59 protein-coding genes, 1 tRNA gene and 1 riboswitch (1 of these 61 only partly in view) are annotated in these 54,201 nt (G+C 65.5%); of the genes, 28 read left to right on the forward strand and 32 right to left on the reverse strand.

The annotated features are described in order from the left end of the window. Positions 1–24: 24 nt before the first annotated feature. The 5 genes from ACT3TS_RS04820 to ACT3TS_RS04840 all read left to right on the forward strand — a co-directional run bounded on the left by ACT3TS_RS04820 (position 25) and on the right by ACT3TS_RS04840 (position 5,146). Positions 25–957 carry an ROK family protein gene (locus ACT3TS_RS04820; protein WP_444530359.1) on the forward strand — a complete coding sequence of 311 codons (933 nt, stop codon included), beginning with the start codon at positions 25–27 and terminating at the stop codon, positions 955–957. 26 nt (positions 958–983) lie between these two features. Next, positions 984–1,670 carry an N-acetylmannosamine-6-phosphate 2-epimerase gene (locus tag ACT3TS_RS04825; RefSeq protein ID WP_444530360.1) on the forward strand — a complete coding sequence of 229 codons (687 nt, stop codon included), beginning with the start codon at positions 984–986 and terminating at the stop codon, positions 1,668–1,670. An 80-nt stretch (positions 1,671–1,750) separates the two neighbouring features. Continuing rightward, positions 1,751–1,969 (forward strand): hypothetical protein, encoded by a 219-nt coding sequence (locus tag ACT3TS_RS04830; protein ID WP_444530361.1) that lies wholly within the window; start codon positions 1,751–1,753, stop codon positions 1,967–1,969. 160 nt (positions 1,970–2,129) lie between these two features. Beyond that, positions 2,130–3,113 carry an ABC transporter ATP-binding protein gene (locus tag ACT3TS_RS04835; protein WP_444530362.1) on the forward strand — a complete coding sequence of 328 codons (984 nt, stop codon included), beginning with the start codon at positions 2,130–2,132 and terminating at the stop codon, positions 3,111–3,113. Next, complete coding sequence (locus ACT3TS_RS04840; protein ID WP_444530363.1) at positions 3,110–5,146, forward strand: YhgE/Pip family protein; 2,037 nt, start codon at positions 3,110–3,112, stop codon at positions 5,144–5,146. Before ACT3TS_RS04835 ends, ACT3TS_RS04840 begins: the two co-directional genes overlap by 4 nt. 19 nt (positions 5,147–5,165) lie before the next feature. Here the strand turns inward: ACT3TS_RS04840 and ACT3TS_RS04845 are convergent, their stop codons facing one another. The 4 genes from ACT3TS_RS04845 to ACT3TS_RS04860 form a co-directional block, all read right to left on the reverse strand. After that, a complete protein-coding gene (locus tag ACT3TS_RS04845; protein ID WP_444530364.1) occupies positions 5,166–5,687 on the reverse strand; it encodes a SixA phosphatase family protein in 522 nt (173 codons plus the stop codon). A gap of 100 nt (positions 5,688–5,787) precedes the next feature. After that, the gene (locus ACT3TS_RS04850) at positions 5,788–6,624 is read right to left on the reverse strand and encodes a winged helix-turn-helix domain-containing protein (protein ID WP_444530365.1); all 837 of its coding nucleotides are present in this window, start codon (positions 6,622–6,624) and stop codon (positions 5,788–5,790) included. A 677-nt stretch (positions 6,625–7,301) separates the two neighbouring features. Beyond that, positions 7,302–8,576 (reverse strand): MFS transporter, encoded by a 1,275-nt coding sequence (locus ACT3TS_RS04855; protein ID WP_444530366.1) that lies wholly within the window; start codon positions 8,574–8,576, stop codon positions 7,302–7,304. Beyond that, positions 8,577–9,131 (reverse strand): MarR family winged helix-turn-helix transcriptional regulator, encoded by a 555-nt coding sequence (locus ACT3TS_RS04860; protein ID WP_444530367.1) that lies wholly within the window; start codon positions 9,129–9,131, stop codon positions 8,577–8,579. A gap of 211 nt (positions 9,132–9,342) precedes the next feature. Beyond that, a riboswitch (cyclic di-AMP (ydaO/yuaA leader) is annotated at positions 9,343–9,538 on the forward strand. Positions 9,539–9,541: 3 nt separating this feature from the next. Between ACT3TS_RS04860 and ACT3TS_RS04865 the strand changes: the two genes are divergently transcribed. Genes ACT3TS_RS04865 through ACT3TS_RS04875 form a run of 3 tightly spaced genes read left to right on the forward strand, consistent with a single transcriptional unit; the run spans position 9,542 to position 11,129 of the window. After that, positions 9,542–10,300 (forward strand): transglycosylase, encoded by a 759-nt coding sequence (locus tag ACT3TS_RS04865; protein WP_444530368.1) that lies wholly within the window; start codon positions 9,542–9,544, stop codon positions 10,298–10,300. Continuing rightward, positions 10,258–10,791 (forward strand): formylglycine-generating enzyme family protein, encoded by a 534-nt coding sequence (locus ACT3TS_RS04870; RefSeq protein ID WP_444530369.1) that lies wholly within the window; start codon positions 10,258–10,260, stop codon positions 10,789–10,791. Before ACT3TS_RS04865 ends, ACT3TS_RS04870 begins: the two co-directional genes overlap by 43 nt. Next, a complete protein-coding gene (locus ACT3TS_RS04875) occupies positions 10,788–11,129 on the forward strand; it encodes an SUMF1/EgtB/PvdO family nonheme iron enzyme (RefSeq protein ID WP_444530370.1) in 342 nt (113 codons plus the stop codon). The genes ACT3TS_RS04870 and ACT3TS_RS04875 overlap by 4 nt, the downstream gene beginning before the upstream one ends. Positions 11,130–11,296: 167 nt before the next feature. On the opposite strand, the gene upp is transcribed toward ACT3TS_RS04875, so the two are convergent. Then, positions 11,297–11,935 carry a uracil phosphoribosyltransferase gene (upp, locus tag ACT3TS_RS04880; protein WP_444530371.1) on the reverse strand — a complete coding sequence of 213 codons (639 nt, stop codon included), beginning with the start codon at positions 11,933–11,935 and terminating at the stop codon, positions 11,297–11,299. Between the two features lie 85 nt (positions 11,936–12,020). On the opposite strand from upp, the gene ACT3TS_RS04885 reads away from it, so the two are divergent. Further along, entirely contained in the window at positions 12,021–12,455 is a 435-nt protein-coding gene (locus ACT3TS_RS04885; RefSeq protein WP_444530491.1) for a nucleoside deaminase, read from the forward strand. Between the two features lie 82 nt (positions 12,456–12,537). On the opposite strand, the gene ACT3TS_RS04890 is transcribed toward ACT3TS_RS04885, so the two are convergent. Both ACT3TS_RS04890 and ACT3TS_RS04895 read right to left on the reverse strand, forming a co-directional pair. After that, entirely contained in the window at positions 12,538–12,744 is a 207-nt protein-coding gene (locus ACT3TS_RS04890; RefSeq protein ID WP_444530372.1) for a hypothetical protein, read from the reverse strand. Further along, the gene (locus ACT3TS_RS04895; RefSeq protein ID WP_444530373.1) at positions 12,741–13,925 is read right to left on the reverse strand and encodes a DNA glycosylase AlkZ-like family protein; all 1,185 of its coding nucleotides are present in this window, start codon (positions 13,923–13,925) and stop codon (positions 12,741–12,743) included. The genes ACT3TS_RS04890 and ACT3TS_RS04895 overlap by 4 nt, the downstream gene beginning before the upstream one ends. Positions 13,926–14,006: 81 nt before the next feature. On the opposite strand from ACT3TS_RS04895, the gene ACT3TS_RS04900 reads away from it, so the two are divergent. Together ACT3TS_RS04900 and ACT3TS_RS04905 are read left to right on the forward strand one after the other, a co-directional pair. Next, positions 14,007–14,096: transfer RNA gene (locus tag ACT3TS_RS04900), tRNA-Ser, on the forward strand. Positions 14,097–14,366: 270 nt separating this feature from the next. Further along, on the forward strand, positions 14,367–14,507 hold the full coding sequence (locus tag ACT3TS_RS04905; RefSeq protein WP_444530374.1) for a hypothetical protein: 141 nt from the start codon (positions 14,367–14,369) through the stop codon (positions 14,505–14,507). Between the two features lie 237 nt (positions 14,508–14,744). Here the strand turns inward: ACT3TS_RS04905 and ACT3TS_RS04910 are convergent, their stop codons facing one another. After that, a complete protein-coding gene (locus ACT3TS_RS04910; RefSeq protein WP_444530375.1) occupies positions 14,745–15,851 on the reverse strand; it encodes an excalibur calcium-binding domain-containing protein in 1,107 nt (368 codons plus the stop codon). Between ACT3TS_RS04910 and ACT3TS_RS04915 the strand changes: the two genes are divergently transcribed. From ACT3TS_RS04915 to ACT3TS_RS04935, 5 genes are all read left to right on the forward strand, one after another. Next, complete coding sequence (locus ACT3TS_RS04915) at positions 15,844–16,584, forward strand: response regulator transcription factor (protein WP_444530376.1); 741 nt, start codon at positions 15,844–15,846, stop codon at positions 16,582–16,584. The two genes, ACT3TS_RS04910 and ACT3TS_RS04915, sit on opposite strands and share 8 nt — an antisense overlap. After that, positions 16,575–18,329, forward strand: coding sequence for a sensor histidine kinase (locus ACT3TS_RS04920; RefSeq protein ID WP_444530377.1), 1,755 nt, complete (start codon positions 16,575–16,577; stop codon positions 18,327–18,329). The genes ACT3TS_RS04915 and ACT3TS_RS04920 overlap by 10 nt, the downstream gene beginning before the upstream one ends. A gap of 28 nt (positions 18,330–18,357) precedes the next feature. Further along, entirely contained in the window at positions 18,358–19,035 is a 678-nt protein-coding gene (locus tag ACT3TS_RS04925) for a hypothetical protein (RefSeq protein WP_444530378.1), read from the forward strand. Between the two features lie 71 nt (positions 19,036–19,106). After that, entirely contained in the window at positions 19,107–19,817 is a 711-nt protein-coding gene (locus ACT3TS_RS04930) for a YcnI family copper-binding membrane protein (protein WP_444530379.1), read from the forward strand. Between the two features lie 165 nt (positions 19,818–19,982). Then, positions 19,983–20,648: a DUF4232 domain-containing protein gene (locus ACT3TS_RS04935; RefSeq protein WP_444530380.1), complete on the forward strand. Its 666-nt coding sequence runs from the start codon at positions 19,983–19,985 to the stop codon at positions 20,646–20,648. Between the two features lie 4 nt (positions 20,649–20,652). Here the strand turns inward: ACT3TS_RS04935 and ACT3TS_RS04940 are convergent, their stop codons facing one another. Continuing rightward, on the reverse strand, positions 20,653–21,222 hold the full coding sequence (locus ACT3TS_RS04940) for a hypothetical protein (RefSeq protein ID WP_444530381.1): 570 nt from the start codon (positions 21,220–21,222) through the stop codon (positions 20,653–20,655). A 224-nt stretch (positions 21,223–21,446) separates the two neighbouring features. On the opposite strand from ACT3TS_RS04940, the gene ACT3TS_RS04945 reads away from it, so the two are divergent. The 4 genes from ACT3TS_RS04945 to ACT3TS_RS04960 all read left to right on the forward strand — a co-directional run bounded on the left by ACT3TS_RS04945 (position 21,447) and on the right by ACT3TS_RS04960 (position 28,295). Next, positions 21,447–26,405: a DNA glycosylase AlkZ-like family protein gene (locus tag ACT3TS_RS04945; RefSeq protein WP_444530382.1), complete on the forward strand. Its 4,959-nt coding sequence runs from the start codon at positions 21,447–21,449 to the stop codon at positions 26,403–26,405. Next, complete coding sequence (locus ACT3TS_RS04950; RefSeq protein ID WP_444530383.1) at positions 26,398–27,216, forward strand: DNA-formamidopyrimidine glycosylase family protein; 819 nt, start codon at positions 26,398–26,400, stop codon at positions 27,214–27,216. Before ACT3TS_RS04945 ends, ACT3TS_RS04950 begins: the two co-directional genes overlap by 8 nt. A gap of 116 nt (positions 27,217–27,332) precedes the next feature. Beyond that, on the forward strand, positions 27,333–27,743 hold the full coding sequence (locus tag ACT3TS_RS04955) for a hypothetical protein (RefSeq protein ID WP_444530384.1): 411 nt from the start codon (positions 27,333–27,335) through the stop codon (positions 27,741–27,743). Between the two features lie 9 nt (positions 27,744–27,752). After that, the gene (locus tag ACT3TS_RS04960) at positions 27,753–28,295 is read left to right on the forward strand and encodes a GNAT family N-acetyltransferase (protein ID WP_444530385.1); all 543 of its coding nucleotides are present in this window, start codon (positions 27,753–27,755) and stop codon (positions 28,293–28,295) included. 29 nt (positions 28,296–28,324) lie between these two features. On the opposite strand, the gene ACT3TS_RS04965 is transcribed toward ACT3TS_RS04960, so the two are convergent. The 4 genes from ACT3TS_RS04965 to ACT3TS_RS04980 form a co-directional block, all read right to left on the reverse strand. Then, positions 28,325–28,774 carry an SRPBCC family protein gene (locus tag ACT3TS_RS04965; RefSeq protein ID WP_444530386.1) on the reverse strand — a complete coding sequence of 150 codons (450 nt, stop codon included), beginning with the start codon at positions 28,772–28,774 and terminating at the stop codon, positions 28,325–28,327. Between the two features lie 37 nt (positions 28,775–28,811). Next, the gene (locus ACT3TS_RS04970) at positions 28,812–29,435 is read right to left on the reverse strand and encodes a maleylpyruvate isomerase N-terminal domain-containing protein (RefSeq protein WP_444530387.1); all 624 of its coding nucleotides are present in this window, start codon (positions 29,433–29,435) and stop codon (positions 28,812–28,814) included. After that, positions 29,435–29,863, reverse strand: coding sequence for a GNAT family N-acetyltransferase (locus ACT3TS_RS04975; RefSeq protein ID WP_444530388.1), 429 nt, complete (start codon positions 29,861–29,863; stop codon positions 29,435–29,437). The genes ACT3TS_RS04970 and ACT3TS_RS04975 overlap by 1 nt, the downstream gene beginning before the upstream one ends. A gap of 172 nt (positions 29,864–30,035) precedes the next feature. Beyond that, positions 30,036–33,164: a M66 family metalloprotease gene (locus tag ACT3TS_RS04980; RefSeq protein ID WP_444530389.1), complete on the reverse strand. Its 3,129-nt coding sequence runs from the start codon at positions 33,162–33,164 to the stop codon at positions 30,036–30,038. 277 nt (positions 33,165–33,441) lie between these two features. Here ACT3TS_RS04980 and ACT3TS_RS04985 point away from each other — a divergent pair, with 277 nt between their 5' ends. After that, entirely contained in the window at positions 33,442–34,368 is a 927-nt protein-coding gene (locus ACT3TS_RS04985) for a pseudouridine synthase (protein ID WP_444530390.1), read from the forward strand. Between the two features lie 37 nt (positions 34,369–34,405). Here ACT3TS_RS04985 and ACT3TS_RS04990 read toward each other — a convergent pair whose 3' ends face one another. The 13 genes from ACT3TS_RS04990 to ACT3TS_RS05050 all read right to left on the reverse strand — a co-directional run bounded on the left by ACT3TS_RS04990 (position 34,406) and on the right by ACT3TS_RS05050 (position 42,933). Continuing rightward, positions 34,406–34,744 carry a hypothetical protein gene (locus tag ACT3TS_RS04990; RefSeq protein WP_444530391.1) on the reverse strand — a complete coding sequence of 113 codons (339 nt, stop codon included), beginning with the start codon at positions 34,742–34,744 and terminating at the stop codon, positions 34,406–34,408. Then, entirely contained in the window at positions 34,741–35,349 is a 609-nt protein-coding gene (locus tag ACT3TS_RS04995; RefSeq protein ID WP_444530392.1) for an Asp23/Gls24 family envelope stress response protein, read from the reverse strand. The genes ACT3TS_RS04990 and ACT3TS_RS04995 overlap by 4 nt, the downstream gene beginning before the upstream one ends. Continuing rightward, positions 35,346–35,864 carry an RNA polymerase sigma factor gene (locus tag ACT3TS_RS05000; RefSeq protein ID WP_444530492.1) on the reverse strand — a complete coding sequence of 173 codons (519 nt, stop codon included), beginning with the start codon at positions 35,862–35,864 and terminating at the stop codon, positions 35,346–35,348. The genes ACT3TS_RS04995 and ACT3TS_RS05000 overlap by 4 nt, the downstream gene beginning before the upstream one ends. A 155-nt stretch (positions 35,865–36,019) precedes the next feature. After that, entirely contained in the window at positions 36,020–36,277 is a 258-nt protein-coding gene (locus ACT3TS_RS05005; protein ID WP_444530393.1) for a GlsB/YeaQ/YmgE family stress response membrane protein, read from the reverse strand. Positions 36,278–36,305: 28 nt separating this feature from the next. Beyond that, a complete protein-coding gene (locus ACT3TS_RS05010) occupies positions 36,306–36,500 on the reverse strand; it encodes a CsbD family protein (RefSeq protein ID WP_444530394.1) in 195 nt (64 codons plus the stop codon). A gap of 36 nt (positions 36,501–36,536) precedes the next feature. Further along, the gene (locus ACT3TS_RS05015) at positions 36,537–37,148 is read right to left on the reverse strand and encodes a hypothetical protein (RefSeq protein WP_444530395.1); all 612 of its coding nucleotides are present in this window, start codon (positions 37,146–37,148) and stop codon (positions 36,537–36,539) included. Then, positions 37,145–37,741, reverse strand: coding sequence for a hypothetical protein (locus ACT3TS_RS05020; protein ID WP_444530396.1), 597 nt, complete (start codon positions 37,739–37,741; stop codon positions 37,145–37,147). Before ACT3TS_RS05020 ends, ACT3TS_RS05015 begins: the two co-directional genes overlap by 4 nt. Further along, positions 37,738–38,148 carry a hypothetical protein gene (locus ACT3TS_RS05025; RefSeq protein ID WP_444530397.1) on the reverse strand — a complete coding sequence of 137 codons (411 nt, stop codon included), beginning with the start codon at positions 38,146–38,148 and terminating at the stop codon, positions 37,738–37,740. The genes ACT3TS_RS05020 and ACT3TS_RS05025 overlap by 4 nt, the downstream gene beginning before the upstream one ends. Beyond that, positions 38,145–38,336 carry a DUF2273 domain-containing protein gene (locus ACT3TS_RS05030; protein ID WP_444530398.1) on the reverse strand — a complete coding sequence of 64 codons (192 nt, stop codon included), beginning with the start codon at positions 38,334–38,336 and terminating at the stop codon, positions 38,145–38,147. Before ACT3TS_RS05030 ends, ACT3TS_RS05025 begins: the two co-directional genes overlap by 4 nt. Continuing rightward, positions 38,333–38,818, reverse strand: coding sequence for an Asp23/Gls24 family envelope stress response protein (locus ACT3TS_RS05035; protein WP_444530399.1), 486 nt, complete (start codon positions 38,816–38,818; stop codon positions 38,333–38,335). The genes ACT3TS_RS05030 and ACT3TS_RS05035 overlap by 4 nt, the downstream gene beginning before the upstream one ends. 163 nt (positions 38,819–38,981) lie before the next feature. Continuing rightward, complete coding sequence (locus ACT3TS_RS05040) at positions 38,982–39,287, reverse strand: hypothetical protein (RefSeq protein ID WP_444530400.1); 306 nt, start codon at positions 39,285–39,287, stop codon at positions 38,982–38,984. A gap of 112 nt (positions 39,288–39,399) precedes the next feature. Continuing rightward, positions 39,400–42,219: a phosphoenolpyruvate carboxylase gene (gene ppc, locus ACT3TS_RS05045; protein WP_444530401.1), complete on the reverse strand. Its 2,820-nt coding sequence runs from the start codon at positions 42,217–42,219 to the stop codon at positions 39,400–39,402. A 135-nt stretch (positions 42,220–42,354) separates the two neighbouring features. Further along, on the reverse strand, positions 42,355–42,933 hold the full coding sequence (locus ACT3TS_RS05050) for an SRPBCC domain-containing protein (protein WP_444530402.1): 579 nt from the start codon (positions 42,931–42,933) through the stop codon (positions 42,355–42,357). A 117-nt stretch (positions 42,934–43,050) separates the two neighbouring features. Between ACT3TS_RS05050 and ACT3TS_RS05055 the strand changes: the two genes are divergently transcribed. Then, positions 43,051–43,857 (forward strand): DUF1684 domain-containing protein, encoded by an 807-nt coding sequence (locus tag ACT3TS_RS05055; protein WP_444530403.1) that lies wholly within the window; start codon positions 43,051–43,053, stop codon positions 43,855–43,857. Positions 43,858–43,966: 109 nt separating this feature from the next. Here the strand turns inward: ACT3TS_RS05055 and ACT3TS_RS05060 are convergent, their stop codons facing one another. Together ACT3TS_RS05060 and ACT3TS_RS05065 are read right to left on the reverse strand one after the other, a co-directional pair. Further along, on the reverse strand, positions 43,967–45,148 hold the full coding sequence (locus ACT3TS_RS05060; RefSeq protein ID WP_444530493.1) for an acyl-CoA dehydrogenase family protein: 1,182 nt from the start codon (positions 45,146–45,148) through the stop codon (positions 43,967–43,969). A gap of 5 nt (positions 45,149–45,153) precedes the next feature. Continuing rightward, the gene (locus ACT3TS_RS05065; protein WP_444530404.1) at positions 45,154–45,933 is read right to left on the reverse strand and encodes an SDR family NAD(P)-dependent oxidoreductase; all 780 of its coding nucleotides are present in this window, start codon (positions 45,931–45,933) and stop codon (positions 45,154–45,156) included. A 160-nt stretch (positions 45,934–46,093) separates the two neighbouring features. Between ACT3TS_RS05065 and ACT3TS_RS05070 the strand changes: the two genes are divergently transcribed. After that, positions 46,094–47,191, forward strand: coding sequence for a glycoside hydrolase family 76 protein (locus tag ACT3TS_RS05070; protein ID WP_444530405.1), 1,098 nt, complete (start codon positions 46,094–46,096; stop codon positions 47,189–47,191). A gap of 90 nt (positions 47,192–47,281) precedes the next feature. On the opposite strand, the gene ACT3TS_RS05075 is transcribed toward ACT3TS_RS05070, so the two are convergent. Further along, complete coding sequence (locus tag ACT3TS_RS05075) at positions 47,282–47,869, reverse strand: YdeI/OmpD-associated family protein (protein WP_444530406.1); 588 nt, start codon at positions 47,867–47,869, stop codon at positions 47,282–47,284. 48 nt (positions 47,870–47,917) lie between these two features. Between ACT3TS_RS05075 and ACT3TS_RS05080 the strand changes: the two genes are divergently transcribed. The 4 genes from ACT3TS_RS05080 to ACT3TS_RS05095 all read left to right on the forward strand — a co-directional run bounded on the left by ACT3TS_RS05080 (position 47,918) and on the right by ACT3TS_RS05095 (position 50,064). Further along, the gene (locus tag ACT3TS_RS05080; protein ID WP_444530407.1) at positions 47,918–48,478 is read left to right on the forward strand and encodes a VOC family protein; all 561 of its coding nucleotides are present in this window, start codon (positions 47,918–47,920) and stop codon (positions 48,476–48,478) included. A gap of 55 nt (positions 48,479–48,533) precedes the next feature. Then, positions 48,534–49,073 (forward strand): NUDIX hydrolase family protein, encoded by a 540-nt coding sequence (locus tag ACT3TS_RS05085; protein WP_444530408.1) that lies wholly within the window; start codon positions 48,534–48,536, stop codon positions 49,071–49,073. 308 nt (positions 49,074–49,381) lie between these two features. Then, positions 49,382–49,582, forward strand: coding sequence for a hypothetical protein (locus ACT3TS_RS05090; RefSeq protein ID WP_444530409.1), 201 nt, complete (start codon positions 49,382–49,384; stop codon positions 49,580–49,582). After that, positions 49,534–50,064 (forward strand): SRPBCC domain-containing protein, encoded by a 531-nt coding sequence (locus ACT3TS_RS05095; RefSeq protein WP_444530410.1) that lies wholly within the window; start codon positions 49,534–49,536, stop codon positions 50,062–50,064. The genes ACT3TS_RS05090 and ACT3TS_RS05095 overlap by 49 nt, the downstream gene beginning before the upstream one ends. Positions 50,065–50,085: 21 nt before the next feature. On the opposite strand, the gene ACT3TS_RS05100 is transcribed toward ACT3TS_RS05095, so the two are convergent. Further along, positions 50,086–50,574: a MarR family winged helix-turn-helix transcriptional regulator gene (locus tag ACT3TS_RS05100; RefSeq protein ID WP_444530411.1), complete on the reverse strand. Its 489-nt coding sequence runs from the start codon at positions 50,572–50,574 to the stop codon at positions 50,086–50,088. Positions 50,575–50,712: 138 nt separating this feature from the next. On the opposite strand from ACT3TS_RS05100, the gene ACT3TS_RS05105 reads away from it, so the two are divergent. Continuing rightward, the gene (locus ACT3TS_RS05105) at positions 50,713–52,176 is read left to right on the forward strand and encodes an MFS transporter (RefSeq protein WP_444530412.1); all 1,464 of its coding nucleotides are present in this window, start codon (positions 50,713–50,715) and stop codon (positions 52,174–52,176) included. A 142-nt stretch (positions 52,177–52,318) separates the two neighbouring features. Here ACT3TS_RS05105 and mctP read toward each other — a convergent pair whose 3' ends face one another. Further along, entirely contained in the window at positions 52,319–54,043 is a 1,725-nt protein-coding gene (gene mctP / locus ACT3TS_RS05110) for a monocarboxylate uptake permease MctP (protein WP_444530413.1), read from the reverse strand. Then, positions 54,040–54,201, reverse strand: partial view of a DUF3311 domain-containing protein gene (locus tag ACT3TS_RS05115; protein ID WP_444530414.1) — the 3' portion only. Its footprint extends 153 nt past the window's final position; only the last 162 of its 315 coding nucleotides appear in the window; its start codon lies beyond the right edge, outside the window; it ends in the stop codon at positions 54,040–54,042. The genes mctP and ACT3TS_RS05115 overlap by 4 nt, the downstream gene beginning before the upstream one ends.

A 54,201-nucleotide genomic window follows, 5' to 3' on the forward strand; every position in this document is an offset into this window, starting at 1 on the left:
CTTTAGCACTTCAAAGGATTCTTCATGCGGTACGTAGTAGGCGTTGACCTTGGCGGAACCAAGACGGCAGCCGGAGTCGTGGCAGAGGACGGCTCGGTGTTGCTCACCGAGCAAATTCCCACCCTGAACCGTGACGGCGGCGAGGCCATCCTGGATGCCACGGCAGCCATGGTGCGCTCCCTCATTGCCCGCGCCGCAACGCTTGGCGCCACAGTTGAGGCCGTGGGTGTCGGCTCGGCCGGTGTCATCAATGCCGCCGAAGGAACCGTGATTTCCGCCACCGACGCCATCCTTGGCTGGACCGGAACCGCCATCACGGAGGGACTGACCGCAAGGCTGGGACTGCCGTCCGCCGTCGTCAATGACGTCCATGCCCACGCCCTCGGCGAGGCCTGGCACGGTGCTGGCGCCGGAGCGCCAACCGCGCTGATGGTGGCCTTTGGCACGGGTGTTGGCGGCAGCTTCGTCGTCAACGGCAGGCCGCTGCTGGGCCACCACTTCGTTGGCGGGCATGTGGGCCATTTCGCTTCGCCGTTCGCGGTTTACCAGGGCACGCCGCTGCCGTGTTCCTGCGGTCATGCAGGCCATGTCGAGGCGATTTCCTCCGGCCCCGCCATCCACGCCGCGTATCTGCGGGAAGGCGGAAGCGCCGCCCTGCCGGACACCAAGGCTGTGTTTGAATCGGCACGCTGCGGTGACACACTGGCCCTGGCTGTCATTGCCAGGGCAGCCGCCGCGGCAGGACAGGCCGTCGGTGGCTTGATCAACATTCTTGACCCTGCGATTGTTGTAGTCTCGGGTGGGCTTGCCGATGCCGGCGAGCTGTGGTGGTCGGGCATGGAGACGGCCATGCGGGCCGAGCTGCTCGCCCCGCTCGCGGCCGTGCAGGTGGTCAGGGCAAAGCTTGGCAGCACAGCGGCCATTGTCGGCGCAGCCTCTTTGGTTCTCACCCAATAATTAGTTCTATTTTTCTAGGAGTCACAGTGACGCTGAAATTGACCAACCTTGATGCGCTTGCCGGGGAGCTTGTGGTGTCCGCCCAGGCGTACCCCGGTGAACCCATGCGGGACCCGCGCACCATGGCCCAGGTGGCGGCGTCGGCCGTTACCGGCGGTGCCGCAGCAATCCGGGTGCAGGGCATTGCCGACATCCAGTTTGCCCGCGCAGCGGTTGAGGTTCCCGTCATCGGGCTGTGGAAGGACGGCCACGACGGCGTCTTCATCACCCCCACGCTGCGCCACGCCCTGGCCTGTGCCAGCGCCGGGGCGCACATTGTGGCGATCGACGGCACCCGCCGGCCCCGACCTGACGGGCTGACCCTGGCCGAGACCATTTCCGAGGTGCACGCCAACTCCAATTCCCTGGTGATGGCCGATTGCGGGTCCTTCGACGACGCCGTTGCCGCTGTTGAAGCGGGAGCCGACCTGATCGGCACCACCTTGGCCGGCTACACGGACGAACGCCCCAAGACCGACGGCCCCGACCTTGAACTCATTGCGCAGATCGCTGCCGCCAACCTGGGCAAACCGCTCATCGCGGAGGGCCGCATCCACTCCCCCGCACAGGCCCGCGCCGCCCTGGACGCCGGCGCGTTCGCCGTCGTGGTGGGCACCGCCATTACTCACCCCTCAACCATCACCGGCTGGTTCAAGGCGGCATTGAGCGACTAAAACCGCCTGCCACGGGGACCCATGTTGCGCCCCCGCGAGGGTGCACGTTGCGCCCCTCACGCCCCGCGAGAGTGCAGGAAATGCCGCTTTCACGCGTGGAAGCGGCATTTCCTGCACTCTCGCGTCGTTTTGCCTTCACCAACTGGCAGATGGTTCAGCCGCGGCGCCCGGCATCCGGCGCGCCCCGGATCGAAACTGCAGCTGATGCTGTTTCAGCAGCCAAAAACAGCATCAGCTGCAGTTTGGAACTGACGGAGCGGCCCCGCCCCGCCGGTTCGGCGCACTTCGGCGTGGATTGAGCACCCGGGAGACGCACAGGGCGGCACAGCGGCCCGCAGCCGCCCTGCGGCCGATGTTTATGGAACAGTGGCAGGTGAAAGATGCCCCACATTTTTTGCACTGACCTGCCGGCGCTGATATTTTTGTCCAGCCCACACCACTGTCGAAGGAGCGCCCCGCATGCTCACCACGAACCAGCTGCACATCGACGGCAGGCGGCACACCCTCCTGCCGGCCACGACGGTGGAGGCGCAACGCGCGCAGGTCCTGCTGATCCAAGCCGACGGGCAGGAGCGGCGCACCGCACTGGCCCTGGCGTTGACCGGCCGCATGAAGCCAACCACGGGAAGCGTGACGCTGGGCCACGACGACGCCATGTCCTCGCTGCGCCGGCGGAGCGCGATCGTGGACGCCCCGGATGTCAACGCTCCCGAACACCACCTGTCCGTCAGGTCCCTGACCTCGGAGGACCTGGCCCTGGTGCCGTTGAAGTTCCGGGACCGCACGCGACCCACGGAGTGGCTGGTCAAGCACGGGTTCCGCGACATTTTGGAGAAATGGGTGGAGGAGCTCGAACCGGCAAGGCTCCTGCATCTGCAGCTTGAGCTGGCCCTGGCCAACCGCGACGTCGATCTTGTCGTCGTGGACTCCCCCGACCGGCACACGGCCGACGTCTCCGCATGGCTGCCGCTGCTGGAGCAAACGGCCGCCGGCAGGATTGGCCTTGGCCCCGATGCCCGTACCGACGCTTCGTCCCGTCCGCTCATGGTCGTTGGCGTGGTGGGGCGCCTTCCTGATGATTGGGACGGGCCATCCGCGGTCGCCGGCAATGCGGAGGCGGACCATGCGGTCGCAGGCGCTACTGAGGCTGCCAAACCGTCCGGCGCTGATGCGGAAATGAAGTCCGACGGCGACCGGCAGCCGGCCGCCGCACACGGCAGCAACCGCCCGGCAGAGTTGGCAGACGCAGACGCGGCCGCCGCCCCCACCGTCGACGTTGGGGACAGTGACACCACCGCCGAGTCCGGGCCCGGCATCGAGCCCACTCCCGACCCTGGCCCGACCCCGGACCCAGCCGGCCCGACGCCCAGTCCCCACAAGGCCCCGGCCGGCCAGGAACACCCCCGCCACGAACACCCAGAGCAGGAAGAGGAATCCCGATGACAGTCTTCCGATTGGCGCTGTCCGAGCTCAAGCGCATGACCGGCGGGATCCTGCCGAAACTTACGATCGTGGCCATGGTCATGGTGCCGCTGCTGTACGGCGCCGTGTATCTCTACGCCAACTGGGATCCGTACGGCAACCTCGACCAGCTCAAAGCCGCAGTCGTGGTCCAGGACGAGGGCGCCGCCACCAAGGACGGCAAGGAATTGCACGTTGGCAAGGATGTGGCCGCCAACCTGGTTGAGGGCCACAAGTTCGACTGGCAGCTCGTTGCCACGCCGGAGCAAGCCAACGCGGGCGTCAAGAGCGGCGAGTTTGCCTTTGCACTGACCATCCCGAAGGACTTCTCGGCCAATCTGGCGTCGCCGGAGAACTTTGATTCAGCCACGCAGGCGATGATGAGCGTGACCACCAATGACGCCAACAACTATCTGCTGACCTCCATCGTGGACAAGGTTGCCACGCAGGTGCACGAGTCTGTGGCCCAGCAGGTCGGCGAGCAAACGGCCAACTCGCTGCTGACCGGCTACGGCACCATCCATGCGCAGCTGGTGAAAGCGGCCGACGGCGCGAAACAGTTGGCGGATGGCGCCGCCACCCTGGATGGCGGGGTGGCAACGTTGAAGACCGGCACCACCGATTTGGTGACGGGTGCCGATGCGCTGGCTGCCGGGCAGGTGCAACTCGTGACGGGCACCAAGCAGTTGCAGGCCGGTGCCGCCACCCTGGAGCAGGGCCTTGGCCAGTTGGAGACTCAAACGGCCACCCTGCCGGATAGCACGCAGCAACTGGCCGACGGCGCCGCTGCCGTGGCTGAGGGCAACGCCACCTTGAACACCAAGGTCCAGGGGGCCATCGGCACGGCGGAGAAGATCGACGACGCGTCCACGGCGGCCATCGGTGAGAAACTGGACCAGCTCGTCAGCGACGGGATCCTCACCAAGGCGCAGGCGGACAAGATTCGCACATCGCTGTCCACGGCCGCCACCAGTTCCACCATCACCGGCTTGAAGGATCAACTCGCGACCGACGCCGCCGATATCCAAAAGCTGGCGGACGGCTCAGCCGCGGTGTCCGAAGGGGCTGCAAAGCTGGCCGAAGCCACCCCCGCCCTCACAGCCGGCATCGCGCAGGCCCATGCAGGGGCCGGGGAGCTGTCCACAGGTGCCGCAACACTTGCCGAGGGGCAGGACACGGCCCTTGACGGTGCAAACCAGCTGGCCGCCGGGGCGAAGCAGCTCGACACCGGCGCCGGGGACCTGAAGGACGGTTCCGGTAAGCTCTCTGACGGCGCCGCCGAGCTGTCCACGGAGTTGCACAAGGGTGCCGGCCAGGTGCCCGACCCCAACGACAAGGACAAGCAAAACGCTGCGGGCGTCATTGCCGATCCCATCCGCGTGGACTCGGTCTCGCAGGCCCAGGCCGCCAACTATGGGTCCGGGCTGGCGCCGTTCTTCCTGGTCCTGGCGTTGTGGATTGGCGCGTTCATGCTGATCCAGGTCATGCGGCCGCTGACGGTGCGGGCGCTGGCCTCCAACGCGCCGTCGTGGAAAATCGCGCTGGGCGGCTGGTTGCCGTTTGCCGCCGTCGCAACGGCACAGGCCCTGCTGCTGTACGCCGTCGTAAAGTTTGGGCTGGGGCTTGAACCGAGCCATCCATGGCTGACCCTGGGACTGCTGTTGTTGGCGTCGCTGGCGTTCACGGCGCTGATCCAGGGAATATGCGCGCTGCTGGGCACGCCGGGCAAATTCGTGGTGTTGATCCTGCTGGTGCTCCAGCTCGTTTCCTCGGGCGGCACCTTCCCGTGGGAGACCACGCCCGAGCCGTTGCACATCATGCACCAGGTCCTGCCGATGGGGCATGTGGTGGAGGGCATGCGGCACTTGATTTACGGGGCGGACCTGGCTCCGCTGGTGCCCATTGTGCTTGGCCTGCTGGGCTACATGGTCCTGGGGCTGCTGTTTGCCTGGGCCGCCGTGACCAAGAAGAAGACGTGGACGCTGAAGACGTTGATGCCGGAGATCGAGGCCTGATTTCCGGCAGCCGGGAAATTTAGCGCGGCACCACGAAATGCTTCAGCCGGGCATCCTGACCGTCGAGGGTGGCCCAGTCGCCGTCGTGCTCAAAAGCCGCAAAGGCACTGGTGGGGAACCCTGAGGCCAGGTCCATGTACGCGTCCTGGTCCGACTCCCTGGAGGCCAGCCGCAGCGACAGCGACTGGATGCCGGGCATGTGGCTGATCACCATGAGGGTGCCGACGGTTTCCGGGACGTGGTTGATGACCGAGAGCATCGAGGCCGCCCCGGCGGCGTACAGCCCGGACTCCAGTTTGGGGGTGGGCGCCTTATCGCCAAGCTGCTGGCACACCCATGTGCAGCTCTGCCTGGTCCGCAGCGCCGAGGAACACAAAATAAAGTCGGGCAGCACGTCATTTTCCACCAGCCACTTGCCGGCCAGCGGCGCTTCGTGGTGGCCCCGCTGGGCCAGCGGCCTGTCGTGGTCTTCCACGCCAAGGGGGAAGGCCGCTTTTGCGTGGCGCATCAGGATCAGCCGTTTAATGTGGTGTTCGCTCATCCCCACAGTTTAGTGACGTTTAAAGAGGTACGACGGCGGATCGCCCACCTGAGGTGAGCGATCCGCCGTCGAACCGTCCGGAAAAGATCCGGAAGGGAAATCAGATGGAGTATTCCGGGGCGGCCCAGACAACCACTTCGGGGTGCTCGTAGAAGCGGTAGCCCTCGCCGCGGACGGTGCGGACCGTGTTGGCCAGGCGGCCCAGCTTGGAGCGCAGGCGGCGGATGTGCACGTCGATGGTGCGCTCGTTGGGGATCTCGTCGGCGTTGGACCACAGGCCCTCGAGAAGCTCGTCGCGGCCCACGGTGCGGGTGCCGTTTTCCACCAGGTAGTTCAGCAACTCAAATTCCTTGAACGTGAGGTTCAAGGTGTCGCCGTCCAGGTGGACTTCGCGGCGGGCAAGGTCGATCAGCACGCCCGAAGGACGCTGCTCAACGGCGGGAATGCGGATTGCTTCCTGGCGCTGGCGGGTGGCCACCGTCGGGTCGCCGAACGTGGAGCGGACAACGTCCAACGCACTGCCAACAACGTCCGACGGCGCAATCGCCACAGCCGCGTAACTCTGGGCCTGCGGGACAAGGGTTTGGGCGTAGGCACGGATGTCCTGGGCGAGCTTGGCCAGGGACGTGCCGGCGGCGGCAGCGGTGTCCTCGTCAACACCCACATAGAGGACAAAGCCCCGGGCAACGTTGTCGGGGCTCACGCCGTGCAGCTTGTCGCCCCCGGCAATGACGGGGGTGGGCTCGGTCATGGGGTTGCTTTCATTGCGGGGAACCGCGCGCAGGCGGGCGGCGGCTGTGCCGGTCTCGGACCGGTAGCTGTTGACATAGCCGGGGTGCTCGAGAGCGGCCGGGCGGGGCGGCGGCACCGGCCCTGCACTGCGGCCCTTGGCGGCATTTCTAACGGAGATGTGGACGTAACCGGATGCTACTGACATTGAACTACCTAGCTGTATGGCCGTACTCAACGGCGCGAATGCTTCCATTGGTTTTGAGGATCCAAAACCTTTGCTGCCCCGTACGTTGATGCGCTGCACTGAGGGCCGGCCCATGGGCCAAGTCTGGTGTTCGCCACGTTGTGCCTGGACATGTTCTGTCGACATTGCGTGGCATCCAGGGTTGTGATTTAGGCCTGCATTCGACAACCACGCATGAACCGTCCGGTCGATCCGAGACGGACAGTTGCTGCGGCTGCAGAATTCACTGAGTGGGTGTTCACATTAGCCAGTGTCCTACGTAACAAACCAAACTAGCAAGTAACATAGGCCGGAAATGTCCAGCATATGAGATCTTGCCCCGCATTGTGACTAAACTGACACTAATTTTTTACTGTCATTTCGCCCCTCAAATCGTGCCATTATCAAATATCCCGAGCTCAATTTTGATTTCTGGATTAATAAATTCGCCCAAATATGGATTCTGGATGAATAAGTTCATGCGCGCGTGATGTCCGGTTGGCGCGGTGTCGGCAAGCTCTCAGCGACACTCAGCTTTCTTTCATAATTTGCCGCTAAGTAAACAAATGTTTACCTGCCGGCGCCCATCCGGGGCGGCCGGCAGCACCTGGCCGGCACCTGGCCGCCACCGGCTAACCGGCCGGGCGACGCCGGCAGAGCTAACCGGCCGAGCGACGCAGCCCCGGCACCATCGCGAACGGGCGCACGGCCCTGATCTGGTCCCGCAGCCTGACGTTGTTGCGCCTGTTCATCATGACCAGGGCGGCCAGACCGGCGAGCACGGCAACCACCGCGGCCATGCCGAGCGACCAGCGGGCACCAAATTCGGTGGCAATCCAGCCCACCAGCGGCGCGCCAATGGGCGTCCCGCCCTGCAGGACCACCATGTAGACAGCCAGCACCCGCCCCCGCATGGCCGAGTCCGTGGTCAGTTGCACCGTGGTGTTGCATGCGTTCATGAACGTCAGCGACGCCAGCCCCACGGGCACGAGCGCAATGGCGTACAGGACAAAGCTCGGCATAAAGGCTGCCACGCCCACAGTCACGCCGAACGCCAGGGCGCCGCCCACAATATAAAGCATGCGCATCGTCTTGCGGCGCGCGGCCAGCAGGGCCGCCGCCAGCGTGCCGATCGCCATCACCGAGCCAAGCAGCCCGTACTCCCCCGGCCCCAGATTGAAAACCGTGGTGGCCATCAGCGCATTGGTGATCTGGAAGTTCATCCCGAAAGTGCCCACAATAAAGACCAGCACCATGATCATCATCAGGTCCGGGCGCTGGCGGATGTAGCGCAGGCCCTCGCGTATCTGCCCCTTGGCCCGGGGGACACGCACAGCAGGAGCCAGCTCGTGGGGGCGCATCCGCCACAGGGAAAAGATCACGGCCACGAAGCTGGCCCCGTTGATCAGGAAGGCCGGACCGGTTCCCACCAGGGCAATGACAAGACCTGCCACGCCCGGGCCGGCAAGGCGGGCCAGGTTGAAGGAGGCGCTGTTAAGGGCGACGGCGTTGGGCACGTCCTCCTTGGCGACGACTTCGGAGACAAACGCCTGCCGCGACGGGGCGTCAAAGGCGCTGGCCACTCCCAGCAGGAGTGCCAGCACATACACATGCCACAGCTCCACTGTCCCCGTAACGACGAGGATGCCCAGCAGGAAAGCACAAATTCCCATGCCGGTCTGCGTGACAAGGAGGAGCTTGCGCTTGTTGACCCTGTCACCCAGCAGCCCGGCATAGGGGCCCAGGAAAATGATCGGCAGGAACTGCAGTCCCGTGGTGATGCCTGCGGCGGTGCCCGAGTTGTTGGTCAGGACGGTCAGCACCAGCCAGTCCTGGGCCACACGCTGCATCCACGTGCCGATGTTGGAAACAAGGGCCCCCGTTACCCAGAGCCGGTAGTTGAAAACCTTGAGCGCCCGGAACATTGAACTCATCTATGCGCTCATCTCCTGCAGAATCAGTGCCGCCTCGTGGAGGGTGGCGCGTTCCTGCGGGGTCAGGGCCGACACCCTCTGCGCCAGCCACGCCGTCCGCTTGGACCGGGCACGCAGCAGGGTGGCGGCCCCGGACTCGGAGATCTGCACCAGCACCTGGCGTTTGTCCTGCGGGTTTTCCTCTCGACTGACAAATGCGGCCTCCGCCAGGGCATTGACGATCCGGGTCATGGACGGGGCCTGGATCTGCTCACGGGCGGCGAGCTGGCCCACCGTCTGTGGACCGCCCATGATGGCGGCAAGGACCGAATACTGCCCGGGGCTGATCTCCCCGGTGGCGGCTTCCGCGCGCAGCCTTCGCGAGGTGCGCATGACAGCCACCCGCAGCTCCGCCGCCAGCGGCCCGGCACCAATCCCCTTCGCTGCCTTGCGCCCCGCGCTGCCACCCGGAGGCGGCCCGGCGCCCGGCCCCGGCGCAACAGGGGCATCGGCAGCTGAGCCGGGGGACGACGTCGTGCGTTGCGTGGAAGTTTTTGCCGGTGAATGTTCGGCCATGGGTGCTCAGCTGCCTCAGAAAATGTTTTGTGTGCTCAGCTTCCAATCCTAGATCGTTAGCATTGCTAAGTAAATGGCCGGAGGTGACTCGTCGGTCACGGCACTACAAAGGTTGTTACCAAAATGTGACATGGGGTCTCGTTTCCGTTACTCTGTCTAAAGTGCCCACAGAACCGTCCTTGGTTCCCGGCATCGATGGACGGTTCGCCGAGCTCTGCCGCCGCCCATTTCCATCCATTGACCATGGCAGAGACGGGGGACCCAATCTTTATGGGCCCTTCCTACATGGAAGCCCTTGGGGTTAAGCCGGCGCAGTGAAGGCAGCAGTGATTTTGCTGCCGGGATCTGTGCGGCCGGATTCTCTAGTCCGTTCCCGACAGCTCACCTCGCAGGCGTAGAGAGGCCCACTCATGTCTGCTGCACCGCAGCGCGGCCGTCGCCGCGCCGAACCAGAGCGCCGTCCATCGATTTTTGGGCTTGCGTCCACCCGCACGGGATCACCTGCGGGAGCACGCGCCCGGACCCGGGCCGCCGGTCCGTCCGGTGCAGTCTCCGCCGTCACCACCACGGCCAAGTGCATGGCCGCAGTGGCGGTCCTTGGCGCACTCGTGGCCGGCGGTGCCGTCGCCCAGCAGGTGGGAACACAGCAGGCCGCCGGCGCAAACCCGGGCAGCCTCGTTTCTGCCGCCAGCACCACAGCACCGGCAGTGTCGGCCCCGCTTGACGCGCCGATCAGCTTTTCCGGCCCCAGCATCACGTCGAGCACAAAGCCGGCGGACGCAGCCCTCAAGGCCGAATCGAACGACGTCAAGGCCGATGCCACCACGACTGCTGCAGCTTCGAAGGCAGCTCCCTCCGGCGACAATCCTGCCGCCGCCCAGGCCTATGCCGCCGGCCAGCTGAGCTCCTTCGGCTGGGGCGCGGACCAGATGAGCTGCCTCACCCAGCTGTGGCAGCGCGAATCCGAGTGGCTCACCTCGGCCGAAAACGCCTCCAGCGGCGCCTATGGCATCGCCCAGTCGCTTCCCGCAAGCAAAATGGAAGCCACCGGCAGCGACTGGAGCACCAACTACGAGACGCAGATCCGCTGGGGCATGGGCTACATCCAGCAACGCTATGGCTCACCGTGCGGCGCCTGGGGACACTCAAACTCAGTGGGCTGGTACTAAAACTGGCGGCTGAGGCGTCGCAGGCAGCGCCTGTCCTGCTGCCCATTCTGGGCGGCACCCTCACCATGCCCGACGCCCGCACCGGCACGGCCCGCGACGTCGAGCTGCTGCCCTTCCACTTGGCACGCACCCAAATCACCCGGGCCAACTGGCACGCGGTGATGGACGACGCCGGGACCCCGCCCATGCTTTCCCGCGTCCCCATGCATCCCCTCACCTGGTTTGACGCTGTCCGGTGGTGCAATGCCGCTTCGCAGCTGGCGGGCTGCACCCCTGCCTACGCGCTCAGCGGCCGGGAGGTTGCCTGGGACGTCAACGCCGATGGCTACCGCCTGCCCACCGAGGCCGAGTGGGAGTGGGCGGCCAGGGCAGGAAGCTCTTCGCCGACGTACGGGCCCCTGGCGGAGATTGCCTGGACGGCGTTCGATGCCGTCGACGGGCCCAGGATGTTGCCCTCAAGACCCCCAACAGCCATGGCTTGTTCGACATGATTGGCAACGTCTGGGAGTGGTGCTGGAATTACGCGGATACCGCCCGCTACGGGGACTACAGAAGTTTGCGCGGCGCCGGCTGGGACGATCGGCAGTGGAGCGCCCGCGCGTCCGTGCGCCGGGGCAGTGCACCCGATGCCGTACTCGAAGATGTGGGATTCAGGGTGGCCCGTGGGGTTGTCGGAGTGCCTGACGCTGCTCAGGGCTGCTCGGCCGCAGGGGCGCCGGCCGCAGGCCGTTCGGCTGCAGCCCAAGGCTGGTCGGCTGCGGCTGACCGGCAACGGGCCGACATCAAGGGCCCGCTGCCCATGGGCTGGACACCCCTGCGCGGCCTGTAGCCCACACTTGAAGCCGCTTCCGCAGCTGCCTCAGCAGCTGAAAACGGGCTCAGCCGGCGGACCTTGTTCCAATCTGCGCTGAACTCGTGGCGGGTGTGCCGCATAACAGTGTCATGCGGCACACCCAGCTTGAGTTTTACTCAGATTGGGACAAACAGAAGGCGTTGTTAGTCCACGATGCCGTAGAGGCGGTCTCCGGCGTCGCCCAGGCCGGGAACAATGTACGAGTTTTCGTCGAGGCCTTCGTCAATTGAAGCAAGGACCACGTGCACGTTGTCGCGTCCGCCGTGGGCGGCTTCCAACTTGGCCAGTCCCTCAGGGGCTGCGAGCAGGCAGATGCAGGTGACGTCGGCGGCGCCGCGGTCAAAGAGGAACTTGAATGCCTCGATCAAGGTCGCGCCGGTGGCCAGCATCGGGTCAAGCACGTACACCTGACGGCCGGTCAGGTCATCGGGCAGACGCTCGGCGTAGGTGATGGCCTCGAGGGTTTCCTCGTTCCGGGCCATGCCAAGGAAGCCGACTTCGGCTGTGGGCAGCACGCGGGTCATGCCTTCGAGCATGCCCAGCCCGGCGCGCAGGATCGGCACCACCAGCGGTGTCGGCTTGGCAAGGCCGGTGCCCACGGTGGTGGTTACCGGCGTCTCAATGCTGACGGGCTCAACACGAACTTCGCGCGTTGCCTCGTAGGCCAACAGGGTCACCAATTCCTCGGTGAGCTGACGGAAAACGGGTGACGGAGTGTTCTTGTCCCGCAGAACGGTCAACTTGTGGGCTATAAGCGGATGATCCGCAACGAATACGCGCATGAATAAAAGCTACCATTGAGCCGTGCCCAACACATCGAATTTTCACCCAATCGAGACAACCACCACGGATTTGCATGCCCGCTGGATGGGTCTCGCGCTTACTGAAGCACAGCGCGCCCTGACGACGGCGGATGTGCCCATTGGCGCCGTCGTGCTTGGGCCCGACGGCGGAGTCCTGGGTTTGGGACGCAACGAACGCGAGGCGCACGGGGACCCGACCGCGCACGCCGAGATGGTGGCGATCCGCGAAGCCGCGGCGAAATTGGGGTCGTGGCGGCTTTCAGGCTGCACCCTGGTTGTCACGCTTGAGCCGTGCGCCATGTGCGCCGGGGCGATTGTGCTGGCGAGGGTGCCGCGCGTCGTGTTTGGGGCGTGGGATGAAAAGGCGGGCGCTGCCGGATCCGTATTTGACGTGTTGCGCGAACGCCGGCTCAATCACTGGGTCGAGGTGTTTCCCGGCGTGCGCGAGGACGAGTGTGCGGCGCTGCTCAAGGACTTTTTCGGCGGGCACCGCCAGTAAGCGGCCGCCACTGCTGGGAGGTCAGCGGACTGGAACCCCGCGGCCCGGCGCTCGCCAGCCGGGGAACTCGCCAGCCGGGCGTTCAGGGCTCGATGCGGAGCGGCTGCGTTGGCAGCACACACGACGCGCGCTCGAAGTCAGCGGCGTCGGCGCCAACGCGATTGTTCCGTCCGGTGTCGTCGCACCAGTCGAGGTTGTACGGGTAGGCGGACACCATCCCCTCGCCCGCCACCGCCCCAGCCGGGACGTTCACCGCGGCGCTGAACCCGCCTGCTGTCAATCTCCTCATGGCCGGCCGGCCGCCGCCGCGGTGTTGAGGGCGTCGATCCGCTTCTGCCTGCTGGCGGGCGAATCCAGACTGAAGGAGCGGAAATCGCCGAGGTCCTCGCGGATGAACGCCTCAACCTCAGCGATTCGCCGGCGAACAGCGATGGTGGACGCATCGAAGAGCCAGTGGGCGATGCGTTCGGCGCCGGGTTCGTACTGCCACAGGCCGATGATCCGTCCGCGGTCGACGATGGGGTGGTCAGGCAAATCGGCCGTAAGCGCCAGCTTTTCGGTGGCGAAGGGGCGGCCACGATCCTCTTCGGCGAAGTGGTCGGCTGAATTGCGGCGGAGCAGGAACAGCGAGTCGGAGCCGGACAGCAGCTGGATTTGCTCGCCCTTCGGGGCCTTGAAATCTGCCGCGGCGTCGGCATCCGCCGGCAGCATCCACAGTTCGTGGGCCTCCACGGCGCCGGCGGCTGCGAGCGCGGCCTTTGCCTGCGCCACAGTGAAGGCGGTGAACCACTGGGTCTGCTTGAGCGTGGCTCCGCCCGTCCAGCGCAGGTAGTTTTCCATCAGCCTGGCCCGTGCCTGCTCCGGAGATTCCACAGCCGGCGGCAGGCCCCAGGCCGTGTAGGCGTAGCGCTGCACGTCGAGTCTGCCATTGACGGGCACCCGGCGGATGCGGCCGTCGGCCTGCAGGAGGCCGAGCACGGTGGGCAGCGTGGTGGAGGCGCCCTTCTTCCTGCCTTCCTCACCCAGGCTGCGCACCGCATCCCCCAGCTGTACCTTGAGCTGTTTCGGGTCCAGGGCCTGGTTCGTGCCGGCATTTTGCAGGACCTGCAGGGTCTTTTCCGCCAAGGCCTCGACTTCCCCGCGTTCGACGCCGAGCTTGTCCAGGACCTTTGCCGCCGACTCTGCTGCGCCTTGGCCAAGCGACAGCGCCCAGGCAAAGTCGCGCTCGCCCAGCACGTAGGTGCAGCCACGCGCCGTCGGCAGTTCATGAATGCGCAGGGCCGCAGCCTCGGCGTCGACTTCCGCCCGTCGGATGCCCGCGCGGGCGAAGAGCGTCAGGTAGGGGTTGGCGCCGCCGACGGACCTCGCCCACCCTGCCGACGTGAGAACCGCCGCGGCATTGCTGCCCGCGAGTGAGCCGTCCAAACCTTGTTTGTGCCAGCTCCAGGCACGCCGCGTTGCACTGTCCATGTGCCCATCTTGCACCATGCCGGGGTGAGTGCGGGTGGCCATTTTTGTTGTAGCGCTTTGAGCCGGTAAGGTTGACGCGTTGGTGACGTGTCCGAGCGGCCGAAGGTGCAACACTCGAAATGTTGTTCAGGTGAGAGCCTGACGTGGGTTCAAATCCCACCGTCACCGCCAATGAAAACCCCCGGTTTACCGGGGGTTTTCTTCATTTCAAGGGGTACCGTGGTGCATTTATGGTGCAGCCTTCGTTAGCGCCACCGTCAAATTCCGCGAGGTTGACCCGATGGAGGGTGCCCGGGACGTGGTCACAGTGGCCGCAATTGGTAAGCTAAGGCATGCGCCGATGTCGTCGGCGAACTTTTTCCGTTGCGCACCGCACCAGCGTGGCAGCCGAGCAGCGACCATCCCGGCCCGAATTTCAGTGCCGATGAACAAAGGAAACCATTGGGTACCCAGACTAATGACAAGACTTCAGCACCTGTGCAGGAAGAAGATCGTGGCGGCCTGGCCAGCAACCTGATCGGTATTTGGACAGTGGGCGGCGGCATCATCTGCTTCGCCCTGCTGATCTGGTTTGGTCTGTAAAAATACGCCGACTTGCAAAACGCCCATCGGAGTTTTCGATGGGCGTTTTTGTGTTTCACCCCATGGACCGGCGGTCCGCTTTGTCGACGACGAACCGGAGTTGGCCGAGCTACTGCACCGAGTCACGGCGATGACCGACGACAGCCCTTGCCGCCGCACAGAACCACTGCGTCCCGGACATACCGGGAAGCAGTGGTTCTGATGTGACCAAGTGAGTCACCTGAAACAGTTCTAATTCTACTTATCGCAGGCAATACCGTCGTTGTCTCTATCCAGTGCCGATCGGTAGCCGGGCTGGCCCTGGTAGATGGGCGCCGCTCCGGCTGCCTTGGCCGCTGTACAGTTCGGATAGTATGCGGCTGCTGGCGCCGGCTGCTGAGCCGCCTCTTCGGCCGCCACACGGGCGGCTTCGTCTGCAGCCGCCTGTTCGGCAACCACACGGGCGGTCTCTTCTGCAGCTGCCTGCTCGGCCGCCACACGGACATTTTCATCTGCAGCTGCTTTCTCGGCTACAGCTTGCTCTGCAACCACACGGGCGGCCTCTTCCGCAGTTGCCTGCTCGGCCGCCACACGGACAGCTTCGTCTGTCACTGTTTTCTCGGCCGCCATCTTTTCAGCGATCACTTTGACTTCCGCAACTCGCTTTGCCTCGGCCCGATCTGAAACCAGGGCTTTGGAGTCCTTCTCCAACATCCACACCAGCACACCTGTGTCGTCAAGGGTGCAGACATAGCCTGCCGCCTGTTCGGTGACGGTTGCCCCATCGTCGAAACACTCTTCAAGCAGCAGAGATTTCGGAACGCGGCTGGGGGTTGAGCTCGGAGTTGCGCTGGCCGATGCGTTGGACGACGGCGAAGCACTAGTCGTCGATGCCACCTTGACTTCCGCGAGCGGCATCACCGTACTGGGCATCGGACCACTTGCCGTTACCACGATCGAACCAGCAATCAAGGCAATCACACCAGCGCCAACAGCGGCACCAGCACCCTTGCGGTGCGGCAAGCCAATCCACGATCGGCGACCAAAAAGAAGCGCATACAGTGCGGTGAGGATCAAGAACAAGGCAAACACAACCATCCAGCTGCCAAACCCACCGGTCGGCACAGCAATTATCAGGAACAGGAGCCAAACGGCCGCGGTAATCCAAAATGATACTGTCGGGCGCCAAATGGCCTTGCTGGTCCCTGCAGAAAAGTTCTTAGTCATGTTGTTCCTCAACAGGTGGTCAAATGATGATCGAAAAAAGCCGCCAGATAGGCTTGACGTCATTCTAGAACACAGAAAACTCCCAGCAACCACCCAGCCCCTACCGTGGCGGATGCCAGAGAATGAGGACATGTCCATTCCAACCCCAGCAGCGTCAGCCCTCCCCAAGCTCACCCGGGCGGACGGCGAACCCATTCGCGCCCTGGTGGTCGACGACGAACCCGAGCTGGCCGACCTGATGCGCCGCGGCTTGGAGATAACGGGCTGGGAAGTGAAAACTGCCCTCGACGGTTTTTCGGCGTTGAAGATCGCCCGCGAGTTCATCCCCGACGTCCTGGTCCTTGACGTCATGATGCCCGGCATGGACGGCGTCGAACTGCTGCAACGGATCCGCACCATCTACCCGGAAGTGCCCGCCCTCTTTCTGACCGCAAAAGATGCCGCCACCGACAAGGTGGCCGGCCTGCAGGCCGGCGGCGACGACTATGTCAGCAAACCGTTCAGCATGAAGGAAGTCCTGCTCCGGCTGCACAGGATCGTACAGCGCTCGGGCATCACGGCTCCGCAATTCGCGCTCCTGACTGTGGGCGACCTGACCCTTAACAAGGACACCAAAGCGGTGCAGCGCGCAGGCGTGGACATCTCCCTGACCACCACCGAATTTGAGCTGTTGAAGTTCCTGATGGAAAACCCGCGCCACGTCCTGAGTAAGTCGCGCATCCTGGACCGCGTCTGGAACTACGACTTTGGCGGCCAAAGCAACATCGTTGAGCTCTACATTTCCTACCTCCGCAAGAAGATCGACGTCGACCAGGAAGCCATGATCCACACGGTCAGGGGCTCCGGTTATGTGATCAAGCCATGTCCTTGAGCCGCCCGGAGACCACTACTGCCCAGGCACCCAGCCCGGCACACAAGAACGCCAAGGCCAGGCACGGCGCCAAAGCACTCCTGCACCCGGGCACCTGGCACCTGAGCACCCGCCTGGTCGCCGTCATGCTGGCCCTGCTCACCGTCATTTGCATCCTCGTGGGCATGGTCAGCTACACCGCCCTGAGCATGACGGTAAACAGCCAGCTCGACGCCTCGCTGCAGCAGGCAGCCCTGCGCACCACCGCCTTTTACACCAGCCCCGACTCCAGCGGCAGCGGCCCCCTGCCCGACCCCCTCAATGCCCGTGCCACCAGCGCCGGCCAGGTCAGCGCCGTCCTGAGCAACGGCGTCGTGCATTATGCAGGCATCCTGTCCAGCTCCGGCACGCGCCAACAGCTGACAACCGCCGACGCCGACATTCTCGCCGGACTCTCAACCAACGGCGATCTCAGCAGCCGGACCCTGTCCATCGGCAAATACCGGCTCCAGGCTCAGGCAGTCCCGAGCGGCGACATCCTCATTACGGGCCTCCCGCTGGCCGCCACCGACCAAACCCTGTCCACCCTGGTGCTCTCCATCGTGCTTGTTTCGCTGGCCGGGCTCATGGCGCTGGGCTGGGCCGGCACCGTCATCATCCGCCGGAACATGCGCCCGCTCGGACAGCTTTCGGACACTGCCACCAAGGTTTCAACGCTAAGGCTCGACGCCGGAGAGGTCGCCCTGAGCGCCCGGGTCCCGGACACCGCGGCCCACCCGGGCACCGAAGTCGGCAACGTGGGGAACGCCTTCAACGCCATGCTGGACAATGTGTCCCACGCGTTGGAGGCCAGGCAGCGCAGCGAAACCAAGCTGCGCCGTTTTGTTGCCGACGCCAGTCATGAGCTCCGCACCCCCCTGACGGCGATCCGCGGCTACGCCGAGCTGCTCTCCATGACGGAACCGCTGAGCACCGACGGCCAGACAGCCCTGGGCCGGGTGCAGGACCAGTCGGTGCGGATGAGCCGGCTGGTGGAGGACCTGCTGACGCTTGCCCGCCTGGACGAGGCACAGCAGTTGGCCAACGGGACGGGGACGGCCGGGAAAACCATGGGCGCCCCGACCCCCGTGAACATGAGCCCGCTTGTCATGGAGGCTGTGCGCGACGTTCAGGTGGCCACACCCGACCATCAGTGGAGCTTTTCCGTGCCCGACGAGCCGGTGGAGGTCGTGGGCGAGGACACGGCACTGCGCCAGGTGCTGCTGAACCTGCTGGGCAACGCCGCCAAGCACACGCCGGCGGGGACAAGCGTCCATGCAGACCTGTCCCTGGCACCGGATGGCAGCTGCCTGCTGGAGGTCAGCGACGACGGCCCCGGCATCGCCCCGGCCTTCCAGGACATCATCTTTGACAGGTTCTCACGCGCAGACCAGGCCCGCACCGGCACCACCGGCAGCACCGGATTGGGCCTGAGCATCGTGCAGGGAATTCTGCAGGCGCACCACGGCACAGTGAAAGTTGCCAGCTCACCGGGCAAAACCACCTTCAGTGTGCAGCTGCCCGTTGCGGCCCGGCCGCGGGCCGCTGGCGGGACGGCACAGCCTGAGGCGCCAACGCCCGGGACGGCACAGCCGCCGCCTCCACCGCCGAGCACAAGCACACCCAAACCCGCACCCGCTGCCACAGCCACGCACTCGGGTACGCGCCCGGCCCCACGCACAGGCGCACACCCGGATGCGAATGACGGCTTTTCCTCGATAAGCTAGGAACATTGGCTTAGTCGAAGGGAGCAGTGTGCAGCACTCCCCCTTCAGGCTGCTCCGAACCACTTTGGTGGGCGCCACCGTCCTCGGACTGGCTGCCGGTGCGCACCTTCTGGCCGGTGGCACCCTGCCGGCGCCCTTCATCATGGCAGCAATCCTTGCACTGCACACGCTGTGTTCGAGCGTTGCCACCAGATTCCGCCTGACACCCCCGGCCATGGCCGCCCTGCTGGCCAGCAGCCAAATTGTCCTGCACCAATGCTTTGAAACACTGTCCCACGGCGCCCGGATCGCGGCCGCGCCCGGAACGGGATCGGCCGCAGCGGAAGCCATGAGCCACCAGTCAATGTCCGCCGAGGCACACGCCTCCGCCATGCTGGCCCAGGCAACGTCACTGGCCACACCGGGCCTCGCCCATCTCGGCAATGGGCACCTCGGCCATGCAGGGGCCATGTCCGGCTGGATGTGGGCAGCCCACGCGGCCGCAACCCTGGCCGCCGCCGGCCTGCTGGCCTACGGCGAGCACGCCCTCTGGTCCCTCGCGAACTGGCTGCGCCCGCTCTACCGGTGTGCCGCCGTCATCCTTGTGCTGCCGGTGAAAGCCGCACGGCCCAGCGTCATTCCGCGTCCCCTGCCCCGCCTGCCGTGGCGCAATCTGCCGCCCGACACGCGCCGCGGCCCGCCGGCCCCGAGCGCAATTTTCGCCTAGCACCCTTCGAACTCGTCGCAGGGTGCCCACCCCTGTACCCCTGCGCCTTGGCGCGTTCGAAAGGTTTCACCATGCGTTTTTCCCGTACCCTCAAGACCACCGCAGCCCTCGGCACCACCGCCGGGCTGATGATGCTGGGCCTCGGCGCGGCGTCCGCCCACGTCTCGGCCACCCCCACCGAAACGGCCGCCGGCGCGTACTCGCTGGTCACGTTCGCGGTGGGCCACGGCTGCGACGGATCGTCCACCACGGCGCTGACCATCACGCTGCCGGACGAGCTCACCGACGCCACCCCCACCGTCAACCCGAACTGGACCATCAGCAAGTCGGTGGAGAAGCTGGACACGCCCGTCACGCTGGCCAACGGCAGCAAGGTCAGCGAGCGCACCGCGTCCATCACCTACACGGCGAAGACCCCGCTGGCCGACCACGAGCGCGACACGTTCACCCTGTCCCTGCAGCTCCCCGACGCCGCCGGCACCACCCTGCACTTCCCCACCCTGCAAAAGTGCGAGACCGGCCAGACTGACTGGAAGGAAATCCCCGCCGCGGGCGCCGACCATGATTCCGTGGACGCCCCGGCCCCGGAACTGACCGTCACGCCTGCGCTGGCAGGTGACGCCCACGGCGCCCACGCCTCCGCTTCTGCTGACGCGGCGTCGAATTCATCGCCGACGGACGACGGCGGCACCACTTGGCCTGCCTGGCTGGGCCTCGGTGCGGGGCTGGCCGGGCTGGTCATGGGCGGCTTGGCGTTCCTGCGCACCTCCCGCAAGTCGTAACCCTCCCTCCTTGGTCTGTGTGGCAGTTGTTGGACGAAAAAGCCAAAAGAAAGCGCTTTCCAGGCCAACAACTGGCACACAGATCCCGGCGGAGGGGCAGAGCCGGGCGGGGGTGCGGCGGCGGGGGAGGTTGACTCGGGAATCCGGGAGCGCAAAAGTGGGGTTATGACTATTGCGCAGCGGACCCCGGCCGGACGACCCCACCTTGGCAAGATGTTTGCACTGGCGGCCGTCGTCGGTCTGGGGGCGTCGCTTGCTGCGTGCGGGCCTCAGGGTTCCACGGGGCAGGAGTCGGCGCCCCCGGCCAGCACCTCGTCTGCGAGTCCAAGCGCCAGTCCCAGCGAACCTGCGGGTACAACCGGAGAAGCGCCCACGGAAAGCCCCGCGCCCAGTGCAACGGCAACCCCGGACCCGGCCCTTTGCACAGCGGCTTCGCTCGCGGGTGCCCTGGATGACTCAGGCGGCGGCGCAGCGGGGCACATCTACATGAAACTCGTGGTGACCAACAGCTCCGACACCGAGTGCATCCTGGACGGCTACCCGGGAGTTTCCATGGTTGCCGCCGGCACGATCGACCCGATTGGGGCTCCGGCGGACCGCGATCCAAACGCACCCTCCACCGGCCCCATCGCCCTGGCCCCGGGGCAAAGCTCGACCGCGGTGCTCAACTACACGCAGGCCGACAATTACCAGGGTTGCCAGCATGAGCAGGCGGACTCGGTCCTGGTGTATCCGCCCAGCGCAACCGACAGCCTGGAGATCCCGCACCCGTTGACAGCATGCGGCAACGCCGACATCAAGCTGCTGACAATTGGCGCCTTCCAGCCGTAGCCGGTTACGGCCGCAGCGCCTCATCGGGGTCGAATTCCTCGAAGGAGCCGATGAACCCGGGATCGCTGTCCTGGGATTCCCGGCGCCGGCCGTGACGCAACACGTGCAGCTTGTTGGCGGCAAAGGCCAACACCGCCGCCGTCAGCAGATGCATGGCCCCGCCCCAGACGTCGGCGTGGACGATTGCCGTCAAGAGACCCGTAAACGCGACGGCCGCGCCCACCGTCACAAGCAGCCGCAGCCGTTCAAACGTGCCGTACACAATGAGCGCCGCACCCAGGACCAGCCAGGGGCCCGCACCGTTCAAGAACGGGAGGAGGGCCGCCAGGACCATGCCCAAGGCGGTGCCACCGGCAAGGTAGAAATAGTGGTTCCGCGGCGCCAGCCACCACGAAGGGCGCCGCCACAGCCAGGCGGCACTCATTCCGCCGACCAGCAGTGACCCCACCAGGAAGAAGCGAGCATCGGCGCCATTGCCGCGAGCCGTCATCATGCTGACGGCACCGGCAGCCAGAAACAGCAATGACAGGCCCAGCAGGGGAATCCAATTGTTCCCAATGTGCCGTGTTTGCACCGTGCCCAGCCCCCAAACGATCCCATATGGCGGGAGAACCGGCCGGGCACACCATTTGTGTCGGACCGGCGCCGGCAACCCTTGCCGCTCCAACACTAAGATTACCGCTTGGCACTGACACCCAAGCACCGGCGGCGGTGTGACGCCGGTCGAGTCGCCCCGCTGGCACACCAGCCATCCCACCGGCACCCCGAGGGACCCGCCAGTCCCACAATGTCAGTTGCATGCGGCATGATGGAGCGGTGCAAGGAACTACGCCCGCAGCCGCCATGAAACAATTCGCAGCACCCACGCGCGAATGGTTTCTCGGCGCGTTCGGCTCCCCCACCCCGGCGCAGTCCGGCGCCTGGGAGGCGATCGCCGGCAGGGCCCACTCCCTGGTGGTGGCTCCCACAGGTTCGGGAAAAACCCTCGCCGCATTCCTCTGGGCGCTCGACGGCCTCATCACCGGGACAGCCCGCCCAGGGACAGCCGCCTCCGCGGCGGAGCCCGCAGCGGCCGAGCCCGCAGCGGCACAGCGCGGCACAAAAATTGGCACCCGCGTACTGTACATTTCACCGCTCAAGGCTCTGGGCGTCGACGTCGAACGAAACCTGCGCGCGCCCTTGATCGGCATCACCCAAACCGCAGCCCGCCTGGGTCTGGACGCCCCGCATGTCAGCGTGGGCGTGCGGTCCGGCGACACCCCCACAAACGAACGCCGCCGCCTGCTCAGCCATCCGCCGGACATCTTGATCACCACGCCGGAATCGCTGTACCTGATGCTGACATCCAAGGCCCGGGAAACCCTCACCGATGTGCACACCATCATCATCGACGAGGTCCACGCCGTGGCCGGCACCAAGCGCGGCGCCCACCTGGCCATCTCCCTGGAACGCCTCGACGCGCTGCTGACATCGCCCGCCCAGCGCATCGGCCTCTCAGCCACGGTTGAGCCGCACTCCACCGTGGCCAGATTCCTGGGCGGCAATGCCCCCGTCACCATCGTGGCCCCGGCCAGCAGCAAAAACTGGAACCTGACCGTGACGGTTCCCGTGGCAGACATGACCGAGCTGCCCGCACTCGCCGCCGCCCACGACGTCGGACCCGCCTCCGGCCTGGCACCCAACGCCTCCATCTGGCCGCACGTCGAGGAAAAGATCGTCGACGCCGTGCTGGCCAAGAAATCCACCATCATCTTCGCGAACTCCCGCCGCCTGGCCGAGCGGCTCACGGGCCGGCTCAACGAGATTTACACCGAGCGGCTGGAGCTCGCCGCCCTTGAGACGGCGGCCGTCCAGGACGGTGCACCGCTGCCGGACGGTGCCGGCGCGCCGGCAGGTGACGCGTCCGACGTCGAACCCTCCCGAGCGGAACCGTGGCGGACCGCGCCGGGGCCCACTCCCGCGAGTGGCCCCGGCCGGGCCCGGGAGGACGGGGAGCGGGTGGGGACGGCCAGGCTGCCGGCCGAGATGATGGCTCAGGCCGGATCCTCGGCGGGGGCGCCGAATGTGCTGGCCAAGGCGCACCACGGTTCGGTCTCCAAGGAGCAGCGGGCGTTGATCGAGGACGACCTCAAGTCGGGGCGGCTGCGTGCGGTGGTGGCCACCTCGAGCCTGGAACTGGGCATCGACATGGGTGCCGTGGACCTGGTGATCCAGGTGGAATCGCCGCCGTCGGTGGCCAGCGGGCTGCAACGGGTGGGGCGTGCCGGGCACCAGGTGGGCGAGATTTCCGAGGGCATCCTGTTCCCCAAGCACCGGGCGGACCTGCTGCATTCGGCCGTGACGGTCGAGCGGATGCTGGCTGGGGCGATCGAGCCGCTGTCCATCCCGGCGAACCCGCTGGACATCCTGGCCCAGCAAACCGTGGCCGCCACGGCGTTGGAGCCCCTGGATGTTGATGTGTGGTTTGAGACCGTGCGGCGCAGCGCCCCCTTTACCGCGCTGCCGCGGTCGGCCTTTGACGCCACCTTGGACCTGCTCGCCGGCCGCTACCCCTCGGACGAGTTTGCCGAGCTGCGCCCGCGCATCATTTGGGACCGGACGGCCGGCACCATCACCGGCCGTCCCGGCGCCCAGCGGCTGGCCGTCACCTCCGGCGGGACCATTCCCGACAGGGGGTTGTTTGGCGTCTTCATAGTTGGTTCGGAGGAGCCCGGAGCCGCCGGCAAAGCCGCCAAGGGCGGGCGCCGCGTGGGCGAACTCGACGAGGAGATGGTGTACGAATCCCGGGTGGGCGACATCTTCGCACTCGGCGCCACGAGCTGGAAAATCGAGGACATCACCTTCGACCGGGTCCTGGTCTCCCCCGCATTTGGCCAGCCAGGCAAGCTGCCGTTCTGGAAGGGCGACTCCCTGGGCCGGCCGGTCGAACTGGGCCGTGCCCTGGGCGCCTTCATCCGCGAGGTCAGCGCGGCCCCGCGCAAAAGAGCCCTGGCCCGGTGCACTGCCACGGGCCTGGATGAATGGGCGGCCAACAACCTACTCGGCTACCTCGACGAGCAAAAAGCGTCCACCACGGCGGTCCCCGATGACAAGACGCTCATGGTGGAGCGCTTCCATGACGAGCTCGGCGACTGGCGCGTGGTCCTGCACAGCCCCTTCGGCATGCCCGTCCACGCCCCCTGGGCCCTGGCCGTGGCCGCCCGCCTGCACGAACGCTACGGACTGGACGGCTCGGCCATGGCCTCCGACGACGGGATCGTGCTGCGGGTGCCGCTCATGGACGACGAACCGCCCGGCGCCGATTTGTTCGTGTTTGACCCCGAGGAACTGGACGGCATCGTCACCGCCGAGGTGGGCGGCTCGGCCTTGTTTGCCAGCCGTTTCCGTGAATGCGCCGCCCGTGCGCTGCTGCTGCCGCGGCAGAACCCGGGCAAGCGCTCGCCACTGTGGCAGCAGCGGCAGCGTTCGGCCCAGTTGCTGGATGTGGCCCGAAAGTACCCGCAGTTTCCGATCGTGCTTGAGACCGTGCGCGAATGCCTGCAGGACGTGTACGACCTCCCCGCGCTGAAGGACATTGCCGCCTCGATCGAGCGGCGCGAGCTGCGCATGGTGGAAACCACCACCAGCGAGCCCTCACCCTTCGCCCGCTCGCTGCTGTTTGGCTATGTGGCGTCGTTTCTCTACGAGGGCGACTCCCCCCTGGCCGAGCGCCGCGCCGCCGCACTGTCCCTGGACCCGGCACTCCTGGACGAGCTGCTGGGCCGGGCGGAGCTGCGCGAACTTCTGGACCCCACGGTCATCGCCGCAACAGAAGCCCAACTCCAGCGCCTCGCCGGCAACGGCGAGGACAGCGACCGCCGCGCCCGGGGCATGGAAGGCGTGGCGGATTTGCTGCGCCTGCTGGGCCCGCTCACCGTGGCCGAGGTTGCGGACAGGCTTGTGCCGGCGCCTGCTGCGGACCCCACCTCCGCCGCGGGCCTGGCCAGCTCCCACTTGGCCGAAGCCGCGGCGCACCTGGCCGAGTTGGTCGCCGCCAGCCGGGCATTGCGGGTCAACATGGCCGGCGAGGAACGCTTCGCCGCCGTTGAGGATGCGGCACGGCTGCGCGACGCCCTCGGCATCCCGCTGCCCATGGGCGTGCCGCTGGCGTTCATCGAACCCGTCGCCGATCCGCTTGCCGACCTGCTCGGCCGCCATGCCCGCACCCACGGCCCCTTCACCGCAGCGGAAGCCGCCGCGCGGCTGGGACTTGGTGTCGCCGTCGTGCGGTCTGGGCTGGCCCGGCTGGCTGCGGACAAACGCGTCACCGAGGGCGAGTTTTTGCCGGCAGGGCTGGCTCGAGGGGACGGCGCCTCGGAGTGGTGCGATGTGCAGGTGCTGCGGCAGTTGCGCAGCAGGTCGCTCGCCGCGTTGCGGGCCGAGGTGGAACCTGTCGATGCCGGCACGTTCGGGCGGTTCCTGCCGGCCTGGCAACATGTCACGGCCGCCGCCAACGCGCCGGCGCTGCGCGGGCTGGACGGCGTGCTGACGGTCGTTGACCAGCTGGCGGGCGTGCCCATTCCGGCGTCGGCGTGGGAGTCCCTGGTCCTGGCCGCCCGGGTCGCCGACTACTCCCCCGCCATGCTCGATGAGCTGACGGCCACCGGGGAGGTGCTCGTCTCGGGTGCCGGCTCCATCGGCTCCAATGACGGGTGGCTGAGCCTGCACATTGCCGAATCTGCGGAACTGACACTTCAGCCCGGTGCGGACTTCATCCCGGGCGACCTCCATCAACGGGTGCTGGCAGTGTTGGCGAACGGCGGCGCGTATTTCTTCCATCAGCTGCGGGAAATGACGGCTGACGGACCCGATCTGCTCGCCTCCGACGCCGATCTGACTGCTGCCCTGTGGGATCTGCTGTGGGCCGGCCTGCTCGGCAATGACACGTTTTCACCCCTTCGGGCGCTACTGGCGGGCGGGCACACGGCGCACAAGCAAAAGGCGCCGCCGTCACGGCTGCGCCCCGGGCGGGCCGGGCGGTACGGCCGGTTGCCAGGGCGGGCCGCGGGCGTGCAGCGGGGTGCACCCCCGATGGCTGCGGGCCGGTGGAGCCTGCTGCCCGTTGCCGTGATTGGTGACGTGGCCGGCGCCAGCACCCAGGCCACCCTGCGCGGCCACGCCCTGGCCGAGCTGTTCCTCGACAGGTACGGCGTTGTGACGCGCGGCTCGGTCATGAACCACGGGTTGCCCGGCGGATTCGGGCTGATGTACAAGGTCCTGGCCCGCCTCGAGGAAAGTGGAAAGTGCCGCCGCGGCTACTTCATCGAACATCTGGGGGCGGCACAGTTTGCCGTTCCGGCCACCGTCGACCGGCTGCGCACCTTCAGCGAGGACGCCGCCCGGAACCCGCGCCCGCCGGAGGCGTTGGCCCTGGCCGCGACCGACCCGGCCAACCCGTACGGCGCTGCCCTGTCCTGGCCGCCGCTGGAATCCGGGCACCGGCCCGGGCGCAAGGCGGGTGCCCTGGTGGTGATGGTCGACGGCGAATTGGTCCTCTATGTGGAACGCGGCGGCCGCACGCTGTTGTGCTTTAGCGACGACGACACCGTGGTGGCGCTCGCGGCCACAGCCCTGGTCCGGGTGGTCAAGCGCGGTGCCATCGACAAGATGGCCATCGAGAAAGTCAACGGACTTGACGTTTTGGGCACGCCGCTGGCCGCTGCCTTGATGACCGCCGGCGCGTACAGTTCACCCCGGGGAGTGCGGATCCGTGCCTGAAGGGGACACCGTCTGGCGGCAGGCCCGGGACCTGCGGGCTGTCCTTGAAGGTCAGCTGCTCACCGCCAGCGACTTCAGGGTGCCCGCGCATGCGACGCTGGACTTGGCCGGGTCAGTGGTGTCCGGCGTGGAGTCCCGGGGCAAGCACCTGCTCATGCGTGTGGGCCCCCACGTCATTCATTCACACCTGGCCATGGAGGGGCACTGGGATGTTTATCCAGCAGTCCCCGGCGGCCGCGCCCCGCGCTGGCGGCGGCCGGCGTTCACGGCACGGGTGGTCCTGCAAACGCGGCTGGCCACGGCGGTGGGCTTTTCGCTGGGCACGCTGGAAGTCCTGCCGTCCGCGTTGGCGGACGACGCCGTCGGGCATCTTGGGCCGGATTTGCTGGGTCCGGACTGGGACGCCGATGAGGCGCTGCACCGCTTGCTGGTTGAGCCGGGGCGGGCCATTGGCCTGGCGCTGCTGGATCAACGCAATCTTGCCGGGATTGGCAACATTTACCGCAACGAGCTGTGTTTTCTTGGCCGTGTGCACCCTGCCGCGACGGTGGCGCAGGTGCCGGAACTGCCGCGGATGGTGGAGCTGGCCAAGCGGCTGCTGGAGGTCAACAAGGACCGGCCGCAGCGCTCAACCACGGGCGGGCCGGCGAGGGGCGACGCTGCAGTGTGGGTGTACGGGCTGGCCGGAAAACCGTGCAAGCGCTGCGGGTCGCTGATCCGGCACTCGAGCTTGGCTGATCCGGCGTTCCCCGCCCGGGCGGCACGGGACATTTATTGGTGCCCGCGCTGCCAAATTGGCGTTGAGCGGTAAAGGGCAGCCCGGTCATGAATTTCAAGCTGAGCAGGATCAAAGAAGCATGCCCGCCCGGTCCCGCCTAAAGTGATTGCCAAGAGCAAATCCCCGCAAGGAATCGAAAGGACAAGTCCGTGAACACGACCTTCAGCAAAGAGGAAAAGGCCGCCATGCGCGCAGCAGCAGCCGAGGCCAAGGCAGCAAAGCTGGGTGCGGATCTCGAGGCAGCGTGCCTCGCCGCAATCGCCGACATGAGCGGCACCGACAAGGAGCTGGCCGAGACCCTCCACGGCTTGGTCGAGAAGCACACCAGCCTCGCTGCGAAGACCTGGTACGGCATGCCGGCGTACACCGACGCCGACGGCAAGGTCGTGGTGTTCTTTCAGGCCGCCGCCAAGTTCAAGGCTCGTTACGCCACCATCGGCTTTCAGCAGGACGCGAATCTTGACGACGGCAATTTCTGGCCGAGCTCATATGCGGTGACCAAGCTGACGGACGCCGACCAGAAGCAACTGGTGGCCCTGCTGAAAAAGGCCGTCAGCTAGGCTTCACCCATGCCCATAGAGTTCGTGCCCATGACGCCTGCCGACACCGACGACGTCGTTGCTTTCCTTTCGAGCAACCGGTTCCCCTTTCATGTCCAGGCCGCACCGGAAGCCCGCGATATTCGGCCGGGCATCGAAAACGGGCGGTTCTGGAACGCGGACACCCAAGGCTACTGGGTCATGAAAGCTGGCTTGCGCATTGGTTTGGCCGCGCTGGAGGACCTCCAGGAGGATGGGTCCCCGCTTTTTGACCTGCGGCTGGAGGAGGCTTCTCGGGGCCGGGGCCTTGGTCTGGACGTGCTCCGGGCCCTGTGCGGCCTGGTTTTCGACTCCATGCCGGAAGCCATGCGCCTCGAGGGTCAAACGCGGGAGGACAATATTGCGATGCGCAAAACCTTCATCCGTGCAGGCTTCCTCAAGGAGGCCCATTACCGTTTGGCGTGGCCAACCAACGACGGCGGCCACCTCGCCTCGATCGCGTACGCGATCCTGCGGCAAGACTGGGAAAGCGGCACAGTGACCGAGTTTGAGTGGGAAGACATTCACGCCTGAATGTGGGGCAGTGCCGGCCCGCCGGCGCATCAGCCGGGATCGCTCACGAGGTGCCGGTTCCGCGTCTCAATCAGTTTCTGCAAGTAGCGGGCCAGGACAAGCTTCTCCACCAACCGCCCGACGGGACCAAACGGCGCCTGGAACTCGATGCGGTCGATCACGGTGGTCCCGTCAACACCGTCGCTGAACTCATGGACGTGCCGGAACCGCCGGAACGGTCCCTTGACTTGTTCGTCAATGAAATAGTCGGGTGCGTCCATCCCTGTAATCCGGCTCGTCATGCGCAGCGGCACGCCGAAATGCCATGCCCGCCATGTCACTTCCTCACCCAGGGAAATGAGGCCCGAGGTGACCCCGCCAACAGCCCGCTCCCGGGATTGGGCCATCGATTCGGTGTGGGCGTCAATGCTCCGGGCACGGTCAAACAGCTGCGCTTTGGGGATGCTGGTGCGCGTCGTGCACTCGAAGGAGACTGTCATGGTCCGAGTATCTCAGTTGCTGCGTGCCGCACTCGAATCACCACTCCCCCAGCGTGGGGGTGATGTCCAGCGGCCCCCGGCCCGCCAACCATGCCATCAGCCGCCGTCGCTCTTCTCCTGAACCAAGCCGGTCGGGCACGGTGGTGAGCAACACCGGAAGGTCCCAGGCCACATATTCTTCGGGCCAGTTCGCAGATGTGTAGCCACGTCCGAGGTCGACATGGTGCATTTCAACTTCGCGCAGCCGGTGGGCCGGGCATCCGGCCGCGCCGTAGTCCCCACCGCCAAGAAAGTGTCCATTGGGCCACCCCGCTGCGGAGCACGCGGCGAAGACCTGTTCGAGATGCGAACAACTGCTGTCAAGGTCCGCCAGGATCTCCTTGGCCGACCGGCCGGCACCATCTTCGATCTCGCCGCTGCGCTGGTCCGCGCCACTGGCGTACTTGGGAACGTCCTCTCCCCGGATTGCACCTGCCAGACGGCGCGCGTGTGCATCGGCGTTGCGTGCCAAATGTGTCAGGACGTGGCCAATGCTCCAGCCGGGAAGACGGCTCGGCGTCCGGACCTCCTGGTCCGTCAACCCCGCAACCCTGCCCATCAAGCGCGCCTGCGCCTCTGTGCACAGCCGGGACGCCCGTTCTGGATTGTTTTCAAGATTCATCAGGGGCGCACCCAAGGCAGTTCCATTCCGCGTGAAGGGTTGATTTCCGTGAAACCTGCTTGCTCATACAAGCGCCTGCCCGGAGGATCGGCGATCAGCGTGATGTAGGGGTTCTCCGGTGCCGTTTCACGAATGTGGGCCACCACCGTGTCCAAGACAAGCCTGCCCAACCCCCTGCCCTGAAACTCCGGCAACGTCGCCATGTCCGCAATGTGAAAGCACCATCCACCGTCGCCGATCACCCTGCCCATGGCCACGGTACGCCCGCTGGCCGTCTCTCGAAGGTGGCAAAAGAACCAGCTCCCGGCAAGCGCCCCGGCACCCTGTTGGCGAGTCTTCTGCGACAGGCCGGCGTCCTTGCGCAGTTGAAGATATTCCTCGAGCGGCGGGGGCCCGGCAATGAGCTCAAAGTCGTCCAGAAGGGTCATGTCCCAAGTCTGCCATTTCCCCCGCCGGCATGCAGCGACACAGCGTCACCCCGTGGGTGGCCGGCCGAAACCGACCGCAAGCTCCGCCGGGGGCCGGCTTGCAGGCAAGAGAAACGCAGCGGCTCGAAAGGAAAATTCCTTTCGAGCCGCTGCGTTTGGCCATCCGACGGCGCTATGCCCTGCGGCGCCGCCTCAGGTACAGAACCCAACCGCCGGCGAGCAACAACGCCAAACCGGCGAAGAGCGGCGCACCAAGCAGATTTACACCCGTGGTGGCCAGCGGCGAATCGCCCGTCGCGTCCGCAGCCTTGACCGCCTCGGCATCCGCAGTGCCGTTGCCCTCTGGAGCGCTTCCCGCACCAGCCGAGGCGTTGTTGTTCCCGTCGGGGTTGTTCCCGTTGGGGTTGTTCCCGTTGGGGTTATGCTCGTCGGGGTTGGTGATTAGCTGATCGGTGCCGTGCTTTTGCGCCGTGTCATTGCCCGGCTCCGTCCCCGGCTCCGGGCTTTCGGGCCCCGACTCAGCGGTCCCGCCGCCCGGCTCAGTTCCTGGTTCCGTTCCCGGACTTTCGGCGCCCGGCTCAGGAGTCCCCGGCACCGGAACTACGGTTCCCGGCTCGGTCGTTCCTGGGGCCTGCTCGTCAGGATCCGGCTGCTCCATGTTCGCCGGATCCAGCGCTGCCGTCAGGGCAGCCAATCCCTTGCCGCCAAGCACTGCCAGCAGCGGGTTGCTGCTGGCTGCGAAGGTCGTCCAGATTTGGTTGCCAGTTCCACTGATCCCATACAAACCGACGGTCCCGAGGGAGCGGTTGTAGTCCATGGCGGAACGCTCATTGCTCGCCTTCGTCACAACGCCCGCATCGCCGATGACCCAACGCTGCTCCGTGCTGCCCGTGGCGCAGGCAGCGATGCTGAGCGGGGTGGCGGCGGCGAGGCAGCGATCCGGGTTCTGGACGGAGTGGATGCGGCCCGCAGCATCCACGTAAAAGGCATCCTCGCGGGTGGTTGAGCACTTGGCGGCATCGGCGTCGACAAGCGCGCTGATTTTGCCGTCCTCCGCCGACTCCAGGTAGAGGCATTTACCGTTGTCGACGGTGACGCTGCTGCCGTCCGGCAGCAGCTCTCCGGTCTCCTCGCGGTAACCCTTTTTCGTGAGAAAGTCCGTGAGTGTTGCCAGGGTGGCCTTGGAGCCGCCGGCAATCTTCCCGGCGTTTTCGGCGAGGTAAGACTCCACGTCCCGCGCGTCATCGGCGAGCTCCAGCACACGGTCGGCGACCCTGCGGGCGTCTGCACCAAGGACTGAGAGGTCATCGGACCAGCCGCGCAGAACAGTCATGTCGGAGGACCCCAGCATGGGGGCCGGCACGTCGGCAAGCGCCTCGAGAGTTGGTTCGAGGGCGGAGAGCTCCTGGACGCGCAGCGTCTCGTACCCAGCCTCCTGGCCCACGACAACTGCATCTGCCATCGGTTCCAGGTCCGTGCTGATGGCGATCTTGTTGCCCAGGGCCGTGGTGGTGCCGTTCTGCCGGCAGGAGACCTGCGCCGAGGTGGGGTTGGAGTCCTCGGCGAGGTTGACGTTGAGCTGTTTCACGCCGTCGTCCGCGTCAAGCTCGATGTGCTCGGTGGCCTTGCCGTCGTAGGCGACCTCAAGCCAGCAGGCGCGGTCGGCAGAGACCGACACCGTGTCGGCCTGCGGCAAGTCGAAGGTCACTCCGTAGTTGGATCGGAATGCCGGGTAGACCAGCGTCTGTGCGGTGTTGGCGGGGTTGTAGCCGCCCAGAATCGTGAAGACCGAGCCACCCACCGTGACGGGTTTGGGCAGGTCCAAATCCGGGTCAAGTTCCTTGGCATCGACCCAACTGCCGGCCTTCGCGTCCCAGTCCCGGTAGCCGCTGGGGTAGGAGACGTCCGCCACCAGCGTGGTGAGATTCTCTTGGATCCGCTTGAGCGTGTAGCCGGTGTGGAGTGTGTAGTCGGAGACGGGGCTCGCGTCCCAGCCGCCGGCCATGGCGTCGGTGTTGTAGTTGTACTTTCCGGCGAGGGTCTCGGTGAACAGGTCGCCGTTGAGATTCTTGGCCTCCTTGAGATCGCCCGTGTCCAGGTTGGCGCGCATCAGGTGGCGGTAGGCGTTGTAGCCCCAGCCGGAGTCGGCGTGGTGCGAGGCGTTGCGGATGACGTCGTCGCCGGTGGCGTTGGCATCGCGGCCCGGGAAGTGGCCGATGCCGTAGGAGTGTCCGAGCTCGTGGCTGAGTTCATTGCCCACCGAGTCGTACAGCGTGGCCATCCCGTTGCCGCCCGAGAGACCGTGCTTGTGCCTGCCGGTGGAGTAGAGGCCTGCGGAGTGGTGGATGACCCGCTGGTTCGTTGTCCCCGGCTGCTTCTGGCTCATCGCGGAGCTGGTGATGCCGAATGTCGCCAGGTTGATGCCTGTGGAAACCTGGGCCTTGCCCACGTCCTCCCGCATCTTGCCGGCATAGACGCTGCCGACGGAGGGGTCGGGTGATTCGGGGGTATAGATGTCGCCGTTGCCCACGATGACCTTGTCCAGTTCGACGGTCTCGTACTGTGCCACGGTGAGCTTGGAGATCGGCACGGTCTGGAAGTAGTCGCTGGCACCGTTGGCGGGGTCAGTGATGAAGCGCTGCGAATCGCTGACCGGAGCATCGGTGATCATGCCCAACCGGATGTTGTTGATGACCAGTTCGGTGGGGGCAGCGACGTCGATCGCCGAGATAGTGCCGCCGGCGCCGTCGTGGTTGGTGAAGGACAAGGTCAGGCCGGGCTTGACCCATTCAGCGGGCAGCTCCACCGACCAGGCACGCAGCGAATAGGCGACCGAGCCGCGGCTGTAGTTCTGGTCGGAGGCCGGCAGGTTCTTCGGTCCGTTGAGGGCGAGCGTGCCGAGTGGCTTGCCTCCGACGCTGACTTCAACGTCGAGCGACTGGACCTCACTTGAAGGTGTAAAGATGAGCAGCGCGTCGCGGTCAGCAACCGTAACCGGCAGTTCCGCTGCGGCATTGTCCGTGGGGTTCACGGTGGAGGCCTGCGCCAACTCAACCATGCCGGACAGTTCACCCTCGAGGTCATTGCGGATCTCGCGTACGGAACCGTCGCGGGTCACATCGTGGAAGCCAATGTCAGCTCCAGCCTTGACGGAGTCCGAAACCGGAAGCTTGGGGCTTGAGTCCGGAGCCGCGGTGGCCGGGGCAACGCCGAGACCGCCAAGGGTCAACGCTGCAAGGACCGCGGCGACTGCTCCGAGTCGTTTTTTCAAGGTGGATTGGCCTGAAATAGGCGGGTGCATGCAGTTCCTTAAACACGACGGCGGGTGGTTTTGGAACGGGGTGATGTTCCGCGCAAGGAGGTGCTCCGCGCCGGGCAAATTCGCCCAAGTTAGCTTAACCCAGCGCTACTTAAACCACCAACGGGTGCAGCCCCATTGTGCGTTGTTGCAGACGCTCCGCCATCATAGGTGTCATCGCGTCTGGCTTGCCGGGGTCGGGACCCATCAGCTCTGATCGTTTTCCTGCATTTGGCCCTGGTCTGCCCCGGCAGGGAACCGTCGGTACCCTTGAGAGGTGATGAAATCTCCCCTTCCCGTGCGCAATGGCGTCAATGCGACCCGCGTGCGAATCCCCGACGAGGGTCCCTGGGCCACGGCCATGGAGTTTGTGTTGGAGAAATTCGGCCACGTTGACCCGGCCGGAATCGTCGACCGGTTTGCACGCGGCGAGGTCCGGGCGCTGGACGGGGAAATCGTCACACCCACCACACCGTTGAACGAACACATATTCATTTGGTACTATCGCGAGCTGCCAGTGGAAAATCGTCTGCCCGTGGAAATCTCCATCCTTCATCAGGATGAGAACTTGGTTGTTGTGGACAAGCCGCACTTCCTGCCCACCACCCCCGGCGGAATGTATGTGCAGGAATCTGCCCTCGTTCGCCTGCGGGTGCTTCTTGACCTGCCGGATCTCGTCCCGATCCACCGTTTGGACCGCATGACGGCCGGCGTGCTGCTGTTTTCGGCCAGCCCGGAGACCCGCGGGAAGTACCAGCTGCTCTTTGAAAAACGGCGCATCGAGAAAACGTACCGGGCCGTGGCGCCCGTGCGTGATGACCTGGAATTCCCGCTGGTGGTCCGCAGCCGCATGATCAAGTCCCGCACCTATTTGTTGGCGCAGGAAATCGAGGGTGAGCCCAACGCCGAGACGCGCGTTGAGCTGATGGACACCCGGTTTGACGCCGGGTCGGGGCAGACGCTGGGGCTGTATGACTTGCAACCGCACACCGGCAAGACGCATCAATTGCGCGTGCACCTCTCCTCGCAGGGCATCGGAATCCTGAATGACCCGTTCTATCCCGTGCTGCATGAACAGGCGCCGGACGATTACACAAAGCCTCTCCAGCTGCTGGCCCACAGCATTTCCTTTACGGACCCGCTGAGCCGCGAGCCCGTGAAGTACTCCTCAAATCTGGAGCTGGCCGAGTTCCCGAACCACCAGTAGATCTCGGCCAGCGGGGACCAACTCGACCAGTGGGCCCTTAAGCGCCGATGGCAGCGATCTCCACAACCGCCTTGACGTCCGTCCCGGGGCGCTGCCCCGAGACAAATGCACGAATCTCGGCTGCAACGGATCGGGCCAGGACCGGTGCAGGCACCGAACCATCGGCACCAATGCGCACCTTGACGGTCATCAAGGAACGGCCGTCCATCTCGTCTTCGACACACACCACGAACGGCACAGCGCCCGCGGAATCGCCGGAACCCACCAAGGCACCCAGCACCTTCATCGTGGTCAGCCACAACGGATCTGCCGAATACACGGTGCCGACCCCGTCCAGCCCAAGAACCGACTCGCGAATCTGATTTTCAAGGCTCATGGCCGTTCCTCTCCCGTCACGTCGGAGTCAATCATGCCACCCATGTCTTCCAGCGGCGGCCGAATGTCGGTAAACGCCACGTGCACTGCCACCGCGTTCAGTTCGGTGTGTGCCTGCAGCTTGGCAAACACCGCGTCCCGCAATTCCTGTGCCAGCGAGGGCAGCGGATACCCGTACTGTGCCGAGACGTTGATGTGCACTTCCACGGGCGCGCCGGCAACGGTGACGTCGCCCTCGAGACGGCAACGGCCAATCAACGCTCCACCGAGTGAGTCACCAACGGATCGAACCATGGCGATGACGGCCCCCTCGGTCTCGGTCAGCTCGTCCAGCGGGCCGCCGCTGAGTGGAATGGCGCGTCCGGCGCGGGTTTCCATCCGCAGGTTTGCCAGCATGCCATCCAACCAGCCGGCGCCGTCGGCACCTGCGGAATCGACGTCGTCGGCCATTAGGTCCAGTGCCGCGGCGCTCAGGCTGCGCAGCCCGGCAAGCCTGGCTTGGCACTGCGGGCAGTGATCAATGTGCCCGGCATCGGCAGAGACACCGGTGTCGAGATAGTCGCTGAGGTCTTCGATGCGCCGGCCGCAATCTTGCGTGGGGTTCATCGCCATTCCTCCATTTCCTTCACAAGCGTGGTTCGTGCCCTGGCCAACCGGCCGCGCACGCTGGCGGCGCTGATGCCCAGCGCCTCGGCGATCTCGTCATAGGACTGACCGCCGAATTCCTTCAGGACCCAGCATCTTCGCTGTTCCTCGGGCAGACGCGCCAGTGCCTGGTTCAAAGCCAGCCGTGCCGACCCGGCGACCGCCGCCTGCTCCGGGGTAGGTTTCCGGTCGGCAGTCTCGGCCTGGTCATCAAGGTTGTCGTGGGTTTTGCGGCGCCGGCCGGCATCAACCGCACGGTGTGCGACTATTCGCATCAGCCAGGCCTTCACAGCGGCCCCGTCCTGCAGCGCGCCGATGTCCTTCCACGCCGTGACCAGCGCTTCCTGGACCACGTCGTCGGCCTCGTCAAAGGAACGCGCCAGCCGCCGTGCGTAGGCGCGCATGAGCGGCCCGTACCGGCGGGCCAGCGTTTCAAAGGCGGCAACATCGCCGTCGGCTGCCCGTTCAGCCAACATTTGATCGGGGGCGTCGGCGAGCTTGTCTGGCAGGTCTTGCAGTTGTTTCACCGGCTTGCGCCCTTTCGTTTCAAGGCCATCTGGGTACATGGCGCTGAGCCTATTCGCACCAATGGCCGGCAGGCTGTAAGGGCCTGCCGGCCGGGGTGTTCACGTTACTTGCGGCCGCGGATGGCACCGTAAGCTGCGGCAACCACCAGGCCACCACCAATGGACAAGAGCCAGGTCTTGATGTTGAAGAATGAGCCAAGATCGGTGTTGAAGATGAGCGAACCAAGCCACCCACCAACAATGGCACCCACAATGCCCAAGATGATGCTGGTAACCCAGCCGCCACCAACCTTGCCGGGCATGATGGCCTTAACGATGACTCCGACGATCAAGCCGAGAAGAATAAATCCAAAGAAACCCACTGGTTTCCTCCTTTTGTTGTGTTTTTACTTAGTTGGTGAAGCCGTTTTTGATGTCCTTGCCGGCGTCCTTGACTTTTTCGACGGCCTGCTTGGCTGAAGCGGCTGCCTGATCGGTGCTGCCCTCCTGCTCAAGCCCTGGTTTGTCCAGCAGCTTGCCGGCGGTCTCCTTTGCGGAGCCGAGGCCCTTTTCGGCGGCATTGCTGATTTTGTCTGTCAGTCCCACGGTGCACTCCTATGGTTGATGTTCACGAGTTGATGTTCAAGCCACACGTTCTGTGTGGGCAAATTTAGTGCGTGTTCCGGCCTTGATGCGGACCAACACGGGAAGTTGGCTGCCCAGGAGTTGATCCAGGCCCGCCACGAGATGTTCGACGGCGGCGCTCACCTCGGCGGGCGAGGCGCCTTTCCGTACTTGGACACTGATTTTCAGCCCGAGCCCCTCATCGGCGCCCTTGGTTTCCCAAGACTGCACCGAGGTCGAGAGAACTTGGGTGTTGCCGGCCAGTGCAGCCTTGATGGCCTGCGCCGCCACCGCCGTATCCACAGTGGTATTTCCGGCTTTTTCTTCCCGCCGGGCCAAATGGTTGCTCCGGCCGGTGCCTTGGGAAGCAATCCAACAAACCACCAGCACCGCCAGCAGGGCAAGGAGCGCGAACACGGCGGCCGTCCACCAGCTGGTGTCAGTTCCTGGAATCCGGGCAGCATCCAGCCGTTTCTGGATGTCGGCCCAGACCGAGGTGCCGGTCGCAGTCCAGCTTTGGGCGAATCCCCTGCTGGACCCGGCAAGTATTGCCATGGCCCCTGCCGCGGCAATTACCAGACCGAGCACCCCCAACGTTGCCCGGTTCAGACTGCGATTGGTGCCGTTCATGCGCCCACCTCCCCATGTGTTCCGGTGGAGAGCGCAATGGTCAGCGGCTTGCGGAGCCGGTAACCGCTCATGTCCTGCTCGACTGCCTCCCGAATGGCTTGGGCGTCCACACTCCTGCCCACTCCGGGGCGGACTGTCACGTCAACGCGCTTGCGGCTTACCCTGCTGGCCACTTGTTCAGGGGCCAGCCTGGCTGCAGTACGAGCTGCCCGAGAAATGGCTGACGCCAAAACTTCACTGTCAATCACGACGGCGGAGCGTGAGTTTTCGAGAATGTGCCGCGGTTTGGTGCCGGGCAGGATCGCGGCGGCAAGGAGCGCGAGCCCCACGATTGACGCCACTGCACCAGCACCGATGAGAACCCAAGGGATCGTGGCCGTGCCCAGCGAGGCTGTTCTGCCGGCCAAATCTGCGGGGGATATCAACAAAGCTGAATTTCCCGTCACTGACAACACCAGTTCAACGCCGAGCCAAACGATGGCAACCAGCAGCACCGAGGCGCACACGATCGACAAAGCCGCTCGGCTGGAGCGTATTTCCCGCAGGTTCAGCCTTTTGATCAGCTGCGGATCTGTTGCCTGCACACTTCTCATTGGACCCTCCCTGCGGTTGATAGTTTCCCGTCATGGATGCCGGTGAAACGGACATCCACACGGTGCACGGTTGTTCCTGCGAGTTCTTGGAGCCGCTGTGTCACCACCGTCTTGGCTGCGGCCGCACGCTCAAACAAGGTGCCGGCATTGTCCATCCGAATGTTTTTGCTCGGAAGTTCCGCCATGATTGTCAAGGCCACGGGGACGGCGAGCGAGACGCTAACTTGCCCCTGCTCGTCGTTGATCCCGGCCCGGACATCCCGGAGCGGAACGTTGAACGCTTCGGCAGCGATGACCGCGACCAGCTGGTCCATGGTGCCGGAGGAAATGCTGGTGTATCCGGCACGCGCAGTTGAGTGGTTTTGCAGTTTGGCTTCCTGTTCAAACCCCAGCGTGCCAGCGCTCATGACGAGGTGCGCTTGCCGCGAAGGGCATCGAAGACACCGCGCAGATCAAGCCTGCCGTCAATGCTTCGCCCCACCACTGCACCCACCGCCATAAACAGGGCTACCAGGAGCATGCCCCAGAAGCCGAATGCCAGGGCCGAGATGGCCAGCGTTGCCGCTACAGCCGTTCCCGCCATGGTCGCACTCATGAAACGCGGGCTTCGCGCTGGCCACCCTGGTCATCGTTCCGCTGGGTTGCTGCGGACTTCTCGTCCGCGTCGTCAGAAGCGATGTGGATATCGGTGATGGAGACGTTGACCTCGGTCACTTCCATGCCCACGACATCTTCGACGGCCGCGTAGATGGCGTCGCGGACATCATCGGCCACCTTCTGGAGGGGATGCGGGTATTCCACCACGAGCGTCACGTCCACGGCCACCTGGGTCTGGCCGACTTCAACGCTGACCCCCTGGGTAAGGTCCTTTTGTCCCACGGCTTCGCGGATGCTTCCCAGTGCACGTGCCGCTCCGCCGCCCAGGGCGTAAACGCCCGGGATGTCCTGAGCTGCGATGCCGGCGACCTTGGCAACAACGCCGTCTGCCACGGTGGTGGTGCCTCGGCTGGTCACCGTCTGCTTTGCCGGTGCGTTGTTGGGGGTGCCCTGGTTCTTGATCTGAGGCTGAGTAGTCAAAATAATCACTCCCGAAGTTATTCGTGTAGATACTTTTCCAGCTCGGCACCTGTTTGGCGCCTACACAGATAAGGCGTACTGACCGGTAGGTTCGTCACGGTCAACATGGCGTGAACTACATCACATCAAGATTTGGCCAGTGGCGGTGACAAAAGACCGCCGCCTAGAGCGTGAGCCATTTTCCGGCGGAGCGGCGGTAGGTGCGCAGCGCACCCGTGGTGGCCACTTCGTTGATTCCGTGGGCCATCGAGACGGCGGCGTTGCGCGCAAACTGGTTCTCGGCGTCGTGCTCGCTGGCCTCGACCATGAAGCGGACCGTGATGCGCGGCGTGCCGGCCACAATGTCCAGCTGGTTGGCCTCAACCACGTGGGCGGACCCCACTGTGGCAACGGCCATGTCCATGACTTCTTCGGGGGCGTGGCCGGGTCGCAGGCCGGTAATTTGGATGGTGGCGCGGAAGGATGGCATTGCACCAGCCTAAGTTAATCGCCCGCCACGCAAAAATGCCGCCGTTCCCGCATAATGCCGCAGGTCCACCTGCGGCAAAATGCGGGAACGGCGGCATTTTTCAGGAGGGGGACTACCCCGTGTTCCGCAGGCCGGCGGCCACGCCGTTGATGGTGATGAGCATGGCCCGCTGCAGCCGCTCATCCACATCCGCCTTGGTGATGTCTGCCTCGCGGACGCGGCGCAGCAGCTCAACCTGCAGGTAGGAGATCGGGTCAAGGTACTGGTCGCGGACGTTCAGTGAGCGCTTGAGCAGGGGCTGGTTGTCCAGCAGCTCCGTCTCGCCTGTCAGCAGCTGGATTTCCGCCACCGTGAGGTCATATTCGGCGCGGATTGTGGCGAACAGGTGGTGCAGTGGTTCGGGAACCAGGGTGGCCACGTAGTGCGCGGCGATGGCCATGTCCGTTTTGGCCAGCGTCATTTCCACGTTGGAGATGGTGGAGGAGAAGAAGTGCCAGTGCGCCAGCATCTCCTGCAATTCGGCGCCGTGGCCCGCCTCGCGGGCAGCCTTGAGCCCGGATCCAACCCCGAACCAGCCCGGCACGATCTGGCGTGACTGGGTCCAGCCGAACACCCACGGGATGGCGCGCAGGCCGCCAAGGCCCGATCCGGAGTCCGGGCGCTTTGACGGCCGGGAACCAATGTTCAGGCTGCCCAGCTGTTCCACCGGTGTGGAGGCGAGGAAGTAGGCCGGCAGGTCGTCGTCGTCGATCAAGGTCCGGTAGCTGCCAAAAGCGGCGTCTGACATGACTTCCATGATCGAGCCAAAGCGGCCGAGGTCGTCGTCCGAGTGGCGCGGGGCCTGGTGCAGTGCCGAACCCTGCATGACGGCGGCCAGCGACAGTTCAAGGTTTTCCCGGGCCAGTTCGGGCAGGGAGTACTTGTCGGAGATGACCTCACCTTGTTCGGTGAACTTGATGGCGCCTTCAAGGACGCCGTTGGGCTGGGCCATGATGGCGTCGTAGGTGGGTCCGCCACCGCGACCCACGGAGCCGCCGCGGCCGTGGAACATGCGCACATTGACGCCGTGCTTCACGGCCACGTCGCGGAGCTTGCGCTGGGTTTTGTGGATCTCCCACTGGCTGGTCAGCACGCCGGATTCCTTGTTGGAGTCCGAGTAGCCGAGCATGATTTCCTGTACGTTGCCGCGCAGGCGGACCACTTCGCGGTAGGCCGGGTCGGAGAGCAGCTGGTCGACGATTTCCGCTGACGCACGCAGTTCGTCAACGGTTTCCAGCAGCGGGGCGAAGCCGATCTTGGCATACCGTTCCGACCCGGTGAGCTGGAGGAGGCCGGCCTCGCGGGCCAGCACTGCGGGGGCCAGGACGTCGTCGGCGCCGCGGGTCATGGAGATGATGTACGTTTCGATGACGTCGGGGCCGTAGGTGCGCAAGGCACGGCGCACCACACGGAAGACGTCGTACGTGCCGTTCGCGGCGCCGTCGAGCTTGATCGGGTGGCCCGAGAGGGGACGCTGGCTGGCCAGTTCGGTGCTGAGCACCGCCATGCGCTCGGCACGGTCGAGCTCCGCATACGGCTTTTCCAGCTCGCCAACCCGGTCAACCAGCTGGCCGACGGCGTCGTGGTGGTAGTCGGCGTGCTCGCGGATGTCCAGGGTGGCAAGGTGCAGGCCAAAGGAGGAAATGGCCCGGCGCACCGAGGCGAGCGCACCGTCCGCCACCAGGGCTGCGGAGTTGTTGCGCAGCGATGATTCGAGCAGTTCCAGATCCGCAATGAGTTCGGAGGTGGCGCTGTAGTCGCGGCCCGGCTCATGGTACGCGTCGGCAGCCACCCGCTTTTGGGTGTTGATCAGCTTCGCCTTGACGCAGGTCAGCTTCAGCCGGTACGGCTCGTCGGCGTTGAGCTCAAGGACCCGCGGATCAATGTGGGGCAGCTTCTCCAGATCGGCGGCGATGGACTCAGTCAACGACGAATCCGCACCGTACAGGGCGCTGGAGTTCGAGAGAACTGTCAGCAGCTCATCGATGAGCACCAGCGAGATTTTCACGGCGTTCTGATTCTGCAGGACCAGCACGTCGCGGGTCACCTCGGGGGTGACGTTGGGGTTGCCGTCTCGGTCGCCACCGATCCAGGAACCAAAGCGCAGCGGGGCGGCATCGGCAGGCAGTGAAACACCGTGCTCGCCGAGCAGCTCGCTCAGTTCCGTCAGGACTTCCGGCATGGCATCGGTGAGGATGTTGCGGAGGTAGTAAATGGCGTTGCGGGCTTCATCCATGGGGGTGGGACGGACCTTGCGCAGCTCGTCTGTCTGCCACATCTGGTCGATGATCTCGGCAAGTTTGCGGTTCTGGCGGGCGCGGGCGGTGCTGCCCTCGTCGGACGGGGTGGCCAGGATGTCGGAAAGTTTGCGGATCTTGTCCAGCACCGAACGACGCGACGCCTCGGTGGGGTGGGCGGTGAAGATGGGGCGCACGTCGAGCTCGTTGACGACCTTTTGCAGCGCCTCGGCGCCGGCCTTGTCGGCGATCTCGGTGACGGCCTTGGCCAGCCAGCCGTCCTTCTCGGGTCGCGAGCGCAGGCTGCGGACACGGTGCACCTGCTCGGCGGCGTTGGCCAGGTGGAAGTAAAACGCAAAGGCGCGGACCAGGTCGGTTGCCTGCTCAAGTGGCAGGGAGGAGAGGACCTCGCGGACCTGCTCTGCGACGTCGTTCGCGCTCCAGGGGCCCGTGCCGGTCTCACCGCGGGCGGCTTCCTTGGATTCCTTGGTCAGCAGGCGGACCTGCTCGACCATGGCCAGCAGCTCGGGCCCGTGCTGGCGGACGAGCGACTCGCCCAGCAAGGTGCTGACGCGGCGCACATCGCGGCGCAGGTCGGTGTCCTGCTCCGGGTCCTGCGGGGTGCCCTGCGGATTTGCTTGCAAGTCTGAGCTCATGAGTCAGTGTCCTTACGGTCTGTGAATCTGGATGCTCGTATGCGGCGTTGAATACGGTGGGGCCCAAGTCAGGGCCGTTTGGATCCTACGTGCCGATCATCCAGCGGGGCCAATCCGTCTCAAATGGTGACGGAGTCAGGCAGCGCCGTATTGGGCGTGAATTTGCTCCCAGCACGGGTAAAAATCGTCCCACCAGTGCTGCCAGTCCACGCTTTTTCCCTCCAGCGCTTCCTGCAGGTGGTCAAGGTGGACGTGCCAGCCGGCCAGCGACATCAGCACCACCTCGGGCGGCACGGCCACCGCGTTGCTGAACACCAGCTGCGTGCCGCGCTCCGTGGGCGTCAGTTCCATGCGGATCCGGCCGTGCATTGCATTGGAGATCTCGAGAATTCGGGGTTCGTCCGCCTCGATGACGCGTCCGTACCACCAGTCGGTCTCAATGCCGTGGCCTTCGTCCTTGACGTTGAGCCACTTTAGGTCGAAGGAGGAACCCGCCCGGGCCTGCCCCCGAATTTTGGCCCACCACATCTGGGTCTTGGCCGGATCGGTGAGCATGGTCCACACCGCCTCCGGGGCCGCTGAATAGTGCCGGGTGAATGTCAGTTCCGTGCGTTCGGCGTCCAGCGCGGCGGCGGTTCCCAGCGGGAAGCGGGTCATGTCCTTGTTCAACTCTGCATTGGATGCGGTCGTTGAGTTTGTCGTGTTTGTTGCCATGGCCCCATTCTTCCACCATGCACGGCCGTGTGCCGTTGGAATGCGCTCCGTTGGAATACGCCCCCACCCGCATCCGTTGTGCCTACAGTGGATCAGCAACGCATCCAAAGGAGCACCATGACCATCAACACCGCCGAACTCGACCGCCTGACCCAGCGGTGGGAACGCTTCCGCACCGGCCGCAACACTTCCCTGGCCGAGCCCCACGGCTGGCTCACACTCACCTCCCTCCAGTGGCTGTCACCAGTTCCTTTCCAGCTGTCCGGCGTCCCCGGATTGTGGAGCTTTGAAGGCACGACGGCGACACTCACCGCAGGCGCCGACGACCGCCTGACGCTGGTGGAAAGCGGAGAACCGGTGATTGGAACCATCACGGCGTCGTTGGCTGACGAAGAGTCCTTGATGTGGGTTGCTGCCGGCACAGTCGTTGTGGAACTGGGCGTTCGGGCCAACCGCTACATGGTGCGCACCCGCGACTCGCAGGCCCCTGCCCTGGTAAATTTCACGGCCGTTCCGGTGTTCAACTACAACCCGGATCTTGCCGTGACAGGCACGTTCACCCGCTATGCCGAGCCCCGGACTGAAATCATCGAGACCGCCAACCCCGAGGTTCCGGGCGGGGCAGTGCTGGTGGGCGAGGTGTCCTTTGAACTGGGCGGCAGCCGTTTCAGCCTGGCCGCGGAAGAGGGCGGACTTGGCTCACTGGTGGTTGCCTTTCACGACGCCAGCAATGAGGTCTCCACGGCCCCTTGGCGCAAGCTGGAGCTCACCAAGCCACGCCCGGACGGCACCGTGGTGGTCGACTTCAACAGGTCCATCAACTACCCCAGTGCGTTCTCCGACTACGGCACATGCCCGGCACCGGCCACCGGCAACACCCTGCCCGTGTCGATTGAGGCCGGCGAGCGCGACCCCCGCAAGTAACCGCCCCCTCCCGGATCGAGTTTGCAGTTGTTGGACCGATTTCATCAAATTTAGGCGTTTTCGGTCCAACAACTGCAAACTCGAATTCCTTTGGCGGGCTAGGGGCGGGCTAGACGATGGCCGACACCCCTGTGATGGCACGGCCGGCGATGAGCGTGTTGATCTCATGCGATCCCTCGTAGGTGTAGATCGCCTCGGCGTCGGCAAAGATCTTGGCCATGCCGTAGTCGCTGACAATGCCGTTGCCGCCCAATATCGAGCGGCCAAGACCGACAGTTTCACGCATGGCAGCCGTGGTGTGCGCCTTCGCCAACGCAACCTGTGCCATGGACGCACCCGCCGCGGAAGAATCCTGCAAACCCGCAATGCGCACCATCATGGCCAGTGAGGCCGTGGTGTTGCCCAGCATGGTCACCAGCTGCGACTGGATCAGCTGGAATGCCGCAAGGGGCCGACCAAATTGCTGGCGTTCCACGGCGTAGGCGCGGGCAATGTCGAAGGCGGCCAACTGCTGGCCCACCGCCTGCCAGGCCACCGAGATGCGCGATCCCAGCAGCAGCTTGTTGGTGTCCTCAAAGGAATTCACCGACGCAATCCGATCGGTCTCCGGAACGCGCACATCCGTCAGGGTGATGTGCGCATTTTGAACGGTGCGCAAGGCAATCTTGTTCTCAATCTTCGTCCGCACCATCCCTGGCAGCGAAGCATCAAGGAAGAAGCCGCGCACCTGCCCCGTGCCGGCATCCCTTGCCCACAGCAGCATGCGGTCGCAGAACGTCCCGTTGCCAATCCAACGCTTGGCGCCGTTGAGCACCCAGTGGGTCCCGCCGTCGTCCGTCACGCGGCGGGCGGTGGTGGCCATGCCGCCGGCAACGTCGCTGCCGTGGTCGGGCTCGGTCAGGGCAAAGGCGCCGGTGGTGCGCAGCGACAGGGCATCGGGGAGCAGCCGCAGCTTCTGCTCGTCCGAGCCGAAATCGATGAGCGCCTGGACGAAGAGGTCGTGGTGGACCAGGAAGAACGTGGCCAGCGAGGTGTCGACGCGGGTCATCTCCGCCACGACCAGCCCGGTAAACAGGTGGCTGTACTGGCGACGGTCGGGGGCGGCGAGTTCCAGCGCGGCGATCTTGGGCAGGATGTGTGCCGGGAATTCGGCATCGTTCCACCAGCCGACGGCGTACGGGGCCACGTTCGCGGCCAGAAAATCGCGCAGCTGCGCCAGCTTCGATGACTCCGCGTCGCTCAGCAGCGCCTCAAAATCGTAGAAGTCGGCGGCGGGCAGCGGGCCGGGCACAGCTGTCACCTCGGCGCCATCCGGATGGCGCCGTCAAGTCGGATGGTCTCGCCGTTGAGCATGGCGTTCGCGGCCAGGTGTTCCACGAGTGCGGCATATTCAGCCGGCTTGCCCAGGCGCGACGGGTGCGGGACCTGTTGGCCCAGCGAATCCTGCGCGGCCTGCGGCAGTCCCGCCAGCATCGGTGTCTCAAAAATGCCGGGTGCGATCGTCATGACGCGGATCAGCGACCGGGCCAGCTCGCGCGCCAGCGGCAGGGTCATGGCGGCCACGGCGCCCTTGGATGCGGCATAGGCCGGCTGGCCAATCTGCCCGTCGAACGCGGCCACGGAAGCTGTGTTCACAATGAGGCCCCGCTCCGGGCCAAACTCCCCCGCGAGCGGTTCGGCGGCGGCCATTGCCTCGGCGCACAGCCGCACCACATTGAAGGTGCCAACGAGGTTGATCTGGACCACGCGGCTGAACTGCTCCAGCGGCAGCACCCCGGCACGGCCCAGCACCTTGCCCGGGGTGGCAACACCGGCACAGTTGACGACGATCCGCAGCGTCCCCAAGCCGGCGGCCGCCTCGATGGCGGCCCGCACCTGGTCCTCGTTCGTGACGTCTGCCGGGGCAAACACCGCCCGCTGTCCCAGTTCCGCGGCCAGGTCGGCTCCGCTGGAATTGGGCAGATCAACAAGCACGACGGCGGCGCCTGCCGCATGCAGGCGCCGCGCCGTTGCGGCGCCCAACCCGGAGGCGCCTCCGGTGATGAGTGCGACAGTTCCATTGTTGGAAATTTCCATGGTTCCTCCTCGTTGAGGTGACTCGGCCCGGCGGCCGGGCGGAATAAGTTGCGTTAATGCATACTAACCAAAATTCGGGGCAGGTGGGTTCGCGCCGGATTGCTGTCGGCCGGGGCGATGGCCCGGCCATGGGCGGGTCGGGGACAGTACGCTTGATGCCATGACAGCCTTCGACGCACACGCCGGATCGACGAACCCGGCCGGCAGCTGGACCGCGCTCGCCGCAGAGGCGGCTGCGGACGTGAACGCCCGCTTCGGCCACCGGCTGATGGGCCTGCCCGGAACCTGGATCGGCAGCCTGCAGGCAGACGCAACCGACCCAACAGACGCTCCCGGGCCGCCCCCGGCTGCCCGCCGCAGGCAGCGATCAGACACGCGGCAACGGCCATGGTCCGAATGGCACTACTGGTGGCAGTCGCACTACCTCGACTCCATCATTGACGCAGGCTTCCTGGCACTGTCACAGGGCGGGAGGATCGTCGCACGCGGGGAACTGCGCCGCGCCCGGCAGCTGCTCCGGGGCATCATGATCCGCAACTTTGGCATCTTCCCCAACTACTACTACGACGACATGGCGTGGCTCGCGCTCGCAGCCAGCAGGCTCAACACGCTCTCGGTGCGGCTGGAGGCCCGCCCCTCGCGGCTGGCCCTGTGCGCCGTCCGATCGCTGACCAGGCAGCTGCACGGCGCCCACGATTCAGTGCTGGGCGGTGGCATTTATTGGTCCCGCAAGCGCGACTTCAAGAACACCCCTGCCAACGGCCCGGCAGCCCTGCACTTTGCGCGCAACGGCGATCCGGAGGCCGCCCGGGCCATCGCCGGCTGGTTGCGCACCGAACTCTTCGACCCGCAACCCGGCCTCTACCTCGACGGCATCCACCCGTCCGCCACCGGCCGCGACGTTGAACGCACCATCTACACGTACAACCAGGGGCCCATTCTTGCCGCGCTCCTGGCGCTCGGCCGGCCGCAGGACCTCGCCGACGCCGGCGCCCTGATCGACGCCGTCAGCAGCCACCTGCATACGCCGGGCCTCGGTCTGCGCCTTGAACCGGGCGGCGACGGCGGCCTCTTCACCGGCATTCTCTGCCGCTACCTGGCCCTCGCCGCGCAAGACGAAAGGCTGCCGGCGCACAGCCGGGCCACGGCGTCGACCATGGTCAAGGAAACGGCGGCCCGGCTTGCCGGGCAAGCCCCCGCGCAACTCTCCGCCGCCGTGCAGCGCTGGACCGTGCTGTCGGCGGCCGCCTCACTGTAGGGCTCCATCCTGGAAGGCATCATTGACAAGCGCGACGGCGCCCGGCCGGAAGCAGCTGCCGGCCGGCGCGGCCGCACGTCACCAGTCCTGCTATGGCCTGCGCTTTTGCGGGTAGGGGGTTTCGCCCGATTCCAACATGGCGACGAAGCGGGCAATGTTCGAATCCCTTCCCGCAGCTGTTTTCACATTCGCGATGCGGTGCAGGAAGGCATAGCGGTTCGTGGCGGTCAGGACATCGAACATGGCTTGCGCACGCGGATTGGCGGCAATTGCGGCCAGGAAATCCGGCGGCACTTCGGCACTGGCCTGGCCGGCGTAGGCCGCTTCCCACCGGCCGTCCGCCTTGGCCGCATCCGCGACTGCGATCCCCGCCGGCGTCATGCGCCCGTCCAGACTCAGCCGCTCGAAGTGAGCCACATTGATTTGGGACCATCTGCTCGCCTTCGTGCGCGGGGTGAAGCGGCGGACAAAGGATTCGGCATCGCGCTTGCCAACCACCCCGTCGATCCAGCCAAAGCACAACGCCTCATCCAGGGCGGCGGCGTAGTCCAGCGCAGTGACGGTGCCGCCCTTTTTGTGCAGGACCAGCCGCACACCGGGGCTGGCGGTGTGGTTGTCCACGAGCCATTCCCGCCAGGCATCGGCGTGCGGCAGCAGCAGTTCCGGGATTTCAGCCATGGCTCAACACTAATATTGAAACCAAGCTACGCACCACCAGGAGGAACCATGCTGCGCGTCCGCCCCGTCCACTTCACATCCGATCTTGACGGCTGCGCCGCCCAGTTGGAGGTCCAAGGACTCAAATGCGTGGAAAACCACGGCGACTGGCGCGTCTTCGACTCCGGCAACGGCAAGGCCGGCCTGCACCGGGCCGAAGCCGGCAGCCCCATGGACGGAACAACAGTCCTTGGCTTCGAGGTGCGCGACCATGAAATATTTGTCCGCCGCACACTGGCGGACGGCACCCGCGCCGAGGTGGCAGATTCCCGTCACGGCAGCACCGCGCGTGTCACCGCGCCCGACGGCTTCAATTTCCTGGCCGACCCCGTCACCGACCTCAGCCTGCCAAATCCCGCATCCCCGTGTTCCGTCACCGCCATCTGGCACACGCCGGATCCGGCCGCGGCCAACAAGGTCCTGGCCGACATTGGGGCCAGACACGAGCAGGATTACCCGGGCGGAGGAGCCCTGTTCAGCGCCAAGAACGGCGGCTTCGTGGCCACCCACAAAGGTGCGGCGAACGTCGTCGAACTTGAAATGGGGAACGACGCCGAGAGCGAACCCTGAACCAATTTGCCGGCGGGAAGCGGCGCGCGGGGCGGGGATGGGGTAGAACTTAGATATGAGCGTTCGCACCCCTGATCCTTATCCCGGCTGGCTCTCCGACGAGGACCTGCACGAGGCCCGCAACCGGCTTCCCATGGTTTACGTGGAGGCGGTGCCGGTGCGCCTTGACTCCCTCGGCTACGTCAACGAGGTGGGGCTGCTGCTGCAGGCCGACGACGAAGGCTCCATGGTGCGCACCCTGGTCTCCGGGCGGGTGCTGTACCGCGAGACCATCCGTGCGGCGTTGATCCGCCACATTGAAAAGGACCTGGGGCCGCTGGCCTTCCCGCAGCTGCCCGTCAGCCCGGTGCCGTTCACGGTGGCCGAGTACCTGCCCTCACCCTCGGAAACCGGGTTCACCGACGAGCGCCAGCACGCCGTGGCCATGGTTTATGTCATTCCCGTGACAGGTGAATGCGAGCCCCGCCAGGACGCCCTGGAGCTGACGTGGATGACGCCGGAGGAGGTCCTCAGCGCCGGCGTGCAGGCGGAATTCGTCGGCGGCCGCGGGGCCTTGATCCGTCAGGCCATCTCCTTCGCAGGCTTGGGGCGGTAGCGCCGCACAGCGTCCTCCCGGCCCCCTTCCGTCCCTCCCCGGCCCTCCCCGGCCCTTCCCGGCCCTCCACGGCACTTCCCGCCCCTTCCCGGCCCTCCACGGCCCTCCACGGCACTTCCCGCCCCTTCCCGGCAACGCTCTCGCAGCAATGGCTGGTTTTTCGGCAACGCTCCCGCACTGAAGGGACGACGGAGGGAGGTCACCGTCGGCACCCAAGCCCGCCTTCTCGCCGTCGTGCCTTCGACAGCGGACCGGCGGGAGGGGCGCCACCCTAGCCCGATGCCCCGTTCCGGCGTAGATTACGTTCCATGGTGAACACCCAGCTCTCCGTCCTTGTCAACGCCGATGCCGAACAGTTGTGGCACATGCTCCGCGAACCCGCCCGCATTGCGCAGTGGCATGGTTGGGAGATTGAGGGGCTGGAGGAAGAAGTCCGGCAGATCTACGCCTGGAGCTGGAAATGGGCGATGTGTTCACCTTGGAACCGCGCCCGGACGGCACGCTGTTGACCCTGACCCGCGGGACAGCCACCGGCGATTTGGCCCGGTTCGACCCCGACATCACCGAGGGCTGGGCCATTTTTCTCCAGCAGCTCAGATTCGCCCTGGAACGCCACCCAAGGACTCCCCGGCGCACCATTTTTGTTGACGGAACCAGCCCATCCCACACCAATCTGTGGGATGCACTGGGCATCGACATCGGCTGGCTGCCCGAGCCCGGGGAGCCCTACGAGCTCACGTTGAACTTCGGCGCCAGCCTTGCCGGCAAGGTTTGGTACCGCAGTGACACCCAGTTGGGCCTGACCGTGGCTGACTACGCCGAGCATGGCGACGGTCTGCTCATCCTGGCCCGCCAGGCACCGCTCGAGGGGGTCCGCGAACATCCCGGGGCCCAAGTCGTCGTCAGCACCTACGGCTTGGGGTCGGCCACCTTCGAGGCCATCGGATCCCAATGGGACGCCTTCATGGAAGCTCACTTCCCGGACGGCTGACCAGACGGCTGACCGGAAAGTTCAGTCCTGCGTCTCCTGTCCCGGCACCAAGCAGTCCCGCCGGGGCCACGGTGCGTCTTCCAATGTTTCGACATCCTGGTTGAATTTCCGCAACAGAGCCAGGAATTGCCGCCTTGTGTCTTCGGGCCAGTCCCCCACCACGCCGCGCAGGCCCGCTTCGTTGTTTGCCCGCGTCTGGATTAGCGCCGCCAGTCCGGCCCGTGTCGGAGCAACCCGGCGGGCAACCTCCCCGGCCGCCCCCCGGACGTACTCAACATGTCCTGACCGCAGCAGCGCCCCGAGCTGGCGGTGCACCGTTGAGCTGTCCAGGCGCAAGGCGTGCGACAGCTCCTTGAGCGTCATCGGTTCCACCGGCTCAAGCCTGCTGAGCAACAGAAAAGCCGAACGCTCGATCAAGGGTGCCTCTCCCGGGTGGGGGCGGAGCTGATGCCGGGACAACAGCATGAGCTCGTATTGCATCTGCTGCACCGAATCGTTGGAATCCGCCATGCGTCCCCCTGGGTTTGGGCTGGTGTCTGCTTAATCTTAGCAAAGGCTTGTGTCATGCAAATTCTTTGTATGGCACAAATTGGTTGTACGATACATAAGCGCCTTTCGACGCATCATTTTCCATTGTTCAGGAGCCCAGTGAGTCAAGTCAGTTCAACATCCCGCCAGAGAACCGCTTCACCCGGCGCGGCCGTCGCCGTCCTGGCCTTCGTGGGCATCGTCGCCTCACTCATGCAGACCATCGTGGTCCCGCTGATCCCCCAGCTGCCGACGCTGCTGCACACGTCCGCGACGAACACCTCCTGGATCATCACGGCCACGTTGCTGGCCGGAGCAATTGTCACACCCATTGCCGGCCGCCTGGGCGACATCTTCGGCAAACGGCGGGTGCTGGTTATTTCACTCGGGTTGCTCGTTGCCGGTTCGGTCATCTGCGCACTCACGAGTTCAATGGGCCTGATGTTGGTGGGACGGATCCTGCAGGGACTGGCCATGGGTGTGATTCCACTGGGAATCAGCATTCTGCGTGACGAGCTTCCCCGCGAAAAGGTTGGCTCCGCCGTCGCCACCATCAGCGCCACCATGGGCGTCGGCGGCGCCATCGGACTCCCCGTTTCGGCGTTGATTGCGCAGAACGCCGACTGGCACGCGTTGTTCTGGGCCTCCGCCGCACTGGCTGTCGTTGCGCTGGTGCTTGTCCTTGTCGTGCTCCCTGAGTCCCCGCTGCGCACACCGGCCAGGTTCGACGGCGTGGGCGCAGCAGGTTTGACTGCCGGCCTGATCGCCTTGCTGCTGCCGATCACCAAGGGTGCGGACTGGGGCTGGGGAAGCCTGCTGACGGTGGGATTGTTTGCCGCATCCGCGGTCATCCTGGTCCTGTGGGGAATCTTTGAGCTGCGCAGCTCCTCTCCCTTGGTGGATCTGCGGGTGTCGGCCCGCCCCCAAGTGCTCTTCACGAACTTGGCCTCCATCGCCGTCGGCTTCGCCATGTACGCCATGAGCCTGGCGTTCCCGCAGCTGCTGATGGCCCCGACCGCCACCGGTTACGGGCTTGGCCTGTCAATGGTGCAGGCCGGTTTGGCAATGGCACCGGGCGGCCTGGTCATGATGGCGCTCTCGCCCGTCTCGGCCCGCTTGTCCGCCCGCTACGGCCCCAAGGTGACGTTGCTCGCCGGCGCCGTCGTCATTGGTGCGGGCTATGTTCTGGCGTTCTTCCTGACCGATGCCGTGTGGCAGGTCATTGCCGCCGCCATGGTCATTGGCGCCGGCATCGGCCTCGCCTACGCCGCCATGCCGGCACTGATCATGGGGGCCGTCCCACTCAAGGAAACAGGAGCGGCCAACGGCCTGAACTCGCTGATGCGTGCCGTGGGAACCTCCACCTCGGCCGCCGTGATGGGTGTGGTCCTGGCGAACATGACCATGTCGATCGGCCCGGCAACCGTGCCCACCCTTGCGGGATTCCACACCACTTTCGCCATCGCCATCTCCGCCGCGCTGGCAGCCATTGTGTTGGGCGCACTCATCCCGCGCCGGCAGAAGTCCGCCGAAACTGCAGAAGCTGCACAGGGCGGGGCTGCCGAACTCGTCGACGCGAAGTAGCGCCATCACCCCGCCCTGAGCGGGCTGGTGCCTGAGCGGGCTGGTGCCTGAAGCGGGCAGCAGCCTGAGCGGGCTGCGGTGGGGGACGACGGCGGCTGCTGGCCACGCGTCGTCCCCCACCAAACGCGGTGCCCGGGCCGGGCTAAACAACCGGCCCGGTCCCGTCCACCCCCTTGGCGGCAAATGTTGAGACCTCGGGGTCGTCCTCGTCGGCACCGAAGTCGGAGGCCTTGGTGATGTCCTTGCCGTCCGGAAGCTTCAGGGCCCGAAACACCAACGTGAGCACCACGGCGACCACCGCGTTGAGCACAAACGCCGTGATGGCGATGTACACCTTGGTGTTCGTGCCGGGAATCGCGGCAATGGAACCGCCAAAGTGCGCGTGGGTCACCGGGTTGACCACGCTGTACGCGGCCCAGGTGCCATAGCCGATGCCCACCGCCCAGCCCGCCAGCAGCGCCCATCTGTGGAGCCAGCGCGTGTAGAGCCCGGCTACGATCGCCGGAAATGTCTGCAGGATCCAGATGCCGCCCAACAATTGCATGTTGATGGCGGTCGATGCATCCATGCCAATCACGAAGATCAACGCACCAAATTTCACCACCAGCGAGGTCACCTTGGACACCTTTGCTTCCTGCCGCGGCGTGGCGTCCTTCCTGACGTACTCCTTGTAAATGTTGCGGGTGAACATGTTGGCGGCCGCAATGGACATGATGGCCGCGGGCACGAGGGCGCCCACAGCAATGGCGGCCAGCGCAACACCGGCAAACCACGACGGGAAGTTGTCAAGGAACAACTGCGGAACCACCAATTGCGGGTTGATGGTCTTGCCGTCCAGCTCCACCGGATTGGTTCCCGCGGCGATGGCCATGAAGCCCAGAAGTGCCAGAAAACCCAGCACCAGGGAGTACAGCGGCAGCACCGCGGCGTTCTTGCGGATGGTGTTTCGGCTCTTGGTGGCCAGCACCCCGGTGATGGAATGCGGGTACATGAACAACGCCATGGCCGAGCCCAGCGCCAGCGTGGCATAGGCAGCGTAGCTGTCGGCACCCGGAATGAACGGGCCCGGAACCTTGCCGGTGGCCGGGTTGACCGTGGTCATCTTGTCCTGGGCCGCACCAAAAATGTGCTCCCAGCCGCCAAATTTCTGCGGCAGGTAAATGATGGCCACAATCACGGCCAGGTAAATCAGCACGTCCTTCACGACGGCGATCATGGCCGGGGCGCGCAGGCCTGAGGTGTAGGTGTAGGCGGCAAGCACCACAAACGCCACAATCAGCGGCAGGTCGTTGAGGAACCAATTGTCGGCGCTGCCCACGCCGAGCACCGTCAGCACGGCCTTGATGCCCACCAGCTGCAGTGCAATGTACGGCATGGTCGCCACGATGCCGGTCAGGGCAACGGCGAGCGCCAGCGGTTTGCTGCCGTACCGCCCGCCCACAAAGTCCGCGGTCGTGACAAAGTTGTGGCGTTTGGACACCGACCACAGCCGGGCCATCAGCAGGAACACAATGGGGTACAGGACAATCGTGTACGGCACGGCGAAGAAGCCGCTCACGGAACCCGCAGCCCACATGGCCGCCGGCACAGCCACAAACGTGTAGGCCGTGTACAAGTCGCCGCCGAGCAGGAACCACGTGATCCACGTGCCAAAACTCCTGCCGCCCAGGCCCCATTCGTCCAGGGAATGCAGACCGTCGGCGCCCGCCTTGCGCCAGCGCGAAGCGTAAAATCCCAGCACACCCACCAGCACAAACAAAACAACGACGACGATCAGTGCCGTCACGTCAACGCCACGGGCCGTCGCGGGGGCCATGCCCACCGAACCAGCCACCGAACCGACCACCGCAAAAGGTGCGGCACTCACCTGGCCCCACCTCCGGCGTCGTGCCTGCCCTTGCGGCCGGCCTGGTCACGGGCAACAGCCCGGCGGCGCCTGTCCTCGGCCGTCATCAGTTTGTAGCAGATGCCGATCAGAATGGCGCAGATTGGCACCCAAAGCATCTGATACCAGAAGAAGAACGG

The organism is Specibacter sp. AOP5-B1-6 (genome assembly GCF_052376555.1).
GTDB lineage: Bacteria > Actinomycetota > Actinomycetes > Actinomycetales > Micrococcaceae > Specibacter.

What these genes read in the sequence shown, in the direction of transcription:
- ACT3TS_RS04820 (WP_444530359.1), top strand. Translation starts at nt 25, where the DNA reads ATGCGGTACGTAGTAGGCGTTGACCTTGGCGGAACCAAGACGGCAGCC.
- ACT3TS_RS04830 (WP_444530361.1), top strand. Translation starts at nt 1,751, where the DNA reads ATGCCGCTTTCACGCGTGGAAGCGGCATTTCCTGCACTCTCGCGTCGT.
- ACT3TS_RS04835 (WP_444530362.1), top strand. Translation starts at nt 2,130, where the DNA reads ATGCTCACCACGAACCAGCTGCACATCGACGGCAGGCGGCACACCCTC.
- ACT3TS_RS04840 (WP_444530363.1), top strand. Translation starts at nt 3,110, where the DNA reads ATGACAGTCTTCCGATTGGCGCTGTCCGAGCTCAAGCGCATGACCGGC.
- ACT3TS_RS04845 (WP_444530364.1), bottom strand. Translation starts at nt 5,687, where the DNA reads ATGAGCGAACACCACATTAAACGGCTGATCCTGATGCGCCACGCAAAA.
- ACT3TS_RS04850 (WP_444530365.1), bottom strand. Translation starts at nt 6,624, where the DNA reads ATGTCAGTAGCATCCGGTTACGTCCACATCTCCGTTAGAAATGCCGCC.
- ACT3TS_RS04855 (WP_444530366.1), bottom strand. Translation starts at nt 8,576, where the DNA reads ATGAGTTCAATGTTCCGGGCGCTCAAGGTTTTCAACTACCGGCTCTGG.
- ACT3TS_RS04860 (WP_444530367.1), bottom strand. Translation starts at nt 9,131, where the DNA reads ATGGCCGAACATTCACCGGCAAAAACTTCCACGCAACGCACGACGTCG.
- ACT3TS_RS04865 (WP_444530368.1), top strand. Translation starts at nt 9,542, where the DNA reads ATGTCTGCTGCACCGCAGCGCGGCCGTCGCCGCGCCGAACCAGAGCGC.
- ACT3TS_RS04875 (WP_444530370.1), top strand. Translation starts at nt 10,788, where the DNA reads ATGATTGGCAACGTCTGGGAGTGGTGCTGGAATTACGCGGATACCGCC.
- upp (WP_444530371.1), bottom strand. Translation starts at nt 11,935, where the DNA reads ATGCGCGTATTCGTTGCGGATCATCCGCTTATAGCCCACAAGTTGACC.
- ACT3TS_RS04885 (WP_444530491.1), top strand. Translation starts at nt 12,021, where the DNA reads ATGGGTCTCGCGCTTACTGAAGCACAGCGCGCCCTGACGACGGCGGAT.
- ACT3TS_RS04890 (WP_444530372.1), bottom strand. Translation starts at nt 12,744, where the DNA reads ATGAGGAGATTGACAGCAGGCGGGTTCAGCGCCGCGGTGAACGTCCCG.
- ACT3TS_RS04895 (WP_444530373.1), bottom strand. Translation starts at nt 13,925, where the DNA reads ATGGACAGTGCAACGCGGCGTGCCTGGAGCTGGCACAAACAAGGTTTG.
- ACT3TS_RS04915 (WP_444530376.1), top strand. Translation starts at nt 15,844, where the DNA reads ATGTCCATTCCAACCCCAGCAGCGTCAGCCCTCCCCAAGCTCACCCGG.
- ACT3TS_RS04910 (WP_444530375.1), bottom strand. Translation starts at nt 15,851, where the DNA reads ATGGACATGTCCTCATTCTCTGGCATCCGCCACGGTAGGGGCTGGGTG.
- ACT3TS_RS04920 (WP_444530377.1), top strand. Translation starts at nt 16,575, where the DNA reads ATGTCCTTGAGCCGCCCGGAGACCACTACTGCCCAGGCACCCAGCCCG.
- ACT3TS_RS04930 (WP_444530379.1), top strand. Translation starts at nt 19,107, where the DNA reads ATGCGTTTTTCCCGTACCCTCAAGACCACCGCAGCCCTCGGCACCACC.
- ACT3TS_RS04935 (WP_444530380.1), top strand. Translation starts at nt 19,983, where the DNA reads ATGACTATTGCGCAGCGGACCCCGGCCGGACGACCCCACCTTGGCAAG.
- ACT3TS_RS04945 (WP_444530382.1), top strand. Translation starts at nt 21,447, where the DNA reads ATGCGGCATGATGGAGCGGTGCAAGGAACTACGCCCGCAGCCGCCATG.
- ACT3TS_RS04960 (WP_444530385.1), top strand. Translation starts at nt 27,753, where the DNA reads ATGCCCATAGAGTTCGTGCCCATGACGCCTGCCGACACCGACGACGTC.
- ACT3TS_RS04965 (WP_444530386.1), bottom strand. Translation starts at nt 28,774, where the DNA reads ATGACAGTCTCCTTCGAGTGCACGACGCGCACCAGCATCCCCAAAGCG.
- ACT3TS_RS04970 (WP_444530387.1), bottom strand. Translation starts at nt 29,435, where the DNA reads ATGAATCTTGAAAACAATCCAGAACGGGCGTCCCGGCTGTGCACAGAG.
- ACT3TS_RS04975 (WP_444530388.1), bottom strand. Translation starts at nt 29,863, where the DNA reads ATGACCCTTCTGGACGACTTTGAGCTCATTGCCGGGCCCCCGCCGCTC.
- ACT3TS_RS04980 (WP_444530389.1), bottom strand. Translation starts at nt 33,164, where the DNA reads ATGCACCCGCCTATTTCAGGCCAATCCACCTTGAAAAAACGACTCGGA.
- ACT3TS_RS04985 (WP_444530390.1), top strand. Translation starts at nt 33,442, where the DNA reads ATGAAATCTCCCCTTCCCGTGCGCAATGGCGTCAATGCGACCCGCGTG.
- ACT3TS_RS04990 (WP_444530391.1), bottom strand. Translation starts at nt 34,744, where the DNA reads ATGAGCCTTGAAAATCAGATTCGCGAGTCGGTTCTTGGGCTGGACGGG.
- ACT3TS_RS04995 (WP_444530392.1), bottom strand. Translation starts at nt 35,349, where the DNA reads ATGAACCCCACGCAAGATTGCGGCCGGCGCATCGAAGACCTCAGCGAC.
- ACT3TS_RS05000 (WP_444530492.1), bottom strand. Translation starts at nt 35,864, where the DNA reads ATGTTGGCTGAACGGGCAGCCGACGGCGATGTTGCCGCCTTTGAAACG.
- ACT3TS_RS05015 (WP_444530395.1), bottom strand. Translation starts at nt 37,148, where the DNA reads ATGAACGGCACCAATCGCAGTCTGAACCGGGCAACGTTGGGGGTGCTC.
- ACT3TS_RS05020 (WP_444530396.1), bottom strand. Translation starts at nt 37,741, where the DNA reads ATGAGAAGTGTGCAGGCAACAGATCCGCAGCTGATCAAAAGGCTGAAC.
- ACT3TS_RS05025 (WP_444530397.1), bottom strand. Translation starts at nt 38,148, where the DNA reads ATGAGCGCTGGCACGCTGGGGTTTGAACAGGAAGCCAAACTGCAAAAC.
- ACT3TS_RS05030 (WP_444530398.1), bottom strand. Translation starts at nt 38,336, where the DNA reads ATGAGTGCGACCATGGCGGGAACGGCTGTAGCGGCAACGCTGGCCATC.
- ACT3TS_RS05040 (WP_444530400.1), bottom strand. Translation starts at nt 39,287, where the DNA reads ATGCCATCCTTCCGCGCCACCATCCAAATTACCGGCCTGCGACCCGGC.
- ppc (WP_444530401.1), bottom strand. Translation starts at nt 42,219, where the DNA reads ATGAGCTCAGACTTGCAAGCAAATCCGCAGGGCACCCCGCAGGACCCG.
- ACT3TS_RS05050 (WP_444530402.1), bottom strand. Translation starts at nt 42,933, where the DNA reads ATGGCAACAAACACGACAAACTCAACGACCGCATCCAATGCAGAGTTG.
- ACT3TS_RS05055 (WP_444530403.1), top strand. Translation starts at nt 43,051, where the DNA reads ATGACCATCAACACCGCCGAACTCGACCGCCTGACCCAGCGGTGGGAA.
- ACT3TS_RS05065 (WP_444530404.1), bottom strand. Translation starts at nt 45,933, where the DNA reads ATGGAAATTTCCAACAATGGAACTGTCGCACTCATCACCGGAGGCGCC.
- ACT3TS_RS05070 (WP_444530405.1), top strand. Translation starts at nt 46,094, where the DNA reads ATGACAGCCTTCGACGCACACGCCGGATCGACGAACCCGGCCGGCAGC.
- ACT3TS_RS05075 (WP_444530406.1), bottom strand. Translation starts at nt 47,869, where the DNA reads ATGGCTGAAATCCCGGAACTGCTGCTGCCGCACGCCGATGCCTGGCGG.
- ACT3TS_RS05080 (WP_444530407.1), top strand. Translation starts at nt 47,918, where the DNA reads ATGCTGCGCGTCCGCCCCGTCCACTTCACATCCGATCTTGACGGCTGC.
- ACT3TS_RS05085 (WP_444530408.1), top strand. Translation starts at nt 48,534, where the DNA reads ATGAGCGTTCGCACCCCTGATCCTTATCCCGGCTGGCTCTCCGACGAG.
- ACT3TS_RS05090 (WP_444530409.1), top strand. Translation starts at nt 49,382, where the DNA reads ATGGTGAACACCCAGCTCTCCGTCCTTGTCAACGCCGATGCCGAACAG.
- ACT3TS_RS05095 (WP_444530410.1), top strand. Translation starts at nt 49,534, where the DNA reads ATGGGCGATGTGTTCACCTTGGAACCGCGCCCGGACGGCACGCTGTTG.
- ACT3TS_RS05100 (WP_444530411.1), bottom strand. Translation starts at nt 50,574, where the DNA reads ATGGCGGATTCCAACGATTCGGTGCAGCAGATGCAATACGAGCTCATG.